A 57,671-nucleotide genomic window follows, 5' to 3' on the forward strand; every position below is an offset into this window, starting at 1 on the left:
GGCTGGTACCCGGACTATCTGCGGGATCCGAAGTGGCTTTACCAGGTCGCTGGTTTTGGGCTGGGTAATTTCATGCGGTTTCCACGCCGGTGGTGTCCCCTTACCGAGGGTGACCAAGCATGCAAGAAAGCGTGATGCAGCGCATGTGGGACAGTGCCCACCTATCCGGTGGTAACGCTGCCTACGTGGAAGAGCTCTACGAGCTCTACCTGCACGATCCCAACGCTGTGCCAGAAGAGTGGCGCACCTACTTCCAGAAGCTGCCGGCCGATGGCAACGTCACCAATGACGTTTCCCACTCGACGGTGCGCGATCATTTCGTGTTGCTGGCCAAGAACCAGCGTCGCGCTCAACCGGTGTCTGCCGGCAGCGTGAGCAGTGAGCACGAGAAGAAGCAGGTCGAAGTCTTGCGACTGATTCAGGCGTATCGGATGCGTGGCCATCAGGCCTCTCAGCTCGATCCGCTCGGTCTGTGGCAGCGCCCGGCACCGGCTGATCTGGCGATCAATCATTACGGCCTGACTGATGCCGATCTCGACACAACCTTCCGTACCGGTGAGCTTTACATCGGTAAAGAGGAGGCGACGTTACGCGAGATCTACGTGGCTCTGCAGCAGACATATTGCCGCACCATTGGCGCCGAGTTCACGCACATCGTCGATTCCGAGCAACGCAAGTGGTTCCAGCAGCGTCTGGAAAGCGTGCGCGGTCGTCCGACGGTTTCCCCTGAGGTTCAGAGCCATCTGCTCGAGCGCCTCACCGCCGCTGAAGGCCTGGAAAAATACCTGGGCACCAAGTACCCGGGCACCAAGCGTTTCGGTCTGGAAGGTGGCGAGAGCTTGATTCCGCTGCTCGACGAGCTGATTCAGCGTTCCGGTTCCTACGGCACCAAAGAAATCGTCATCGGCATGGCCCACCGTGGCCGTCTCAACGTGCTGGTCAACACCTTCGGTAAAAACCCGCGCGACCTGTTCGATGAGTTCGAAGGCAAGAAGAAGCTGGTTGAGCTGGGTTCCGGCGACGTGAAGTACCACCAGGGTTTCTCATCCAACGTGATGACCACTGGCGGTGAAGTGCACTTGGCCATGGCGTTCAACCCGTCTCACCTGGAAATCGTTTCGCCAGTGGTTGAGGGCTCTGTTCGCGCCCGTCAAGACCGTCGCAACGACACCACCGGTGACAAGGTTCTGCCGGTTTCCCTGCACGGTGACGCGGCGTTCGCCGGTCAGGGTGTGGTCATGGAAACCTTCCAGATGTCGCAGACCCGCGGCTTCAAGACTGGCGGCACGATCCACATCGTGATCAACAACCAGGTTGGCTTCACCATCAGCAACCCGGAAGACTCCCGTTCCACCGAGTACTGCACCGACGTCGCCAAGATGATTCAGGCGCCGATCCTGCACGTAAACGGTGATGATCCGGAAGCCGTGTTGTTCGTGACCCAGCTGGCCATCGACTACCGCATGCAATTCAAGCGTGACGTGGTAATCGACCTGGTTTGCTACCGTCGTCGCGGCCACAACGAGGCCGACGAGCCGAACGGCACCCAGCCTTTGATGTACCAGCAAATCGCCAAGCAGCGCACCACCCGTGAGCTGTATGCCGACGCGTTGATCCAGTCCAACAGCCTTGATGCCGACAGCGTTCAGCACAAGGTCGACGACTACCGCAATGCGCTGGACAACGGTCTGCACGTTGTAAAAAGCCTGGTCAAAGAGCCGAACAAAGAGTTGTTCGTGGACTGGCGTCCGTACCTGGGCCACGCCTGGACTGCGCGTCACGACACCCGTGTACCGCTGAAAACCCTGCAGGAACTTGCAACCAAGTTGCTGGAAGTGCCGGAAGGTTTCGTGGTTCAGCGTCAGGTTTCGAAAATTCTCGAAGACCGCCAGAAGATGGCTGCCGGTGGCTTGCCGATCAACTGGGGCTTCGCCGAAACCATGGCGTACGGCACCTTGCTGTTCGACGGGCACCCGATTCGCCTGACCGGCCAAGACGTTGGCCGTGGCACCTTCTCGCACCGTCACGCGGTGCTGCATAACCAGAAGGACGCCGGCACTCACGTTCCGTTGAAGCACCTGTACGAAGGTCAGCCGCGTTTCGACCTGTACGACTCGCTGCTGTCCGAAGAAGCCGTGCTGGCCTTCGAATATGGCTACTCGACCACCAAGCCGGATGCGTTGGTGATCTGGGAAGCGCAGTTCGGTGACTTCGCCAACGGTGCACAAGTGGTTGTCGACCAGTTCATCACCAGTGGCGAGCACAAGTGGGGCCGTCTGTGCGGTCTGACCATGTTGCTGCCGCACGGTTATGAAGGGCAGGGGCCTGAGCACAGCTCGGCGCGTCTGGAGCGTTACCTGCAGCTGTGCGCTGAGCACAACATTCAGGTGTGCGTGCCGACTACCCCGGCGCAGGTCTACCACATGCTGCGTCGCCAGGTGATCCGCCCGCTGCGTAAGCCATTGGTCCGCATTGACGCCCAAGTCGCTGCTGCGGCACAAATTGGCCATTTCGACCCTGGAAGATTTGGCCGAGGGTTCGTTCCAAACGGTACTTCCGGAGATCGATGCACTCGATCCGAAGAAAGTGAAACGGTTGGTACTGTGCAGCGGCAAGGTCTACTACGACCTGCTGGAAAAGCGCCGTGCCGAAGGCCGCGACGATACTGCCATCGTGCGTATCGAGCAGCTGTATCCGTTCCCTGAAGACGATCTGGCCGAGGTGCTTGCTCCGTACAAGAACCTGGAGCACGTGGTCTGGTGTCAGGAAGAACCGATGAACCAGGGCGCTTGGTATTGCAGTCAGCACCACATGCGTCGTGTTACCAGCGCGCACAAAAAAGGCCTGTTCCTCGAGTACGCCGGCCGTGAAGGCTCTGCTGCTCCGGCCTGTGGTTACGCTTCGATGCACGCCGAGCAGCAGGAAAAACTGCTGCAGGACGCCTTTACTGTTTAACGCCTTCGTCCCACAACGGGCTGCAGCGATCCTGCAGCCCGTTTGCTGAAGAACCCGAATTTAAGGAACCGTACACAATGGCTATCGATATCAAAGCCCCGCAATTTCCGGAATCGGTTGCTGACGGCACCGTTGCTACCTGGCACAAGAAGCCGGGCGACGCCGTCAAGCGCGACGACCTGATCGTCGACATCGAAACCGACAAAGTGGTTATGGAAGTGCTGGCTGAGGCCGACGGCGTTCTGGCTGAAATCGTCAAGAATGAAGGCGACACCGTGCTCAGCGGCGAACTGCTGGGCAAACTCGGTGATGGCGCCGGCGCTGCTGCCGCTCCAGCCGCCGCTGCACCGGCTCCTGCTGCCAGCGCTGCTGCCGCTCCGGCTGCTGCCCCGGCTGCCAAGTCCGAAGACCTGATTCTCGCTCCAGCCGCGCGCAAGCTGGCTGAAGAAAACGGCATCGACGTCAACAGCATCGCTGCCAGCGGTAAAGGCGGTCGCGTTACTAAAGAAGACGTGGTTGCTGCCATCGAAGCGAAGAAAAACGCTCCGGCTGCACCGGCCAAAGCCGCTGCCGCACCTGCTGCTGCGGCTCCGGTTTTCGCTGCTGGCGACCGCGTGGAAAAACGCGTTCCGATGACCCGCCTGCGCGCCAAAGTGGCCGAGCGTCTGGTTGAAGCTCAGTCGACCATGGCCATGCTGACCACCTTCAACGAAGTCGACATGACTGAAGTGATGGCCCTGCGCAGCAAATACAAAGACCTGTTCGAGAAGACCCACAACGGCGTGCGCCTGGGCTTCATGTCGTTCTTCGTCAAAGCCTCGGTTGAAGCCCTCAAGCGCTTCCCGGCGGTGAACGCGTCGATCGACGGTACCGACATCGTGTACCACGGCTACCAGGACATCGGCGTTGCCGTCTCCAGCGACCGTGGCCTGGTGGTTCCGGTTCTGCGTAACGCCGAACTGATGAGCCTGGCAGAAGTCGAAAACGGCATCGCCACCTTCGGCAAGAAGGCCAAAGAGGGCAAGCTGTCCATCGACGAGATGACTGGCGGCACCTTCACCATCACTAACGGCGGCACCTTCGGTTCGATGATGTCGACCCCGATCGTCAACCCGCCGCAGGCTGCCATTCTTGGCATGCACAACATCATTCAGCGCCCGATGGCAATCAATGGTCAGGTTGTCATCCGTCCAATGATGTACTTGGCGTTGTCTTACGACCACCGTCTGATCGATGGCAAGGAGGCCGTGAGCTTCTTGGTAACGATCAAGAACCTGCTGGAGGATCCGGCGCGCCTGTTGCTGGATATCTAATCCGTTCTCTGATCACGGCGGCCCCCAAAAGGGGCTGTCCGGTTTCATCCGAAAAGGAATGAGTTATGACGCAAAAATTTGACGTGGTAGTGATCGGTGCTGGCCCAGGAGGCTATGTAGCCGCTATCAAGGCCGCTCAACTGGGTTTGAAAACTGCCTGTGTCGAGAAATATCAGGGTAAGGAAGGCAAAATTGCCTTGGGCGGTACCTGCCCGAACGTCGGTTGCATTCCATCCAAGGCGTTGCTCGACAGCTCCTACAAATTCCACGAAGCCCACGAAGGCTTCGCTGTGCACGGCATCAGCGCCAAGAACGTCTCTATCGACGTACCGGCCATGGTTGCGCGCAAAGACACCATCGTTAAAAACTTGACTGGCGGCGTTGCCACCCTGTTCAAGGCCAACGGTGTGACCCTGCTCGAAGGCCACGGCAAACTGCTGGCGAACAAGCAGGTTGAAGTGACCGGCCTTGACGGCAAAGCGGTTGTCTACGAAGCCGACAACGTGATTCTGGCCTCCGGCTCGCGTCCCGTAGACATCCCGCCAGCTCCGGTAGATCAGGACGTTATCGTCGACTCCACCGGCGCTCTGGATTTCCAAGCCGTACCGAAAACCCTTGGCGTGATTGGCGCTGGCGTTATCGGTCTGGAGCTGGGTTCGGTATGGGCCCGTCTGGGTGCCGAAGTGACCGTGCTCGAAGCACTCGACAAGTTCCTGCCAGCGGCTGACGAAGCCATTGCCAAGGAAGCACTGAAGATCCTCACCAAGCAGGGTCTGAAAATCAAACTGGGCGCTCGCGTAACCGGTTCGGAAGTGAAGAAGAAGCAAGTCACCGTTACCTACACTGACGCCGAAGGCGAGCAGAAGCAGGTATTCGACAAGCTGATCGTGGCCGTAGGCCGTCGCCCGGTAACTACCGAGTTGCTGGCAGCAAACAGCGGCGTCGACCTCGACGAGCGCGGTTACATCTTCGTTGACGACCACTGCACCACCAGCGTCCCAGGCGTTTACGCCATTGGTGACGTGGTACGTGGCGCCATGCTCGCGCACAAAGCCTCGGAAGAGGGCGTGATGGTTGCCGAGCGTATCGCCGGCCACAAAGCGCAAATGAACTACGACCTGGTGCCATCGGTTATCTACACCCACCCGGAAATCGCATGGGTTGGCAAAACCGAGCAAGCGCTCAAGGCTGAAGGCGTTGCCATCAACGTCGGCACCTTCCCGTTCGCTGCCAGCGGCCGCGCCATGGCTGCCAACGACACCGCCGGTTTCGTCAAAGTCATCGCCGATGCCAAGACTGACCGCGTTCTGGGCGTTCACGTAATCGGCCCGGCTGCTGCCGAGCTGGTGCAACAAGGCGCTATCGGTATGGAATTTGGCACCAGTGCCGAAGACCTCGGCATGATGGTGTTCTCGCACCCAACCATGTCCGAAGCGCTGCACGAAGCGGCCTTGGCAGTGAATGGCGGCGCCATCCACATCGCCAACCGCAAGAAGCGTTAATAGCGACAACAAGAACCACGCCGGGCGGCCCGTCGTGCATCTTCACACCGAAGACGCACCGCGGAATGCCCAGGCGGACTGTTTCTAGAAAACGGTCACAGGTGGCGCGGCAACTATCACGCAGCGTCGAATGCGCAATACCTAACGAAGACGGTAGACAAGCATGAATCTTCACGAGTATCAGGGTAAGCAACTGTTTGCTGAGTACGGCCTGCCCGTATCCAAAGGCTTTGCAGTAAACACCCCGGAAGCGGCCGCTGAGGCCTGCGACAAAATTGGTGGCACCGAGTGGGTTGTCAAAGCCCAGGTCCACGCAGGTGGTCGCGGTAAAGCCGGTGGTGTGAAACTGGTCAAGAACAAGGACGAGGCCAAGGCCTTCGCCGCTCAGTGGCTGGGCAAGCGTCTGGTGACCTACCAGACCGACGCCAACGGCCAGCCGGTCAACCAGATTCTGGTTGAGTCCTGCACCGATATCGCCAAAGAGCTGTATCTGGGCGCAGTCGTTGACCGCTCCAGCCGTCGCATCGTGTTCATGGCCTCCACTGAAGGCGGCGTGGACATCGAGAAGATCGCTCACGACACCCCTGGAGAAGATCCTCAAAGCCACTATCGATCCATTGGTTGGCGCTCAGCCGTACCAAGGTCGCGACCTGGCCTTCCAACTGGGCCTGCAAGGCGACCAGATCAAGCAGTTCACCCACATCTTCGTTGGCCTGGCCAAACTGTTCCAGGACTACGACCTGGCACTGCTGGAAGTGAACCCGCTGGTAATCAAAGCTGACGGCAACCTGCACTGCCTCGACGCCAAGATCAACATCGACGCCAACGCCATGTACCGCCAGCCAAAACTGCGCGCCATGCATGACCCGTCGCAAGATGACCCACGTGAAGCCCATGCTGCCAAGTTCGAGCTGAACTACGTAGCCCTGGAAGGCAACATTGGCTGCATGGTCAACGGTGCCGGCCTGGCCATGGGTACCATGGACATCGTCAACCTGCACGGCGGCAAGCCAGCCAACTTCCTCGACGTAGGCGGCGGCGCTACCAAAGAACGCGTTACCGAAGCGTTCAAAATTATTCTGTCCGACACCAACGTTGCAGCTGTTCTGGTGAACATCTTCGGCGGCATCGTTCGTTGCGACATGATTGCCGAAGGCATCATTGGCGCAGTGAAAGAAGTTGGCGTGAAAATCCCGGTGGTTGTGCGCCTTGAAGGCAACAACGCTGAACTGGGCGCCAAGGTACTGGCAGAAAGCGGCCTGAACATCATCGCGGCAACCAGCCTGACCGACGCTGCTCAGCAAGTCGTCAAAGCTGCGGAGGGCAAAGTAATGAGCGTCCTGATCAATAAAGACACCAAAGTTATCTGCCAGGGCTTCACCGGCTCGCAGGGTACTTTCCACTCCGAACAAGCCATTGCCTACGGCACCCAAATGGTTGGCGGCGTGACTCCGGGCAAAGGCGGCACCACTCACCTGGGCCTGCCAGTCTTCAACACCGTGAAAGAAGCTGTAGAGAAAACTGGCGCTACCGCCAGCGTGATCTACGTTCCGGCTCCTTTCTGCAAAGACTCGATCCTGGAAGCCGCTTTCGGTGGCATCAAGCTGATCGTGTGCATCACCGAAGGCATCGCGACCATCGACATGCTGGAAGCCAAGGTTAAGTGCGACGAATTGGGCGTACGCCTGATCGGCCCTAACTGCCCAGGCGTGATCACTCCGGGCGAATGCAAGATCGGCATCATGCCTGGTCACATTCACCTGCCAGGCAAAGTCGGCATCGTTTCGCGTTCCGGCACCCTGACCTACGAAGCTGTTAAGCAGACCACTGACGCCGGTTTCGGTCAGTCCACCTGCGTCGGCATCGGCGGTGACCCGATCCCAGGCTCCAACTTCATCGACATCCTGAAGCTGTTCCAGGAAGACCCGAAAACCGAAGCCATCGTCATGATCGGAGAAATCGGTGGTTCGGCTGAAGAAGAAGCCGCTGCTTACATCAAAGCTCACGTGACCAAACCAGTGGTTTCCTACATCGCTGGTGTGACTGCCCCTCCAGGCAAGCGCATGGGCCACGCAGGCGCCATCATCTCTGGTGGTAAAGGCACCGCTGACGAGAAATTCGCAGCGCTGCAGGACGCAGGTGTTAAAACCGTGCGTTCGCTGGCTGATATTGGCAAGGCGCTAGCCGAGCTGACCGGCTGGACCGCCAAAAACGCGTAATTGCGTTTGGGCAAGTAAAAGGCCACCCCTCGGGGTGGTCTTTTTTTTGCCCCCGCGATCTCCGGGTCGTCGGCCATGCTGCGTTGCGAACGCTCCTGAAATGCTCACGTACTAAATGTACGCTGCGCTTTCAGGAGCGCCCGCGCCTTGCCTGACCTTAGCCCCGGAGATCTCGACCGTGGCGCCTGTTTGAAGAGCAGCGCTGCGATCTCCGGGTCGTCGGCCATGCTGCGTTGCGCTCGCCCGGTAAATGCTCACGTACTGCAGTACGCTGCGCTTTCCCGGACGACCGCGCCTTGCCTGACCTTAGCCCCGGAGATCTCGACCATGGCGCCTGTTACAAGAGCTTGTGGGTCCCTGTGGGAGCGGCTTTAGCCGCGATGCTTTTGATCGTAAAGAGCATCGCGGCTGAAGCCGCTCCTACAGAAACAAAACATGCGAAGGTAGCCGCGCCCGCAAAACCCAAACCACGCCCACAAAAAAGCCCCGCATCTGCGGGCTTTTTTGTTTATGCCCTTCTTCGAAAGAGGGGCAGAGGCTCGTCAGCGGACGCTTGGTAAACCTCGTTGAATTCGCTGAAGGCTTTCAGCGCATCGTCCGGGTCTTTGTCTTCGCGCAGGGCGAAGGCGTCGAAGCCGCAGCGGTGCAGGGCCCAGAGTTGGTCGCGGAGCACATCGCCAATGGCGCGGATTTCGCCCTTGTAGCCGTAGCGGGTGCGCAGCATGTAGGCGGTGGAGGAGTGGCGGCCGTCGGTGAAGGCGGGGAAGTTCAGGGCGATGACCTGGAAGTTGTCCAGTTGATCGGCGATCTCTTCAATTTCTTCACCGGCTTCCAGCCATACGCCGAGACCGCCGTCGCGGGCTTTCCAGAGCGCTGCTGTGTTCCACGTACAGGCCCAGCGGTACGATCAGGTCGTCGCAGTTGGACACGCCTTCCAGCGTCGCGTCCTTGGGCAGCAGGTGCCAGGTTTCGTCGACCAGCTGACCGTTCTTAATGATTCGCTGCCGTATACGCGCTCCTTGAACGGGTCAATGCCGACACGGCGGAAGGTGTCGAGGAAGCTTTCTTCTTCGTGACGGGTTTCCACGTACACGTCGATGATTTTGCTGACCACGTCCGCCATGTCTTTTTCGGCGAACGATGGGCCGGAGAATCTGCGCCAGGCTGGCGTCGCGACCCGAGCTGCCGCCCAAGGAGACCTGGTAGAACTCCTGACCTTTCTTGTCCACGCCCAGAATGCCGATGTGGCCTACGTGGTGGTGACCGCACGCGTTCATGCAGCCGGAAATGTTCAGGTCGATATTGCCGATGTCGAACAGGTAGTCCAGGTCGTCGAAACGGCGCTGGATGGCTTCGGCAATCGGAATCGACTTGGCGTTTGCCAGCGAGCAGAAGTCGCCGCCCGGGCAGCAGATGATGTCGGTCAGCAAGCCCACGTTTGGCGTGGCGAAGCCGTTTTCGCGCAGCTCGCCCCACAGGGTGAACAGCTGGCTTTGCTCGACGTCGGCCAGAATGATGTTCTGGTTATGGCTGTTGCGCACTTCGCCAAAGCTGTAGCGATCGGCCAGGTCGGCGATAACGTCGAGCTGCTTGTCGGTCACGTCGCCAGGGGCAACGCCGGTGGGCTTCAGCGACAGAGTCACGGCGACGTAGCCCGGCTTTTTGTGGGCGAACACGTTGCGGCTGGCCCAACGATCAAAACCGGGGTGCTCGGCGCGCAAGGCGGCGAGGGCGTCGGTCTGGTCTTCTAGCGCTTTGTAGGCCGGATCAACGAAGTGGGCGGCAACGCGTGCCACTTCCGCTTCGGTCAGGGTGGTGGGGCCGTCTTTCAAATGCGCCCATTCGGCGTTAACGCGTTCGGCGAATACGTCCGGCGTCAGTGCTTTCACCAAGATCTTGATGCGCGCCTTGTACTTGTTATCGCGGCGGCCATAGCGGTTGTACACACGCAGGATGGCGTCGAGGTAGCTGATCACGGTGCTGCCACGGCAGGAATTCGTTGATGAAGCTGCCAACGATTGGCGTACGGCCCAGGCCGCCACCGACCGAGACGCGGAAGCCCAGCTCGCCGGCTTCGTTCTTCACCGCTTCCAGGCCGATGTCATGCACTTCGATGGCCGCGCGGTCGCTCACGGCGCCGTTGACGGCGATCTTGAACTTGCGCGGCAGGTGCGAGAACTCGGGGTGGAAGGTCGACCACTGACGAATGATTTCGCACCAGGGGCGCGGGTCCACGATTTCGTCTTTGGCCACGCCGGCGAAGTGGTCGGTGGTGGTGTTGCGGAATGCAGTTGCCGCTGGTCTGTACCGCGTGCATTTGCACGGTGGCCAGCTCGGCAAGAATTTCCGGTACGTCCTCCAGTTCCGGCCAGTTGAACTGCACGTTCTGGCGGGTACTGATGTGCGCGTAGCCCTTGTCGTAGTCGCGGGCGATCTTGGCCATCATGCGCACCTGTGCCGACGACAGCAGGCCATAGGGCACGGCCACGCGAAGCATCGGCGCAAAACGCTGGATATAAAGACCATTCTGCAAGCGCAACGGGCGAAATTCTTCGCCAGAAAGTTCGCCAGCCAGATAACGGCGGGTCTGATCACGGAACTGCTTGACGCGGCTCTCGATGATGTCTTGATCGTAACTGTCGTAGACGTACATACGGGTCCTGTTTTCAGGCTACTTACTGCCAAATCAGCGCGCACGGCCGCGCACTCCTTGCGGAGCCGGGGGAAGATACCAGTTCAGGTTTATGCGCAAAAGTGATGTTTTAGTATAAGAACGAAACTTATGGTGCTAAGAGCGGTGGGCTTTAACGCGCAGCCCTACAAGCCGCCTTGAAAGGCCCTCGTGAACCTTAGGAAAACCCCTATCGCGGCAGCTCGATTCGTTCCGTTTCGCCTGGCACCGTCGGCCAATCGCCGGCTGCCCATTTCGCCCGCGCGCGGTCAATCAGCGCCGAGTCGCTGGCGACGAAATTCCAGTTCATGCGCCGTGGACCATCCAGAGGGCTGCCGCCGACCATGATGATCTGGCAGTCGCTTTCGGCGAACAGCGTGTAGGTTTCACCGGCCGGCAGCACAACCATGCTGCGTGGCGACAACGGCTCGTCTTCCAGTCGCGCTTCGCCGCTGATCAGGTACAGCGCGCGTTGCTCGTGTTCGGCGGCAACAAATTGCGCCGAGCCGGTGCTCATATAAATGTCGGCAAGCAGGGTGGGCGTCGGCACCGGCACGGGAGATTTAAGGCAGAAGCCTTCGCCGGCCACCAACCGAATCTTCACCCCCAGCGCCTCGCTCGCGGGCAACTCGGCAACGCCGTGATGGCTGTAGCTCGGCGCGCCTTGTTCCAGGTGCTGCGGCAGGGCCAACCACAGTTGGAGGCCGTGCAGCTGCGAACCGGTTTCCCATAGCTCGCTTGGGGTGCGCTCAACATGGGCAACGCCGTTGCCAGCCGTCATATAGCTGACATCGCCAGCCCCTACGCGCTGATCCGAGCCGAGGCTGTCTTTGTGCAGCAGGGCGCCTTCAAACAGATAGCTCAGCGTTGATAGGCCGATGTGCGGGTGCTGACGCACATTCATGCCGGTGCCCGGCGCGGTGTAGTGGTTGCTGACGATGTGATCGAAGAACACAAACGGCCCCACGCTGCGGCATTGCGCGGACGGCAGCGGCCGCAAAATCGGCTGGCCTTCAACGTCTTCGGGGCGGGGGCGAATCACCAGGGGAGCGGCCATAACGATTACTCAGCAAGTTGGGTGTCGACGTGAATCTCAGTGCTGGTCATCAGCTTGTGCACCGGGCATTTGTCGGCGATGGCCAACAACTTGGCGCGCTGTTCATCGGTGAGCTCGCCTTCCAGCGTCAGGCTGACCGCCAAGGTGTAATGGCCTTCACGCTCTTTGCTGGCGTCGCGGCTGACCGCCACCTTAATTCCGGTCAGCGGCATGCCACGGGCGCGGGCATATTGCGTGACGGTCAGGGCTTTGCAGGCGCCGAGGGCGGTGTCGAAGTAATCGTGCGGGTCTGGCGCCGAGCTTTCGCCGCCCAGTTCGGTCGGCATGTCCGTCGCCAACGGTGCCAATTCGGCGATCTGAATGTCGTGGCGATAGCTGGTGGCGGACTGGCTGGTGATGGTTATGGTCATGGCACATCTCGGCGTCGAAGGGCGTGGTAGAGCATCGTGCTTGGCGCCGCTTGAACCTGCAAGCCCGACGCGGGGTCTATGCTTGTCACGCACTTTCAGGGAGCGAAGCGTTGTCCAGTCAGCCCACGTTCATTGCCACATTCTTTCTCACGCTGCTGCTTGCCAGCCCAGCCACGCCCGCGACTACCACTACACCGACGCCCATTTGCACTACGTCGATTTCTTCCAGGAAACCGAGGGCATGCCGGCGTTGCTAAAACAGATGGACGCAAACCGCGTCGACCACGTGATGATCGCCGGCATCCCCTTGGCCAAGAAATGGCACGAAGACGAACCCAAGCGCCCCCGTTATTACGCCGGCGATGACGCCGATGCCTACTGGTACAGCGCCACCGATTTCTACGTCGCTGCTGCGTTGGGCGAGCTCAGCCCCAAACAGCGCGAGCGCTTCCACCCGTTTTTGTCCGGCTTTAACCCAGTGGATAAAAACGCCGACGCCCATATCGCACGGATGCTCAAGCTGTACCCCGATTTCTGGCAAGGCATCGGCGAGGTGTTCACCCGCCACGATGACCTGACAGCTATCACTTCCGGTGACACGCCAAGGGCCAACAACGAAGCCATGGCGCGCGTCTATCACCTGGCCGCCGAGCATGATCTTCCGGTGCTGCTGCACGGCAACATCACCTCCAAGCGCGAGAAAAATCCGCTCTACCTGGCCGAAATCGAAGAGCCGCTGCGTAACCATCCGCACACGCGGTTCATCTGGGCGCACGCCGGCACGAGCATGGAACTGCACCGCCATCAGACCAAGCTGGATTTCGTGCTGCCGACGCGCGCAACGCATGCTCGAGGCGTACCCGAATTTGTATATCGACCTGTCGTGGAGCGTCTTGCACCCGTATTTGCTAGACGAGCAGGGCAAGCCGGATGCCGATTGGGTGGCGCTGGTTAAACGCTACCCGGAGCGTTTTATGCTCGGCTCCGATGTGGTGGGCAAGTTCGACAACGTGGGGAAAGAGCTAAGCGGCTTCGACCCGTTTCTCGATGCGCTGCCGGCCGACGTCGCGCAGAAAGTTGCCCGCGATAACTTTCTTGCCGTGCTGCCGCGAAATCTGAAACAGCCGGCGCCGTAACGCGGCACTGTCATCAGTCTGTCATTGCATGGTCATAAGCTCGCGCCATCCAAAACTAAGGAGCGCGACATGCAAGTCATCCGTAAGAGTTCGTTGGCGGCGTTGCTGCTGTGTGCAGTCAGCCAGTTGGCCCAGGCCGAAGTGCGGGTCGAAGGCCCGGTTGAGTTCGGCATTTTCGAAACCACCGCCACCGACCTGCAACCGGGCGAGCGCGTGCTGACCCGCAGCAAACAAGCGATTCAGCCGACGGATGTGATTCCCGCCAAGCTCGGCACCAAATTCGGTATTCGCTACACCCTGGCGAACAAGAAAATCGACGACACGCCGCTGACCCTGCTGTACCTCACCCCCGGCATCCAATCCGCCGATGGTCGCCACGACAAACTGGTGGTCGAGCAGAAGCTGGTGGTCGGCGCCCCGCAAGACGTAATGGCATTCGAGTTCAGCGAATACAACGAATTGGTAAAAGGCGACTGGCATTTCATGGTCTTCCAGGGCGACCGCCTGCTAGCCGAAAAGCGCTTCACCGTGCAGTAAATTTCCCCGCTCCACCGAGCCCGAAGCCGCCGTACTCACCAAACACGCCGTCATCCCCGCGCAGGCGGAGATCCAGGCTGCCGCCCGCGTAAAGCCCTCGAAATTCCGTACGCATTCCCCACAACCAGCTAATTTCTTCCCACCAGTTGGCAGCGAGGCAACACTTTGTTACTTTGCCTGCACTATCGTACCAACTCGAAACGTGTGCGCCAGTCACGGTGACGCCACCAGGGACGATGGAGTTTCTGTTGCAGGTCGCAGTTGCGTGCGCGCCGACCTTCAGCAGCCGAGAGATGAATAAAAAACAGGGTGGCCATTAGCGCTGCCCAAATAATCTTGGCGTATAGGGAGCGTTGTCGATGAACACACGTGTGTGCGGTTCCAACGGAAAGGGGCGCCCATGGCGGGCGGGGGCAACGATGGCGTTACTGCCATTGCTGGTGGCGGGGGCCGCGCAGGGCGCTGAGTTCAGCTTTGCCGACAACGAAGTAACTGGCTCGTTGGACACCACCCTTTCATACGGCTCAATGTGGCGCGTGCAAGGCCGCGACAAGGGCAACGTCACCGACATCAACGCCGACGACGGCAACCGCAACTTCGACACCGGCCTGGTTTCCGAAGTGTACAAAGCCACCTCCGACCTCTCGGTCAAATACCAGAACTACGGCGCGTTTGTGCGCGGCACGGCGTTCTACGACACGCAGATCATGGACAAGCGCAACGACTATTACGACACCACCGGCGGTGTCGAGCGCCCCAGCCAGAACTTCCCCAACGACAACGAATTCACCGAAGACACCCGCCACAACGCCGGGCGCAAAGCGCAGATTCTCGATGCGTATCTGTATGGCAACTGGGACATCTACGACAAACCCCTCGCCGCCAAAGTCGGCCGCCAGGTATTGAGCTGGGGCGAGGGCGTGTTCTATCGCGGTGGCGTGAACACCATTAACCCGGTCGACGCGGCCAAATTCCACCTGCCGGGCTCCGAGCTCAAAGAAGTATTGGTGCCGATGGAAGCCTTCAGCTTCAACGTCGGGCTGACCGACGATTTGTCGATGGAAGCGTTTTATCAGTGGAAATGGAAAGAGACCCAGCTGGACCCAGCGGGTACGTATTTTGGTGATACGGACCTGTTCGCGGAGGGGGAATACGGCGTATACGGACAACGCGGACCTGGCGCCGCTGATGCCGCTATACACCTCGTTTCTCGGCGTAGGCGGATTAGGTGCGGGGGCTTTTGGTCCCAACTCCTACCTGAATGAACAGACCACCGTGTTTAAGGTTGCCAATATCGGCAAAGACATCGAAGCCGATGACAGCGGTCAGTTTGGTGTGTCGTTCAGGTACGTGGCCGAACAGCTCAACTCTACTGAATTCGGCTTTTACTTCGTCAACTACCACGCCAAAGAGCCACAGATTGCGATAGATCTTTCGGGATTCGAGGGCGTCGATCTCAATACCGTAGGCGGTGCACTCGGCAGCTTCGGCCTAGCGCCTGAGTTCGCGGGCGCACTGGCTACCTTTGATATGGCCGGGAATGCCCAGGCGCGTCGCGACTATGTTGAAGACATCCGCATGTACGGCTTCAGCTTTAACACTACGCTGGGCGATGCCTCGTTCTCCGGCGAACTGGCGTATCGGCCGAACGCGCCAATCAGCATTGCCGCGACCGACGACTTGCTAGGTGACCTGCTCATCCAGGGGGTTAACGGTTCGCCATTGGTAGACAGCGCGATAGCTGGCGGCGAAGGCGTGCGCAGCGGTTGCAGGCAAACAACTGTGCCGCTCGCAACTCTTCGAAAACTACCAGCGCGCCGAAACTTACAACATCTCGCTTTCCACCATTTACAACTTCGGCCCCATGGTCAGCTTTGACTCGGTCATGGGCGTGGCCGAAGTGGCCTCTGGCAACACATCCGTGGCAGCAGCTTGAAATACCGCGCCTATGACGGCAGCACGCGCAAATTCGCCAGCACCACCGACAAGGCCTATGTCGACCCTGAAAACGGCGACTCCGACCAGATTACCCGCGACAGCTACGGCTACACCTTGCTGGTTTCCGGCACCTGGAACGACGTTTACGCCGGGGTGAAGTTGGCGCCGTACGTGGTTTACCAAGACGACTTCCAGGGCAACTCCGACCGCACCGGCAACTTTATCGAAGGCCGCAAGGCATACACCCTGGGCATGGACGCTACCTACCTGAACGCCTTCGAAGTCGGGCTGCAGTACACCGAGTACTACGGCGCCGGCCGCAATAATTCCATGCGCGACCGTGACAACGTGTCGTTAAGCGCCAAGTACTCGTTTTGATGCCTGACAGAATTCTGGAGAACCGTGCATGTTGAACAAAAATTCACTGCTGCTCGCCGCCATTCTGCTGGCCGTCGGCACCACCGATAGCCTGGCCGGCGTTTCTGCACAGCAAGCCGCCACGCTGAAAACCACCCTGACGCCGCTAGGCGCTGGAGAAAGCCGGCAATGGCGCCGGCACCATTCCCGCCTGGACCGGGGGCATGACCCAGGCGCCGGCCGGCTACAAAGGCCCTGGCGCGCACCACGTCGACCCGTTTGCCGGCGAGAAGCCGCTGTTTACCATCACCAAAGGCAATCTGGAACAGTACAAAGCCAGCCTCACGGCGGGGCAGATCGCCTTGTTCAACGCCTACCCGGAAACCTTCCAGATGCCGGTGTACCCCACGCACCGCACCGGCTCGGCGCCGCAGTGGGTGTACGACAACACCTTCAACAACGCCACCAGCGCCAAAGTGCTGGACGGTGGCAATGGCTTTGCCGACGCCTATGGCGGCACGCCGTTTCCCATTCCGCAGAGCGGCGTTGAAGCGGTGTGGAACCACATCGTGCGGTATCGCGGCACCTACGTGATTCGCCGCTCGGCCGAGGCGGGCGTGCAGCGCAACGGTCAATACTCGCTCGTGACCTCGCAGGACGAAGCGCTGTTTCGCTTCTACAACCCCAAGAGCAACTACAGCGAACTGAACAACACCTTGTTCTATTACATGACCTTCACCACCGCCCCGGCGCGCCTGGCCGGCAATGGTGCACTGGTGCAGGAAATGCTCGACCAGGTCAAAGAGCCGCGCCAGGCCTGGGGCTACAACCCTGGCCAACGCCGCGTGCGCCGCGCGCCGACCTTGGCCTACGACACGCCAATTGAATCGTCCGATGGCCTGCGTACTGCCGATGACACCGACATGTACAACGGCGCGCCAGACCGATACGACTGGACCCTGGTCGGTAAAGGAAATCTACATTCCCTACAACAACTACCTGCTCACCAGCCCGGCGGTGAAATACGACGACTTGCTAAAGCCCGGCCACATAAACCCGCAATACGCGCGCTATGAACTGCACCGCGTATGGGTAGTGGAAGGCAAATTGAAAGCGGGCGCGCGGCACATCTACTCCAAACGCACGCTGTTCCTCGACGAAGACAGCTGGGGCGCGGCGGTAGTCGATCAATACGACGGGCGAGGGGAGTTGTGGCGCGTGTCCATGGCCTACCTGAAAAGCTTCTACGAGCTGCCCACCGTATGGACCGCGCTGGACACCTTCCACGACCTGCAAGCGCGGCGCTACAGCGTGCAATGGCTCGACAACGAAGAACCCGGCACCGCCGACTTCAGCAAGCCCTCGCCAGACGACGCCAACTTCAGCCCCGCCGCCTTGCGCCGCAAAGCCTCGCGCTAACCGCAGCGAGCAACCTGTGGGAGCGACTTCAGTCGCGATGCTCTTGCTCTAAAAAAGCATCGCGGCTAAAGCCGCTCCTACAGGTTATTGCCGACGCTGCTAATCAATCGCCGCGGTATTCGCAGCCGCTGGTGCAGGTTTCGTGAATGCGTACGCGCGACAGCTCGGGCAGCAGGGGTTTGAGCTGTTGCCAGATCCACTTGCTGAGCACTTCGCTGGTGGGGTTTTCCAAGCCGGGAATGTCGTTGAGGTAGTTGTGATCCAACTGCTCGTACAGCGGCTTGAAGATCGCTTTGATTTCGGAGAAGTCGCGGATCCAGCCGGTGTACGGATCGACGTCGCCTTCGATGTAAATGGCAACGCGGAAAGAATGGCCGTGCAGGCGCCCGCATTTGTGCCCGTCAGGCACGTGGGGCAGACGGTGTGCGGCTTCGAAGATGAATTCTTTAAACAGTTCCACGACGTAACGCTCTGAGAAGGGAGGGCGGCAAAAACAGCCGGCGAGTCTAGCAGTTCGGCCCAGGCTTTACCCATAGCGAGCTTGTCTCGCCGGTCATGAAAGTGCCTTACGCCTTCAGGTTCAGGCGCTTGGCCAGGCGATTGAGGTTGGCGCGGTCCAGGCCCAGCTCCGCGCCGCGCCGGCCCAGCTTCCCTGATGACGCGCCAGGCAGGCGCTGATCAGTTGGCGTTGATAGTCGTCGAGGTGCTGGCGTAAATCGCCCACCGCACCCTCAGCGGCTGGCACTTCCAAGGTCTGGCCCAGCGCAGCGGGCTGGGCGTCGGGCAAGGCCAGGTCGGCGGCGTTGAGGCTGAGGAATTCGTGGCCGTTCGCGGCACGCTGCCAGCGCTTTGAGCGAGGCGCGGCCGATCAAATGCTCCAGCTCGCGCACATTGCCCGGCCAGTCGTACGCCAGCAATGCCGCCTGCGCATCAGCCGCCAGGCGCAGGCTGCGCAAGCCCAGGCGCGGACGGTTGTCTTCGAGGAAAAAACCCGGCGAGCAGCAACACATCGCGGCCCGTTCGCGCAACGGCGGCACCCGCAGCGGATACACGCTCAAGCGGTGATAAAGGTCAGCGCGGAAACGACCGGCGCGCACCTCTTCGGCCAGGTCGCGATTGGTTGCCGCCAGCACCCGCACATTCACGTGGTGCTCTTTGTCCGACCCCACGCGTTGCAGTTGCCCGCTCTGCAGCACCCGCAGCTGGCTGGCTTGCACCGGCAACGGCAGTTCGCCCACTTCGTCGAGAAACAACGTGCCGCCATCGGCCAGCTCGAACTTGCCGCGCCGCTCGCTTACCGCCCCGGAGAACGCGCCGCGCACGTGGCCGAACAGCTCGCTCTCCACCAGGGTTTCCGGCAAGGCGGCGCAATTGAGGCTGATCATCGGCGCCTTGGCGCGCGGTGACTGCGCGTGAATGGCCTGGGCCACCAACTCCTTGCCGACACCGGTTTCGCCGCTGATCAACACGCTCAGTTCGCTGTTGCCGACCACCGCAATCTCTTCCACCAAACGCTTATGGGCGGGGCTCTGACCGATCATTTCTTTGGTCTGCGCCTGGGCCGCCGCCTGTTTGTAGACCTCCGGCGAGTTGGTGTTGGTCGTGGGCATCGCGGGCCAGATGGCTGATGCGCTCGCCCGCTTTCACGGTGGCCGCCGCCAAGCTGGAAAAGGCCGCCAAGGTGTTCAGGTCGGCGGGGCTGAAGCAGGCGGCGTCCAGCGCGTCGAGCGTCAATACGCCCCACGGACGGTCGTCGAGGTACAGCGAGCAGCCCATGCAGTCGTGCACTTCCAGATGGCCGTGCACGCCTTCGACCAAGCCGTCATACGGGTCGGGCAAATCGCTGTCGGCGGCGAAGTGTGCGGGCTCGCGGTTTTCCAGCAGCGCTTTTAAACGCGGGTGCTCCGCCACTTTAAAGCGCCGCCCCAGGGTGTCGGCGCTCAAACCATGAACGGCCAGGGGCACCAGTTGCTCGCCTTCCAGGCGCAATAACGCAGTGGCGTCGCACGGCAACAGGTCGCGCAGGGCGTCGAGCAAACGGCGGTAACGCTCGCTCTCCGGCAGCTCACGTGACAGGTCGGCCACCAGAGGAAGAAATGCATTGAGCAGCGAAGTGGCGGTCATAACGACCCTCTTTGAGTCGTATGGACTCGTGTCATAACGACTTTAAGTTTTGGTAAGTCATTGAAAATAAACGGCTAAAAAGGTGGCACGAAAACTGGAATGTTCAGCTGGCGAAAAACCCTACCACAGCCTAGGGAAAGAACTCATGCTCACTGCCCCGCAAACCGCTTTGATCAAAGCCACCGTGCCGCTGCTCGAATCTGGCGGCAGAAGCGCTGACCACGCATTTCTACGACACCATGCTGCGCGACTATCCGCAGGTGCGCCCGCTGTTCAACCAAACCCACCAAGCCAGTGGTGCGCAAGCCCGGGCGCTGGCCAATGCGGTGCTGATGTACGCCAAGTTTATCGACCGCCTGGAAGCCCTGGGGCCGCTGGTGGGGCAGATCGTGAACAAGCACGTGGCGCTGCAGATTCTTCCCGAGCATTACCCCATCGTCGGCACGTGCCTGCTCAACGCCATTCGCGAAGTACTGGGCGCGCAAGTGGCGACCGACGAGGTGATTGATGCCTGGGCCGCCGCGTACGGGCAATTGTCGAACCTGCTTATGGGCATTGAAGAAAACATGTACAGCGCCAGCGAGCAGGCTGAAGGCGGCTGGCGCGGTGGTCGGCAATTCCGCCTGGCGCGTAAAGAAGCGGAGAGCGAAGAAATCACCTCCTTCTACTTTGTGCCGGCTGACGGCGGGGCGCTGATGGACTTCGTGCCGGGCCAGTACATCGGGTTGCGCCTGGTAATCGACGGCGATGACCTGCGCCGCAATTACTCGCTGTCCGCCGCCCCGAACGGGCGCGACTACCGCATCAGCGTGAAGCGTGAGCCAGGCGGGCGCGTGTCGGGTTACCTGCACGAACGGGTGCAAGTGGGCGACAGCCTCGAACTGTTTCCACCGGCGGGCGCGTTTATCTTGCAGGCGTCTGACAAGCCGCTGGCCTTGATCACCGCCGGCGTTGGCATCACCCCGGCACTGGCCATGTTGGAACAGGCGTTGCCCAGTGGCCGCGAGATTCACTTTATTCATTGCGCACGGCATGGCGGGGTGCATGGGTTTCAGGCGTGGCTGGAGACAAAGGCGCAGGACTATCCGCAGCTCAAACGCTTCTACTGCTACAGCGAGCCGCGTGAAGAAGACCAGCACATTGAACAGGGCTTTTTGACCGAAGAGCGCTTGGCCCAGTGGCTACCCGAGAGCCGCGACTTCGACGCCTACTTCCTCGGCCCGCAACCGTTTATGGCCCACGTGAACCGCAGCTTGCGCGGTTTGGGGGTGCCGGCGGAGCAGTGTTATTACGAGTTCTTTGGGCCGGCTGGGAAGCTGGAGTAATGCGTTCGGCTCGAAATTCTGGGTTCCCGCCTGCGCGGGAACGACGGGGTTTTAAGCAAGCCGCCACGTTCCGCTCCCTCTGCCCGCTTGCGGAGAGGGCTGGGGTGAGGGTTTTCAACTCGGTCAGGGCGTGCGAATCCGCTGCAATTCCCCATTCAACCAATCGGCCGACGGTTGCTGCTGGCCGTTGCAGTCGACGCTGTAGGCTTTGCCGCTGATGCTGCTGCCGGTAGCCGCGCGTTTGATGAAGTCTTCGCTGCTGTCGACCAGGCCTTTGTTTTCCAGGTAGTCGAGCTTCTGCTGCAGGTGCATGCGCGCTTCCTTACCGTCGTAAGCACTGCCGTTGCGGATAAAACTGCAGCCGCTGTTCTCGACGAACACCAGCAATTTGTCTACTTCGCCACGGCTCTGCGCGCTTAGTGCTGCGTGGGTTTCAGTCGCTGCAAGCAGGCAGCAGCTGATGCAGATAATCCGCCACATAGGTGTGAAAGCCACCATCGTTCCAATACTCCATATGACTCAAAGGGGTGTGCCGTTTGTACCAGGGCCCTACGGCCATGGCACGGTCTTCGTACACCACGTCGGCGTAGTTCGGCAGCGGACGCAAGGGATAGCCCAGTGCATCCGCCGGTGCATAAAGGTTAAGCCAGCGCGCCCGTTCGCGCACGGTCGGGCTCAGGCAATTGCCAGGAAAGCGAATCGGCAGCACCGGGTTATAGGCGAAGGTGAACAGCGGAATATTGCAGCCAAAGGTGATCAGCCCCGCCAGGGTTTCCAAGCCCAGGAAGGGGTCCAGTGGGCAACTGGGCGTGGCATTCAGCTGCTGTTGGTCCCAGGCGTAATTGGAAAAAATATGTCCACCCAGCGAGTGCGCCAACACCACCAGCGGCGTGTCGGCGTCCACCTTGGCGCGCAGCGCTTGCAGGCCCTGACGCACCGTTTGGTGCACTTGTTGGTAGGTGGTGTCGTACGCTTCGCTGACCTTGCGATAGCCGCTGGCATCGCCGAGAAAAAGCGTGACAGCACGGCGCAGCCAGCGCCAGGTCACCGGCTCGGCTTTGAGCTTTTCCAGGTAGGCAAATTCGCGGTCATCCAGCACGTCGGCCCAGTACAGGCTCTGAAATGCCACTTGGTCCGCCTGATCGCCGAGGCGCAAGCGCAGTTGACTGATCAGGCCCTGAGCGAATACGTGGTAACCGTCGCTGTTGAACTGCGCGGGCTGGGTGCCAATGCCGTGAATGATGGCAACTGCAAGCTTCATGACCGGTCCTTGGTATTGCTCGGAAATTTCCCTGTGCGTTTTACAGCGCCAGCAAGCGCTCGCCAAGTTCGTTGCCATCAACCAGTTCGAGGAACTCATCGCCCATTCGCCGGCTCGCGTCCATCGCGGTGCGCCAGTAGCGTTCGCGCCCGGCGTCGTCACCAAGGAAACGGGTGAAGTCTTTGCGGTCGGGCAGTTTGCCGAACGGCAGTTTGGCCAGGTATTCGCGCGACGGCGCCAGCAGCAGCACGTTTTGCAGGCGCACGTTATCGCCCTTGCGCCACGGCAGGCCTTTGTCGAACCAGCCGGGAATGACTTTGTCGGTGAAGTGCGGATACAGCACCACGTCATCGCCGCTGTAGGGCAGGTCGAGGTGGTAATCGAGCAAACCGCCGTCGCGGTAGGTGCCCGCGCCAGCGCCGGGAATATCGCGCACGCCTTCCATCACCATAGGAATGGAGCCGGAGGCGAGCAGGGCGTGGCGCAAGTTGTTCACGTCCAGGTGCAGCAAGCGCGAGGGGAAGTCGCTGAGGGCGCTCAGCGGCGGCTGGTTGCGGGCGTCGTGCAAAATTACCCGCTCGAAATGGCGCGACAGGCGCGGGCGGCCGAGCAGGTTGTTGCCGATTACCGACGACAAGCCCAGCCCCAGCGCGCCACGGCGGTCGTGGGCGAGCAAGCCGAGGCTGCGAACCACCATGATGTTGAGGCTGTAGTGGGGATTATTGAGGACGTGATCGTCCTGGCCTTCAAGCAAGTCGTCGAGCATGCGCACGCAGCTCTGCGTCACTTGCGCCATGGTCACGCCCTTGGCGAAACGCTGCTGGGTATACAGCTCGCCCAGGCGCTGAATGCCGGCCGCCGCGTCAGGCAGACAAGCACTGGCGAAGCGCCAAGAGCCGATGGAAGCACCGATCAGCGCGCGTTGACGCGGTGCGCGTGGCAGCCAGTCGCCGAACAGCGCCAGGTCCAACCCTTGAATGCCCAACGCCTTCGGACCGCCCGCGGCGCCCGGCAGAATGCCCACGTCAGCTGGCGCCAAGCCACGCTCACGAATTCGCGCCAAGGCTTTGCTGCCGGCTTTAAGGGTCAGGGCGGGGGACTTGATTTGGATCGCGCTCATGTAGGCCTCCATCACGCAAGGGCGCGATTATAGAGCGGTGAGCGGTAAGACCAAGGAGGTTTTGTTGTGTGAATGTGGGGGTAAAGCGTGGGGGTGTAACAAAGCACGTGGTGATCCCGGCCGGCGTCATTCGCGCGAAAGCCGCGGTTCGACGACTCGGAACTCGAATGATCAGAGGTAAGCACTTGCCTGCGAAATTCTGGATCCCCGCGTGCGCGAGGATGACCGAGGTTGGAATAAGAGCACCGTCATCCTCACGAGCGAGGTCGTCCGACGATTCGGGTCCAGCGTGCATCAATTGACTTGCTAGCTCTGGATCCTGAATCGTTGGGCCGCCGTGCTCGCGAGGATAACGGCGGCTTAGGACCAACAATCAGAAACGGTACGAAACCTGAGTACCGAAACCGTGCGCGCTGTTTTCGTAGGTGGCGCGGTACGAGCCTTTCGCCGGGTCGGTGTCGTTGACTTTGGTGTCTTCTTCCCACAGGTAGGAGTAGGCCAGGTCAACGGTCAGGTCCTGAGTCGGGTTCCAGCCCACGCCAAAGCTCACAGCCGTGCGATCGCCGGTAGGGATGCGTGGCGAACGGTCGGCGTTGTTGGTCGGGCTCTGGTCGAAAGCCAGGCCGGCGCGCAGTGTCCATTGCTTGTCCAGCTTGTAGGCGGTGCCTACGGCGTAGCCCCAGGTGTCGTGCCAGTTCTGGTCTTCGGTGATGGTGGAGAAACGGCTTGAAGCGGCAGAAGAAACGCCTTCGTTCTCGATGGTGATTTCTTTCAGACGGCTCCAGCGAGTCCATGTGCTGCCTGCGTAGACAGTCCACGAATCGTCAATTTCGTGGGTGATCGACGCGTCGACCGATTCCGGCGTGGTCAGGTCGAGTTTGGCGTCGTACTCGCCGTAGGCATTCAAGAAGCCGCCCAACACTGCGTTACTGCCAGACACTTCGGTGTCACCTTCCAGCTTGTATTTCACCTTCGAGTGATACGTCACGCCCGCACGGGTCTGCGGAGTGAACTCATACAGCACGCCAATGTTGTAACCGAAGGCGGTGTCGTCGCCTTTCACTTCCACGCGGCTTTCGCTCGGGTCCAGGCCTGGAACGCCGGAAACCGCACTCTCCAGCTTCCCGCTAATGCGGTTGATAGTCGGGCCAAAACCCACCGACAGCTGATCATTCACACGGAAGCTCACGGTCGGCTGCACCGTGACCACTTTCACTTCGCTGTAGTCGCCGAACTTACGGCCCTGGAAACCGCCTTCGTAGTCGGTGATGAGGCCGAACGGGGCGTACACGCCGACGCCAAACGCCCATTGCTCATCCACCGGGTTCACGTAGTAGCCCATGGGCACGGCAGTGAACGGCACCATGTCGCCGTCGTTGCTGCCGGAAGTGGAACCGCTGGCGTGCTTGATGTCGGTTTTGGCGGAGATGGCCGCCGCGCCAACGCTGACTTCCTGGCGTTTGAGGCGCGACATGCCGGCAGGGTTGCCGAACAGGGTGGTCGCATCTTCGGCCGAGGAGGAGCGCCCAGCGAAGGAAGAACCCATGCCGCTGACACTTTGTTCGTTAAGGGCAAAACCGCCAGCCAGGGAGTAGCTGGAAGCGGCAGAAATAGTCAGGGCTAGGGTGGTCTTGAACCAGGCGTGTTTCATGGAATAGTCCTGTTGTAATTGTGTACGGGTGGCGGAAATTATCAGGATTCATATTTCCTGGCCAGTCGCTCAAGATCCCAAATTTACCCGTAATTGTCCTACAAGTAAGGGCATTGTGATGGCAACGTCGGCAATCTTGTACGAGCGTACTTTTGCCGTTTTGTTCCAGTTGTTTTTACGCCGCCTGGCGGGCTTTGCCGACGTAGTGATGCCACGCGCGGCTGAAATCACGCTCGCGGCCCTCCGGTTGAAACACCTGCCGCCACACCCGCGCCATGCCCATTATGTCGTCTCCCTCAGGCAGGCCGGGGCTTTGCGCCTCAACCATGAGCCAGGCGATGGCGGTGGCGTAACGCAGGTTCACCGTCAGTTCCAAGTGGGGCGCGGCGAGAAAGGCGTGCTGGCTGGCTAATCCGCGAACGCGGCTGGCCAGTTCTGGATCGAGTGCGAGGTGGTGGTCCCAGAGCGTTTGGTGACGCAAATCGGCGATTCGGTACAGGCCGTGACCGCGCAGGTCATCCAACGCCGAACCGAGGGCCGACTGACAAGCGGCGGTGCACAGCAGAAAGGATTCAGCGCACGGGCTGTGCCGATCCAGGTAGAGGAGGGTAGGGCGGATAACGTGTTGGCATAAATCACTGGCGGCAATGCCCATGGCAACCTCGAGAAAAGGTGACCGGTGAGACCTTGGCGCCTGGCAGCGGTGTTAAAACGATTTTCGAAAAGGCCCCACCGGGAGCGGGGTTAGCCGCTCCTGTTGAAGCATAGTCAGACCATTACGCTGTAAAGGGCTGTTTTTAAATCATTTACGCGCCAGCTGCGGCGCGTATATGCCTCAGGGTGATTAAAAGCCGCTTGGAAGGGAGATTGCGGATGGGGTTGTTGGGCTTCGCTTCGCTCAACCCAACCTACGAGATGTAGCCGTAGGTTGGGTTGAGCCACCGGCGAAGCCCAACGGGATGACCGTTACAACCAGTTCGCCACCGCCCACCAGCCCAGCAGGCTCATCACGATGGTGTACGGCAACGCCATCCACGCCATGCGGCCGTACGACAACCGCACCAGCGGCGCCAGCGACGAGGTCAGCAGAAACAGGAACGCCGCCTGGCCATTGGGCGTGGCCACGCTCGGCAGGTTGGTGCCGGTGTTAATCGCTACGGCCAGCGCTTCGAAATGCTCGCGGCTCATGTTGCCGGCGGCGAATTCGCGTTTCACCTCGGTGATATAGATAGTGGCCACGAACACGTTGTCGCTGATGGCCGACAGCAAGCCGTTGGCAATAAACAGCATGGTCGGCTGCTGCTCGGACGGCAGCGCCAGCACGGCCTGGATAATCGGCGTGAACAGCTGCTGTTCGTGAATCACCGCCACCACGGCAAAAAACACCACCAGCAACGCAGTGAAGGGCAGCGCGTCTTTGAAGGCGTTGCCGATGCGGTGCTCGTCGGTGATGCCGCTGAACGCGGTAATCAGCACGATAACCAGCAAACCGATCAAGCCCACTTCCGCCACGTGAAAGGCCAGGCAGCCGATCAGAATCAACGCCGCCAGGCCCTGCACGATCAGGCTGGCTTTATCGGCTTGTGTGCGGTGTTGCGATTCGCGGGCGGCTTGTTCGGCCAATACGTTGCGCACCGACTCCGGCAGCTCGGTGCCGTAGCCAAACCAGCGCAGCTTCTCCAGCAGTACGCAGGTCACCAAGCCAGCCGCCAGCACCGGCAGCGACACGGGCGCCACCTTCAAGAAGAAGGTGATGAAATCCCAGCCCACTTCGTGGCCGATCAACAGGTTCTGCGGTTCGCCCACCAGCGTGCACACGCCACCGAGCGCTGTGCCGACCGCGCCATGCATGAGCAAGCTGCGCAAAAACGCGCGGAATTGGTTTAGGTCGTGGCGTTTCTGTTCGTCGATATCGCTGTCGTCACTGCCGTCTTTCGGCGCGCTGTGGCACGAGGCGAAGTTATGGAACACCTGATAGAAGCCCAGGCAAACGGTGATGACCACGGCGATCACGGTCAGGGCGTCGAGAAATGCCGAGAGGAAGGCGGCCATCAAACAGAACGTCAATCCCAGCAACGCCTTGGACTTGACCCCCAGCAGCAGCTTGGAAAACACCAGCAGCAACAGGTCTTTCATAAAGTAGATGCCGGCGACCATGAACATCAGCAGCAAAATGACCGGGAAGTTATGCACCAGCTCGTCATACAGCGCCTGCGGGCCGGCCATGTGCAGCAGCAGCGCTTCGATCACCAGCAAACCGCCGGGTTGCAGCGGGTACGCACTTGAGCGCCATGCCCAGGGTAAAGATGAACTCGGCCACCAGCATCCAGCCGGCCACCATGGGCCCGAGCGTCCAGAGCGCCAGCGGGTTGAGGATCAGAAAGGCGAGAATGCAGAGCTTGTACCAGCGTGGCGAGTGGCCCAGAAAGTTGCGCGCGAAGGCGGGGGCGAGCGAGGTTGGCATTGCGGGCGGACCTTATTCGAATGTGGGTTTGAGGCGCTGGCAAGATACCAGACAGATCAAGCGCTTAAAGCCTTTAGTCGAGCAGTGGTGTGAAGACCGGCAGCGTGGTCTGCGTCACACCCTCGGCATCGACTTTTATGACGTGCTTGTTATAGTTGCGCGGTTTTATCCACAACAACATTCTATGCGCGCACGCGCAGCAGAAATGAGGAAGGCCAAGATGTCCGCCTACAAAGCGTTCCGTGTAGAACTGGCCGACAAGATCGCCCATGTGGTGATCAACCGCCCAGAAAAGGTCAACGCCATGAGCGCGGACTTCTGGACCGAAATCGTGGAAATCTTCAACTGGATCGACGCCACCGACGAGGTTCGCGTGGTGGTGATTTCCGGCGCGGGCAAACACTTCTCCTCCGGTATCGACCTGATGATGCTGGCGCAAGTCGGCAGCCAGCTCGGTAAAGACCCTGGCCGCAACGCCGAAGTGCTGCGGCGCAAAATTCTCGAATTACAAAGCTCGTTCAACGCCGTCGACGCCTGCCGCAAGCCAGTGCTGGCGGCCATTCAGGGCTACTGCCTGGGCGGCGCCATCGACCTGATCAGCGCCTGCGACATGCGCTACTCGACGCTGAACGCGCAATTCTCGATCAAAGAAATCGACATGGGCATGGCGGCCGACGTCGGCACCCTGCAACGCCTGCCGCGCATCATTGGCGACGGCATGATGCGTGAGCTGGCCTACACCGGCCGCACCATCGGCGGCGAAGAAGCGCGCAGCATCGGCCTGGTCAATCGCACGTTTGTAGACGAAGCGGCGTTGCTCGACGGTGTGTTCGGCATCGCCCGGGAAATCGCCAGCAAATCGCCAATCGCCATTCGTGGCACGAAAAAAATGATCGGCTACATGCGTGATCACCGCGTGGACGACGGCTTGGAATACGTCGCCACCTGGAACGCCACCATGTTGCAATCTGCCGATCTGCGCGTGGCCATGGCCGCGCACATGAGCAAGCAAAAGCCTGAATTCGCAGACTGATGCGCGCGTATTTCTCACTGGCGCGGGAGGCGCAGTAGGCCATGGTTTCTGGAGCCACATCCTGAGTTTGGTGCGCGACGAGCTGTTCGCCACCATGGAAGAGGCGGAACTGAGCCTTGAGCAGTTTATTGCCGAGCGCAACAACGGCAGCCTGCTGCAACAAGCGGTGGAATACCTGCAGCAAATTCGCGGCACGCTCAATCTGATCGAGCTGGCCGGTGCCGAATTGCTGGCCCAGGAAGTGCTGGAACAGGCCACCGACATTCCCGAAGGCGCCGGTGAAGAGCGCGACGTGCAGCTCTCGGCATTGAACAATGCCTTGCACGTGCTGCGCCGCTACCTCGAAAACGTCGAGATGCATCGCCAGGAGTTGCCGGAATTGCTGTTGCCGGCGATCAACGACCTGCGCGCTGCCGGTTCGCAGCCGCCGCTGCCGGAAAGCTTTTTCTTCAGCGCCCGTCTGGACCAAACCCGTCCGCAAACCGGTACGCCGGTCGATGTAGCCGCCCATGCCGATGACCTGCGCCGCCTGCGTCATATGTACCAGGTTGGCCTGCTCGGCTTTATCCGTGAGGAAAGCCCGCAAGCTGGCTTGAAGCTGATGGGCCGCGCCTTGACCCGGCTCGACAGTCTCTTCGCCAGTCAGCCGCGTGGCCGCCTGTGCTGGATTGGCGCCGCCGCGCTTGAAGCGCAGGTAGATGGCCAGTTGCTGCCGCGTAAAGCGCGCAAGCAACTGTTCGCCCGCATTGACCGCGAGCTCAAGCAACTGCTCGGCAATGCCAGCTACGAAGCGCCGCGCAATCTGCTCAAAGAATTGCTGTATCTGGTCGCGCTGGCCGACAGCCATGGGCCGCAAGCGTCTCAGGTGCGCGAAGTGTTCGGCCTGCTGCCGCTGCCTTTTACCGATCAGCTGCTCGAAGAAGAATCGCAATTGCTGGCCGGCCCGGGCCGTTCGGTGATGCGCTCGTTGTCCTCGGCCATTCGTGAAGAGTTGGCCAGCGTGAAAGACCTGCTCGATCTGATCGAGCGCGGCACCGTCGACAGCGAACGCCTCACCACCTTGCACGGTTTGCTTGGCAAGTTGGCAAAAACCCTCGGCATGGTGGGCCTCAGCTCGGCGGGTGCGACGTTGCAGAATCAATTGCAAGTGGTGGCGGGCTGGAACGACGCCGAGCCGATTGAAGTGCCGGCGTTGCACAAACTTGCCGACGCCGTGCTCTATGTCGAAAGCATGGTCGCCAGCCTGGAAAGCGGCGAGCGCCGTGATGCGCGTCCTCAAACTGCGCAGCCAGGCGATGAAGCCACCTCGTTTGCTCAGCACCAATTGAACGAAGCGCGGATTGTGGTGGTCGATGAATCACAGGCGGGCTTGGTCATGGCCAAGCGCGCGATTACCTCGTACCTCGAATCCAATGGCGACAAGCTGCACCTGGCCAATGTGCCGTTCAGCTTGCAGGCGGTGCGCGGCGGCTTGTGGTTCCTCAATCAGGAACGTGCGGCGCTGCTGGTGGGTGCCTGCGCCGATTACATTCAGACGCAGATGTTGGAGAGCGCGCAAATGCCATCTGAACAAATGCTCGAAACCCTGGCCGATGCCCTGACCAGCCTTGAGTACTACCTGGAAGGCGGCGCCGTGCTGCGGCCTGAAACCGTGCCGAGCGTGCTCGACCTGGCCGCCGAAAGCGTGCGTGCCCTGGGTCTGCAGGTGGCCGCGTAATGAGCAAAAGCTGGGAGCCGGCGGTACTCGATATCAGCCAGAACGGCGGCTGGGCACTGGCGCATTTTCGCCAGGGTTTTCTCGCCGACAGCAACGGCGTGCTGTTTCCCCGCGACTGGCTGAAGCGTCAGGATTTACCCGCCTTTGAAGAGCACGGTCTCGGCCATTTCGATGGCGATGCCGTCTACCTGCTGGACTTCGCCCACGCGCCCGAACTGCCCGGCTGCACCTTGCAGAGCTTGCGGCAGTTCATGATGCAGAGCGATGCCGACACCTTCCGCCTGCTGGGTTTCGCCGCGCAAATTGCCACCTGGGCCGACAACTACCGCTTCTGCGGCAGCTGCGGCACGCGCATGCAGCGCTCGCTAACCGACCGTTCCTCAACCTGCCCCAATTGCCAAGTGGCGCATTACCCGCGCCTGTCGCCGAGCATGATCGTGCTGGTCACTCGCGGTGATGAAATTCTGCTGGCCCGCTCGCCGCGTTACGTGCCGGGCATGTACAGCACGCTGGCCGGCTTCGTTGAGCCGGGCGAGTCGGTAGAAGCCTGCGTGGCGCGCGAAGTGCGCGAAGAAGTGGGTATTGAAATTCAGCACATTCAGTACCTGGGCAGCCAGAGCTGGCCGTTCCCGCATTCGCTGATGTTCGGCTACCACGCCGAATACGCCAGCGGCGATATCGTCATGCAGGAAGAGGAAATTGAAGACGCGCAGTGGTTCAGCATCGACAACCTGCCGCCGCTGCCGGCATCGCGCTCGATTGCCCGTTACCTGATCGATGTGTACCTGGCGCGCCGCTCAGGCCTGCCCGAACCAGTGCTGCCAAACTAGCCGCGCGGTCAACGCCAACACCACCAAGATGAACACCGGGCGGATAAATTTAGAGCCGCCCGAAATCGCCGTGCGCGCGCCCAGAAACGCACCGGCCATTAGCGCCACGCCCATGCTCAAACCGAGCACCCACGCCACTTGCCCGCCGATGATAAACACCACCAGCGCGGTGATATTGCTGACGAAGTTCATGGTCCGCGCCACGCCGCTGGCGCGCAGCAGATCGAGCGGGTAGAGCAGCAGCGTGCTCACTGTCCAGAACGCTCCGGTGCCGGGGCCGGCCACGCCGTCATAGAAGCCCAGCGTAAAGCCTTGCGGCCATTGGCGGCGGCGCGCGATAGGCGCGTCGCTGTTCACCGGCGCGGTGGGCGTGCGGCTGAACAGCAGGTACAAACCGCAGGCGAACACCACCACCGGCAGCATTTGCATCAGCCATTCGGCCGGCAGCCAATGGGCGACGATGGCGCCCAGCGTTGAGCCGATGGCGGTGGCAATCAAAGCGAAGCGCCAGGCGCTGGGGTCGAATAATTTGCGTCGGTAAAAAGTCAGGCTGGCCGTGGCCGAACCGAAAGTTGCGCAGAGTTTGCTGGTGCCCAGCGCCAGGTGTGGCGGAACGCCAGCGGTGAGCAGCGCGGGCATAGTCAACAGGCCGCCACCGCCGGCGATGGCATCGATAAAGCCAGCGAGAAAGGCGACGCCCGCGAGAATGGCGAGGGTGGTTGGGTCTACAAGCAGTTCGAAGGGCATAAAAAAGTCGACTGGTGTCCGTTGCGCCGAATGCCGGCTGGCCGTGGCGGGGGAGGCTGCGCATAATGCCGCCTATTTGCCGCAGAAGGAATTGGCTTTATGCAGTATGACGGTCTGGCGTGGGGCATCGCCCTGCTGGCTCTACTGGCCGTATTGGTCGCCGCACGAATTCTGCTCAACCGCAGTTGGTTTCTCGGCTGGTTACGCGGCACGGTCGGCCTGGCCTTTCTGGCATTGGCCGGGCTTATCGGCACTGTCGCCTACGATCTGGTCAGCTACGACGCTATCCCCGAAGACAAACCTGTGGTCACCCTCAGCTTCCAGGCCGATGGCCCACAGCGTTATCGCGTCACCCTGCTTGAAGGCGCCGATGAGCGCAGCGTGAATCTGGAAGGCGACCTCTGGCAGTTGGACGCGCGGATGATCGAATGGAAAGGCCTGGCTGCGCTGATTGGCTTACAGCCGGGCTACCGCCTGGAAAAACTCTCCGGCCGTTTCCTCGCCATCGAACAACAAGAACTGGCGCAACACGCCAGCGCACCGTTGGCGCAAAGCCCGTTCGGTATCGACTTATGGCGCTGGCTGCGCCTGGGTCAGCACGACCTGTTCCTGTTCAAGCCACAAGCGTTGCGCGTGACCTACTTGCCCATGGCCGATGGCGCGGTGTATGCCGTTAGCCTGTCGCCCACAGGGTTGATGGCCAAGCCGCTGAACCAGGCGGCGGATCAGGCGCTTAAAGACTGGAAATAAGAGCGTTCGAACCGATGTTGTAGGAGCTAGCAAGCTAGCTCCTACGGGGTCGGGGAATCGCTTCATCTGCGCCCAAAAATAATCATCATCACCCCCACCTAGCGTCACCAGGCACGCCACTAGCGCGGCCATTCCCAGGCTTTCACCGAGCAGCAGATAACCCAGCAGCAGCGCAATCACCGGGTTAACGAAGGCAAAGGTAGACACTAAGCTCGGGCGCACTTCGCGCAGCAGCCAGAAGTAGGCCGGGTACACGCCCAGGCTCACGGGCAGCACCAAATACGCCAGCCACCACCAGCCATGGGCCGGACAGCTGCGTCAGGTCGAGTTGATTCCATTCGCCACGCCAGGCGGCAAACAAGGCGAGCATCATCGCGCCGATGAGCATTTGCAGGCTCATGCCCAACCAAGTAGAGCGGAACGAAGGGCGGCTGCGTAGAAGCCAGGCGCCAATGGCCCACATCAGCGTGGCGGCCACTACAAGGCTGCCGGCGAACCATTGCTGGGCGGTGGCGGCGCTGCCCAAGCCGTTGCTCATTAGCAACACGATGCCGCACGAGGCCAACACCAAACCGCACAACACCCACAGCGGCGGCCGGTCGCCGAGCAGCCATTCCAGCGCCACGCTCCAGATGGGCAGGCTGGTGTAGAGCATCGCCAGCAAACCGGTGGGCAGGTATTGGTTGGCGTAGAGCAGGGCGCGCTTGGCCGACGGTGATCAGCATCAGCCCGCCGATAAACGCGCCGCCCCAATCGCTGCGTTGAATGCGCGCCTGGCCGCTGATAAACACCCACGCCAACGCCAGGCTGCCGGCGAGGAAAAAGCGCAGGGTGACGATGACAAAAGGCGGCAATTCCAGCAGCAGAAAATGGTTGGCCAGGTACGTAGTGCCCCAGCCGATGTACACCGCTGCAAAGGAAAGCAGCAACACCAGGGAACGAGCGCGAGGGGAAAGCGTGGAAGACATGGAGGGCCTGAAATGACGCGCGCCGGCAGGGCGCCGGCGCAGCGTAAATAGATGGAGTGATGAGCTTAGTGCGCGGCGCCACCCGTAGCGCCGGACGGCAACGCTTTGGTCAGCAGCACGGCGATCATGCTGATGGCCAGCGCCAGGCCGACAAAATGGAAGGCGTCATTGTAGGCCATGATCATCGCCTGCTGGTGCGTGATCTCGCTGAGCTTGGCCAGCGCGGCGGTCTCGTTGCCCAGGGTTTGCGTCAGGCCGCATATGCGCTCGGCCACTTGCGGGTTGCTCGGCACAATCGCTTCGCGCAGGTAGTCGAAGTAAATCTTGGTGCGCGCGTCGAGCAACGTGGCGAGCAGGGCAATGCCGATGGCGCCGCCGAGGTTACGCAGAATATTGAACAGACTTGAAGCCGAGCCGGCGTCCTGCGCGCTGATGTACACCGTGGCGATCAGCGAGATGGTCACCATGATCAACGGCTGGCCGAACGCGCGCAGCAGTTGAATATGGTTGAACTGCGGACCGGCGAAATCCAGGTTCAGCACGCCAGACAGAAAACTGCCCAGCCCGAACAAACCAAAGCCGGCCGCGCACAGCCATTTCGGCGGAAATGAACTTCATCAGTTTCGGCACGAACGGAATCAGAAACAGCTGCGGCACACCCATCCACATGATCACTTCGCCGATCTGCATGGAGTTGTAGCCCTGGATTTGCGCCAGATACAGCGGCAGCAAATAGATCGAGCCATACAGCCCGACGCCCATGCCCAGACTGGAAATGCTCGATAAACCAAAGTTGCGGTTGCCGAGAATGCGCAGGTTAATCAGCGGATTCGGTTTGGAAAACTGCACGATCACAAAGGAGATCAGGCTGATCACGGCAATGCTGCCCAAGGTGACGATAAACGCCGACTCCAGCCAATCCTTGCGATGGCCTTCCTCAAGGAACACCTGCAAGCAGCCCAGGCCGATGCCGAGGGTGAGGATGCCGGCGTAGTCGGTGCTTTTCAGCAGTTCCCAGTGGGGCGCCTTTTTCTCCAAGCCATACAGCAGCCCGGCGATCATCAGCAGGCCGGGCGGCACGTTGATATAGAAGATGTATTCCCAGCCCCAGTTTTCGGTCAGCCAGCCGCCCAACGTCGGGCCAATGGAAGGGGCGAACGTGGCGGTCATGGCAAACATGGCCATGCCGACGGCGCGTTTGCTTTCCGGCAGCTTGATCAGCACCAGCGTGAACGCCAAGGGAATCAGCGCGCCGCCGGTAAACCCTTGCATGGCGCGGAAGACGATCATGCTTTCGAGGTTCCAGGCCATGGAGCACAGCAGCGAGGAAATCAGAAAGCCGATCGACACATACACCGACAAACGCCGCGCCGACAGCAGCTGCACCAGCCAGGCGGTGAGGGGAATCATGATGATTTCAGCGACAAGGTAGGACGTGGAAATCCACGAGCCTTCTTCCAGCGTGGCCGACAGCGCGCCCTGAATATCCTTGAGCGAGGAGTTGGTGATCTGAATATCCAGCACGGCCATAAACGCGCCGAGCATGGCGCTCATTACCGCAATCCAATCGCGCCGCGTCGGTTCGCCGTCCGGGCGAACCAGGGCGTCAGCTGCCACTGTTGTCCGCCTTGATGGTCACTTTCACGGTCACCGACATACCAGGGCGAATCTTTCCCTTGAGCGGGTTGTCGGCGGCGAAGGTGAGTTTCACCGGAATGCGCTGCACCACTTTGGTGAAGTTGCCGGTGGCGTTGTCTGGCGGCAGTAGGCTGAACTGCGCGCCCGAGGCGGCGAACAGGCTTTGCACCGTGCCCTCGATGGACTTACCGGGGTAGGCGTCGAATTCCAGCTCGGCTTTTTGGCCTGGCTGCATCTCGCCAATCTGGGTCTCTTTGAAGTTGGCCTGCACCCAGATGTCTTCATCGGGCACCAGGGACATCAGGTAGGCGCCGGCCTGAATGTACTGACCATTGCGCGCGGCGCGCTGGCCGATCATGCCGCTGATGGGCGCATGAATTTCGGCGCGGCTGAGGTTGAGCTTGGCCTGCTCAAGGTCGGTTTTAGCGTTGCTGATCTGTGCTTGCAGCCGCTTGATGTCGGCGTTCAGCGAGTTCACTTGCTGGCGCTGGGCTTGCAGGTCGGCCTGGGCTTTGCTCACGTGTGAGCGAGCGACGCGGCTGTCGGCGGCCAGGGTGGTGACGCGTTCCTCGGACACATAGCCAGGTTTGCGCAGGGTTTGCGCGCGGGACAGATCCATCTGCACGCGGCCCAGCGTGGCTTCGGAAGACGTTACGTCCGCTTCGCTGGCGGCGATCATGCTGCTTTGTTGGGTCAGTTTGCTTTGCGCCTGCACCAGCTCGGCTTCGCGGGTCGCCAGCGCGGCTTCGGCGCGGCTGACAGCGATGCGGAAATCTTCAGGGTCGAGTTTTACCAACAGCTCGCCTTTTTCCACGTGCTGGTTGTCATGCACCAACACTTCTTCGATGCGCGCGCTGAGCTGGCTGGAGACGCGGGTGATCTCGCCCTGCACGTAGGCGTTGTCGGTAGTTTCGATAAAGCGCCCGACCAGAAACCAGTGGGCGAAAAAACCACCGGCAATAATCAGCAGAATGGCGAGGAAGATAAATAGACGGCGTTGCAATTGGGCAGGCATGCGAGAGCTCGTAGGGCAATTCCCCGAAGGGGGGCAAAAGTGTAAGCGAATCTAACAGTGTTCCACGCAACCAAGTAGCCGATACAATTCAGAAACTTTGTTGCTTATGGGGAACAATAATGGGGCTGGATGATGCGCTGATCTTCACCCGCGTCGTGGAATGCCACAGTTTCACCCAGGCGGCGCAGGCGCTGGCGATGCAGAAATCGACGGTGAGCCGCCGTATCGCCTTGCTCGAAGAACGGCTCGGCGTGCGCCTGCTCAACCGCACCACGCGCAAACTTCGCCTCACCGAAGTGGGCCAGGCCTACTACGAGCGCTGCCGGCAAATCATGTTGGACTTCGCCGAGGCCGAGCAGGCGGTTATGCAACTGCAGCAAGAGCCGGCGGGTTTGCTGCGCATCACCGCGCCCATCGAGTTCGGCCAATTATTTCTCGGCCGCGTGCTGGGTGCCTTTATGTTGCAGTACCCACAGATCACCGCCGAGGTGGAAATCACCTCGCGGCATGTGGATCCGCTGGAGGAGGGCGTCGACATCGCCATCCTGATCGGCCAGCCGCAAGACTCGACCCTGATCGCGCGCAAATTGTTTTCCAGCGGTCGCCGCCTGTGCGCCAGCCCCGTCTATTTAAAGGCGCACGGCACGCCGCGCGTGGTGGAAGACCTGGCCCAGCACCGCGCCATTCTGTTGCCGCAAGACTCCATTCGTTACTGGCCGCTGCTGGGTGAGAACATTCCCTGCCAGCGCGTGTTGTCGTGCAACAACCTCACCTTCGCCCGCGAGGCGGCGCTTTCCGGCGCGGGCATTGCGGCGCTGCCGTTTATGCTCAGCGAGGACCAGGTTGTGCGCGGGCAGTTGGTGGAATTGCTGCCTGAAGTGCGCTTGCCGGTGGGCGAGGTGTATGCCGTGTACCCGTCGCGGCGCTTCCAGGCCATGAAGGTCAAAGCCTTTCTGGACTTCCTGATGCGCAGCCTGCGCTTGGAGGAAGGTGGTTTGCTGGAGCCTTCCGTGGTGCGGCTGGTAACATTGCCGCCCACTCTTTGAATACCGACCGCCGACGCCCACCTGCGGTGGCCCGATGCCCTTAATTGATCTGCTGATTCGAGACTGTCCATGACTAAAGTACGCACCCGTATCGCGCCATCCCCGACTGGCGACCCCCACGTTGGCACCGCTTATATCGCGCTGTTCAACTTGTGCTTCGCCCGTCAGCACGGTGGTGAGTTCATTCTGCGTATTGAAGACACCGATCAACTGCGCTCCACCCGCGAGTCGGAGCAGCAGATTTACGACGCCCTGCGCTGGCTGGGCATCGAGTGGAGCGAAGGGCCGGACGTTGGCGGCCCGCATGGTCCGTATCGGCAGAGCGAGCGTGGCCCGATCTACCAGAAATACAACGCCGAGCTGGTGGAAAAAGGCCACGCCTTCCACTGCTTCTGCACCGCCGAGCGCCTGGACAAACTGCGCGCCGAGCAAACCGAAAAGAAAGAAACTCCGCGCTATGACGGCCTGTGCATGAACCTGCCGGCCGCCGAAGTGGCGCAGCGCGTCGCCGCTGGCGAGCCACACGTAACCCGCATGAAGATGCCCACCGAAGGCGTGTGCGTGGTGCCGGACATGCTGCGCGGTGAGGTCGAAATTCTGTGGGACCGCATGGACATGCAGGTGCTGATGAAGACCGACGGCCTGCCGACCTACTTCCTCGCCAACGTGGTCGACGATCACCTGATGGGCATCACTCACGTATTGCGTGGCGAAGAATGGCTGCCCTCGGCGCCCAAGCTGATCAAGCTGTACGAGTACTTCGGCTGGGAACAACCGCAGCTGTGCTACATGCCGCTGCTGCGCAATCCGGACAAAAGCAAACTGTCCAAACGCAAGAACCCCACCTCGATCACCTTCTACGAGCGCATGGGTTATCTGCCGCAGGCGATGCTCAACTACTTGGGTCGCATGGGCTGGTCGATGCCAGACGAGCGCGAAAAATTCACCCTGGACGAGATGGTCGAGCACTTCGACATCCAGCGCGTGTCGTTGGGCGGGCCGATTTTCGATCTGGAAAAACTGTCCTGGCTCAACGGCCAGTGGATTCGCGAACTGAGCGTCGAAGACTTCGCCGCGCAGGTGCAGAAGTGGGCGTTGAACCCCGAGTACCTGATGCAAATCGCCCCGCATGTGCAGGGCAGAGTAGAAACCCTGAGTCAGGTCGCGCCGCTGGCCAACTTCTTCTTCGCCGGCGGCTTGCCGCTGGAGGCCGCGCAGTTCGAGCATAAAAAGCTCTCGCCGGAGCAGGTTCGTCAGGTGATGCAGTTGATTCTGTGGAAGCTCGAATCGCTGCGTCAGTGGGAAAAAGACAACATCACCGGCTGCATTCAGGCGGTGGTCGAGCATCTGGAACTGAAACTGCGCGATGCCATGCCGCTGATGTTTGTCGCCATCACCGGCCAGGCAAGCTCGGTGTCGGTGCTGGATGCCATGGAAATTCTCGGCCCGGACCTCACGCGTTTCCGCTTGCGTCAGGCCATTGAATTGCTGGGCGGTGTATCGAAAAAGGAAACAAAAGAGTGGGAAAAGCTGCTGGCGAGCATCGCTTAAGCCGCTTTGTTGGAGGTTGTTAAGCGCTGGATATGCTGGAAGGGCAGGGTAAGTAGTTGTTCTTCCAGCATAAAAAATAAGTATGTAGGAAAAATAGTGTTGACAGCCCCAGGGCTCACGCTTAACATGCGCCCCGTCCTCGAGATGGGGCTATAGCTCAGCTGGGAGAGCGCTTGCATGGCATGCAAGAGGTCAACGGTTCGATCCGTTTAGCTCCACCAATCTCTAAAGCCGAAAGGCTTGCCACCACCGGTTCCTGGAACGGGTTGAGTTGTTAGAAGGGTTTTGCGTCCCCTTCGTCTAGTGGCCTAGGACACCGCCCTTTCACGGCGGTAACGGGGGTTCGAGTCCCCTAGGGGACGCCACGATTTAAAACGCAGCACCGCAAGGCGCTGTGAGCCGAGAGGCGATAAATCTGGGGGTATAGCTCAGCTGGGAGAGCGCTTGCATGGCATGCAAGAGGTCAACGGTTCGATCCCGTTTATCTCCACCAATTTCGCAGTAAACATTGTTAGAACTGCCACGGGCCAGCTTATTGCTGGCCTTGTTTTTGAAGGTTTTGTCCCCTTCGTCTAGTGGCCTAGGACACCGCCCTTTCACGGCGGTAACAGGGGTTCGAGTCCCCTAGGGGACGCCAATTTATCCGCTCTGCGGACTTTTGAAGGGTTGCTCTTATGAGCAGCCCTTTTGTTTTTTTGGGGTGGCAAAAGCGCTACTAACCAGCTGCCGTTCACTGTGGAAGCGGCTTTAGCCGCGATGCTGTTGATCTTGAAGCGGCGTGTACCTCAATCGCGGCTAAAGCCGCTCCTACAAGGCACCGCGTTTCGTTCGCCATTCATGGCCCTGATCTGATTTCGCCCTATTCCCCCACGTTGCTAAACTGCCGCCTCGCCGCCATGGAGAGACGTATGAACTGGGATTTGCCGACGCCGTTTGTAATTGACCTGCAGGTGCTCGCCGACGACATCGATGGGCTTGGCCACGCCAATAACGCGGTGTATGTCAGTTGGCTTGAGCGCTGCGCGTGGCGGCATTCGCAGAGTCTGGGCCTGGACCTGAGCGAATACCGCCGTCTGGACCGCGCCATGGCGGTGGTGCGCCATGAGGTGGATTACCTGGCCAGCGCCTACGAGGGCGACGAGCTTCAGGTGGCGACGTGGATTATCGAGTCGGACCAGAAATTGCGCATGAGCCGGCATTTCCAGCTAATTCGCCCCGCTGATGGCGTCACGCTGCTGCGGGCGAAAACCACCTTTGTGTGCATCGAACTCAGCACCGGCAAGCCCAAGCGGATGCCGCCGGAATTTCTCGAAGGGTACGGTCCGGCGGTTCTTCAGCGTTGACGCGCGAACCCCATCGCGGCTAAAGCCGCTCCTACAGGGCCGCCTTTCGGCGGGAATGACGAACACCTTCCAAACCCCCACCGTCATCCCCGCGCAGGCGGGGATCCAGAATCTCATAGGGAAATGCCGGCGCCGGGTGCTCGTCTTTGCTTTCTGCCGGAATGACGAACACCTTCCAAACCGCACCGTCATCCCCGCGCAGGCGGGGATCCAGAATTTCACAGGGGAATGCCGTCGCCGAACGCTCGTCTTCCTGTGGGAGCGGCTTTAGCCGCGATAGGCCAGACCTGCAAACGGCTAACCCCGCATCAAGGCGCCTGAGTATCAGCCGGCGACAAAAACGCCCCCGGTGTCATCAACCACAATCTTGAACTCCCGCGTTTCCCCAGGCGTAAACACGGCGGATTGCGCATTGGCCGGCATGTCGCTGACGCAATAGCCCGAGCCGCCGCGCGAGACGCTGATCGATACCTCACCCGGCGGCACATCGACGGCAATCGATTGCTTCGGCGCGAGCTGCGCCACCAATTGGTTTTGCACGTACAAGTCCACGGCGCAGGCGTTCGGCGCGTTGTTGTCGCGGCTGACCACCAGGCGCGCCATGGCTTCGCTGTCGGGTGCGGCGGTGAGTGGTACATCCGGCGGCGGTACCAGCGATTCGGCATTGGCGCTCGTCAGGCAAACGAGGCAGGCGAGGGCGAGCAACAGGCGGGAAATGGGCATGGACGACATCCTTTCATCGGGTTCTATGCGTTGTGACCGCATGCTGGCCAATTGAATTCACTCTCAATCATCGCCTTGCCCGGTGCCGGTCCCTACACTAGGCGCCTTTTTCGCCCGCTCTAAAGAGATTGTCGTTATGCAAATCGCCCTGGCGCCTATGGAAGGCTTGGTCGACGAAATCCTCCGTGACGTGCTGACCCAAGTGGGCGGCATCGACTGGTGCGTGACCGAATTTATCCGCGTCAGCGACCGCCTGTTGCCGGCCTCGCATATGCACAAAATGGCCCCCGAATTGCGCGACGGCGCCCGCACCCGCGCTGGCGTGCCGCTGCGGGTGCAGCTGCTGGGGTCTGATCCGGTGTGCCTGGGCGACAACGCCGCATTGGCCTGCGAGTTGGGCGCGCCGGTGCTGGATTTGAACTTCGGCTGCCCGGCCAAAACCGTGAACAAATCCCGTGGCGGCGCCATTTTGCTGAAGGAGCCGGAGCTGCTCCACGCCATCGTCAGCGAAGTGCGCCGCAGCGTGCCGGCGGCCATTCCGGTGACGGCAAAAATGCGCTTGGGCTTTGAAGTACCCGACGGCGCTCTGGATTGCGCCCGCGCCCTGGCCGACGGCGGCGCCTCGCAAATTGTCGTGCACGCCCGCACCAAGCGCGACGGCTACAAGCCGCCAGCACACTGGGAATGGATTGCGCGCATTCAGGACGTGGTCAAGGTGCCGGTGTACGCCAACGGCGAAATCTGGAGCGTTGACGATTGGCGGCGCTGTCGCGAAATCAGCGGTGTTGACGACATCATGCTGGGCCGCGGTCTGGTGGCCTTGCCTGACTTAGCCCGGCAAATTGCAGCGGCCCGAGCAGGGCATGAAGTCGTGCCGATGACCTGGGCGGAACTGATGCCCTTGCTGCAATCGTTCTGGCTGCAAGCCCGTGGAAAGTTGTCGCCGCGTTACGCGCCGGGGCGATTGAAACAGTGGCTGGGACAGCTCACCCGCAATTACCCGCAGGCCATGGAATTGTTCAGCCAGATTCGCCGGGAAAGCGATTGCGTGCGGATTGATGAGTTGCTGCACGTGCAATTCCACGATCAACGGCTCGCGGCTGAAGCCGCTCCTACAGGCGCTGCGTTTTCTGTGGGAGAGGCTTCAGCCTCGAGCTTTTGATTTTTTTTTGTGGGTTCTCTTGAAAAGGTTTTGCCTGTCCTTATCTAGCGGTTACGGGATGCCGAAGTCGGGTCCCGGACTTAACCACTTGCTGATTTTTTCAGGAGAGAAACACCATGAGTACTGCATTTTCCCTGGCTCCGCTGTTCCGTAGCTCCGTTGGCTTCGACCGTTTCAACGACCTGTTTGAAACCGCCATGCGCAACGATCAGGGCAGTTCGTATCCACCCTATAACGTGGAAAAACACGGTGACGACCAGTACCGCATCGTGGTCGCTGCAGCCGGCTTCCAAGACGAAGACCTGGAGCTGCAAGTCGAGCGCGGCGTGCTGACTGTGAGCGGCGGCAAACGGGCTGACGCCAACAAAGAAGTCACCTATCTGCACCAGGGCATTGCCCAGCGTGCGTTCAAGTTGTCGTTCCGTCTGGCTGACCATATCGAGGTCAGAAGCGCTGACCTGGCCAACGGCCTGCTGAGCATCGAGCTTGAGCGCGTAGTGCCGGAAGAAGCCAAGCCAAAACGCATCCCGATTGCGGGTTCGCGTCCGGCGTTGAATAGCTGATCGCAACCCCTGCGCGGGGATGACATCAGCAAGACAAGGGCGCCCCAGGGCGCCCTTGTCATGTCTGCCTTACGGCCGTTTCACCGCCGGTGGCAGCAGGGCACGGAAGTCGGCCAGTGGCACGGGGCGGCTGTACAAGTAGCCCTGATAGAAGTGGCAACCTTCCTTGAGCAGGAAATCCAGCTGGTCTTGCTGCTCCACGCCCTCGGCAATCATTTCCAGTCCCAGGCTGCGCGCCATGGCCACAATCGCGCGGATGATCTCGGCGTCGTTGGGGTCATTGGTGGCGTCGCGCACGAACGATTGGTCAATTTTCAGCACGTCTACCGGCAGGCGCTTGAGGTAAGTGAGCGACGAATAGCCCGTGCCGAAATCGTCCATGGCAAAGGTCACGCCGATTTTTTTCAGGCGCAGCATTTTCGCGATGGTGTCGTCGATGTTTTGAATCACGATGCCTTCGGTGATTTCCAGCTTGAGCATCGAATGCGGCAGTTCGCTGTCGCGCAAGCTGTTGGAAACCCGCTCGACAAAGTTGTTCTGGCGGAACTGCAGTGGGCTGATGTTCACGCACAAGCTGAAGGTGTCAGCGTCGATCAGCCCGTCAGCCAACAAGCGGGCGCAGGCATGACAGGCTTCGGCCATCACCCAGCCGCCGACTTCCAGAATCAGACCGCTTTCTTCCAGCACATGAATAAACTGCGCCGGCGATTGCGGCCCGAGCGTCGGGTGGCTCCAACGCAATAGCGCCTCGGCGCCGATGATGGCGCCGTTGCGGGCGTCGACTTGTGGCTGGAAGTGCAGGTTGAACTCGCCGCGCACCAGCGCCTGGCGCAAATCGTTCTCCAGGCGCAGGCGCTCGCTGGCCGCTTCTTGCATGCTCTTGCGAAACATCTGAATGGCATTTCGGCCGGAATCCTTGGCGCGGTACAGGGCAATGTCCGCGCGCTTGAGCAGGTCCGCCGGGGTGTTGCCGTGGTCGGGAATCAGCGCGATGCCCATGCTCGGCGTCACTTGCAGGCGGTGGCTGTCGAGCAGCATCGGCTCGGCCAGTAGCTTTCGCAGCTTGTCGGCGATCTGCCGCACTTGGCGCATCACTTCCGAGCGCTTGCCTTCCAGACCAGAAAGCAGCACCACAAACTCGTCGCCACCCAGGCGCGCCACCGTGTCTTCCTGGCGCACGCTGGCCTCCAGGCGCGCGGTGACCATTTTCAGCACCGAGTCGCCGACCGGATGGCCCAGCGAGTCGTTGATGTGTTTGAAGTGGTCGAGGTCGAGAAACAGCAGCGCACCGCGCAAGTCGTGGCGGGTGAGCAGGGCGATCTGCTGAGTCAGCCGGTCCATCAGCAAGGCGCGGTTGGGCAGGTTGGTCAGCGGGTCGTGGTAGGCCAGGTGCTGAATCTGCGCATGGGCTTTTTTCAGTTCGTCGATGTCGCGCGCCGTGAGCAGCAGGCAGCTCTGGCCGTTGAGGTCGATGGGCTCCACCGACACTTCAACTTGCTTGAGCGTGCCGTCGCGGTGGCGGCCAAGCATTTCCAGGTGATGCACCCGACCGTCGCGTTCCAGCAGTTCAACCAGGCGCTCGCGCTCGCTGGGCTTGGCCCAGACGTTGAGGTCTTCGGGGGTGCGGCCAATCACTTCGTCCGGGCGGAAGCCGGTGAGGCGGAAGAACCCTTCGTTCACCTCGATATAGCGGCCGTCTTTGCGCTCGGTGATGGTGATGGCGTCGGGGCTTGAGTGAAACGCCTTGGCGAATTTTTCTTCGCTGGCCTTGAGCGCGGCTTGCGCCTGCTGGCGCTCGGTGATGTTGCGGAAGGTCGTGGTGATGCACAACTGACGGTCGACGTTGATATAGCGGCTCGACACCGCGCAGGTCAGCTCTTCGCCGCTGTGTGTGTAGTAACGCGCCTCGACGTTGTTCAGTTCCTTGTTCTGCCGCAACTGGGCCCCGAGGCGCTCACGAACGTCCGGATCGGCCCAGAAGCGGATCTCCTTGGCACTTTTGCCCGTGATGTCTTCGGCCTTCCAGCCGAAGGTGCTGGAAAAGCTTGGGTTGACCTCGATAAACACGCCGTCCACTACGCGCGAGACGCAAATCGGGTCGGGACTGGCCTGGAACAGCGTGGAGAACTTTTCTTCGGACGCAGCCAGGCGCTGAACGCGCTGCACCCGCTCGCTGATGTCCATCAGAATGCCGACCATGCGCAGCGGCTGGCCGTCGTTGTCGCGATACAGCTTGGCGGTGCTCTCCAGATAATGAACTTCACCGTTAGCGAACTGGGAGCTGTAGGTGATCTGGTAATCCTTGCGTTCGCCCTCGACCACGTCGCGATAGGCCTGGCGCATGGCGTGCTGCTCAGCTTCCGGCACGCTGCCGAAAAAACTGGCGAAGCTGCCGTGATACGGCTCGTTGGCCATGCCATGCAACTGCGAAGCGCGGGGCGAGCCGTACAGCATGTTGCTCGGGATGTGCCAATCCCAGGTGCCCAATTCTGCGGACTCCAGGGCCAGGGAAAGCCGCTCGCGGCTGTCGCGCAGTTCCTGTTCCTGCTCGCGCTGCTGGGTGATGTTGCGCATCGACAACACCAGGCAGGGCCGACCATCCAGCTCGATCTTGCCGCCGAACACGACATTGATGCTTTGCCGGCCGGCGCGGTCGTGCAGCACGATTTCCAGCTGCTCGATGCGGCCTTTCTGCTCCAGGGTTTCGAGCATGCGCCGACGATCATCAATGTTGTGCCACAAGCCCAATTCGGACGAGCTGCGGCCAAGCGCCTCGGCGGCGCTCCAGCCGAACTGCGCTTCGAAACCGGGATTGACCTCAATGAATTCGCCCGTGGGGTAGTCGGTGATCACCACAGCGTCCGGCGTGTTGCGAAAGGCTTTGGCGAATTTGTCTTCGTTGGCCCGCAACGCCTGCTCGCGGCGCTTGTGCTCGCTGAGGTCGAGAAAGGTGCTGAGGATAAAACTCTGGTCTTCCAGCTCGATCAGTTGGCTGGATAAGCGCCCGTCCAACACACGGCCGTCTTGTGTGCGTAGCTGCACTTCGTGGCTTACGGGTTCGATGGTTTGCGTCAAGTCGAGCAAATATTGCTCGTGCTGGGCAGGGTCGGCCCACAATTTAAGCTCGCCCACCGACCGCCCAATGCACGCCTCGGGCGCCCAGCCAAACAGGGTTTCAAAGTGCTGATTGGTGGCGATGAGCACGTTGTCTTCATAACGCACCAACAAAATCACGTCGGGGCTGAGGTGGAACAGGCTGGCGAAGCGTTGTTCGGAGGCGCGCAAGGCGTGCTCGCGCTCTTGCTGTTCAGTGACGTCGCGGATCACGCCCATCATGCTTGGCTTGCCGTTATCGTCGCGCTGCAGGCTGCCGGAAATTTCCAGCCAGTGCAGGCTGCCGTCCGGCCAGCGAATGCGGTGGCGAAAGGCACGCGTAGTCGGCAAGCCGCTGATGGCTTCCTGGAACAGGGTTTGAACCGTGTCGCGCTCGTCTTCGGGTATCAGCGAGAAGTAGTCGACCGGCTGGCGCACCGGGCGGTTGGGGTCGAGGCCGAAAATCGCCTGGGCACCGCGCGACCAGTTAATGCGGCCGGTTTCCAGTTCCCAGTGCCAGGCGCCGAGGCGCGCGCCATTGAGTGCGGCGAGCAGGCGCGGTGCGTCTTGCCAGGCTTGTTCCCGTTCGACCGGGTCGGACACAGGAATATGCGGCCGTGGCGGCAGGGAATCAGATGGTTTGGGCATAAATGCCCCATTCGATGGAGGGGTACGACGCGGTTACATGCAAGCGGGGTGGGGTCATGGGCTCGCCCTTCTTATCATTATGTGTAGCACGTTAGCGTCTGCCTGCCCGCTTAGGCAAGACGCCACTATTGATCGCTGCGCGGCGTTTCTTCGCGTTGAGCGTCCAGCAGCGCCATAAACGCTTTGGCTGCGTTGGACAGGGTTCGTTCGGTATGAAAGATGTAGCCCAATTGGCGACGCAACTGAATGCCCGGAATAGGCAGGCGCGCCACTTGGTCGTCGAGCATGGTGCGTGGCAGCACGCTCCAGGCCAGGCCGATGGAAACCATCATCTTGATGGTTTCCAGGTAGTTGGTGCTCATGCCGATATTGGGCGTCAGGCTCTGTTCGGCAAACAGCTTGCTGACGATGCGATTGGTGAATGTGTTTTCGCCCGGAAATACGGCGGGGTGCTCGGCGATGGCCTTGAGGTCGATTTTCTTCAGCCGCGCCAGTGGGTGCTCGGGGGCGGCGACGAAATCCAGCGGGTCGTCCCACACGGGTACGGCACGCACCGGCGCGTGCGTTTGCGGCGCCAGGGTAATCACCGCCACCTCGGCACGGCCATGGAGGATTTCCTCATAGGCCACTTCCGAGTCCATAAACTGAATATCCAACGCAACCTGCGGATAGGCGCGGGTAAAGGCGCGCAGCAACGACGGCAGGCGGTGCAGGCCGATGTGGTGGCTGGTGGCCAAGGTCAGCCGGCCACTGATTTCGCCATTGAGGTTGCTCAGCGCGCGGCGCGTATCATCCAGCACGTTGAGAATCTGATACGCACGCGGCAGCAGGGCGCGGCCCGCTTCGGTCAGGCTCACCTCGCGGCCAAGGCGGTCGAACAGGCGCATGTTCAACTGCTGCTCAAGGCTGGCGATGCGCTTGCTGATGGCCGGTTGGGTTAGATGTAAACGCTCGCCAGCGCCAGAAAAACTAGCGGTTTCAGCGATGGCGATAAAGGCGTTGAGGTTAGCCAGATCCATACTGGGATTCCACTTGGTTATCCAAAGTATGAAAAATATGAATTTGAGTTATTTAAAGCAAGTCCTTACGATCCAACCCCATAAGCAGAAGGGTTATTCGGACAGGGGCAAACGCTCAGCCGACAAGGCCCAAACGCAAACCTGATGAGGAATAACTGATGGCCGGCAAGACGCTCTACGACAAACTTTGGGAAGCGCACGAGGTTAAACGGCGTGACGATGGCTCGTCGCTGATCTACATCGACCGCCACATCCTTCACGAAGTGACGTCGCCGCAAGCGTTTGAAGGTCTGCGTCTGGCTGGGCGCAAACCGTGGCGCATCGACGCCAACATCGCCACCCCAGACCACAACGTGCCGACCACGCTCACCGAGCGCAAAGGCGGCATCGCGGCCATCGCTGATGAAGTGTCGCGCATTCAGGTGCAAACCCTGGACGACAACTGCGACGAATTCGGCATTCTCGAATTCAAAATGAACGACATCCGTCAGGGCATCGTTCACGTCGTCGGCCCGGAGCAGGGCGCTACCTTGCCGGGCATGACCGTGGTGTGCGGCGACTCGCACACCTCGACCCACGGCGCATTCGGCGCGCTGGCCCACGGCATCGGTACCTCGGAGGTCGAGCACGTGCTCGCCACCCAGTGCCTGGTGGCCAAGAAAATGAAAAACATGCAGGTGCGCGTCGAAGGCCAGTTGCCGTTCGGCGTCACCGCCAAAGACATCGTGCTGGCCGTGATCGGCAAAATAGGCACCGCAGGCGGCAACGGCCACGCGTTGGAATTTGCCGGCAGCGCGATCCGCGACTTGTCGATTGAAGGGCGCATGACCATCTGCAACATGTCCATCGAAGCCGGCGCCCGCGTGGGCTTGGTGGCTGCCGATGAGAAAACCGTCGCCTACATTCAGGGCCGTCCATTCGCACCGAAAGGTGCCGATTGGGACGCCGCCGTTGAAGCCTGGAAAGACTTGGTTTCCGACGAAGACGCCGTATTCGACACCGTGGTCGAACTCAACGCCGCCGACATTCAGCCGCAAGTAACGTGGGGCACGTCGCCGGAAATGGTGTTGCCGGTTGACGCCAACGTGCCGGACCCGAGCAAAGAGTCCGACCCGGTGAAAAAAGACTCCATCGAACGCGCACTGAAATACATGGGCTTGGCCGCCAACCAGGCGATCACCGATATCCAGCTCGACCGCGTGTTCATTGGTTCATGCACCAACTCGCGTATCGAAGACTTGCGCGCCGCCGCCGTGGTCGCCAAGGGCCGCAAGGTGGCCTCGACCATCAAGCAGGCGATGGTGGTGCCGGGCTCCGGTTTGGTGAAAGCGCAGGCCGAAGAAGAAGGCCTGCACACCATTTTCCTCGAAGCCGGTTTTGAATGGCGCGAACCGGGCTGCTCCATGTGCCTGGCCATGAACCCGGACAAACTCGGCAGCGGCGAGCATTGCGCCTCTACCTCCAACCGCAACTTCGAAGGCCGTCAGGGCGCCGGTGGCCGCACCCACCTGGTGAGCCCGGCCATGGCCGCAGCCGCTGCGGTAACCGGCCGCTTTATCGACGTTCGCGAATTGACCCAGGCTTGAGGACCAGCACATGAAAGCGTTTACCCAGCACACCGGCCTGGTCGCTCCTTTGGATCGCGCCAACGTCGACACCGACCAGATCATCCCCAAGCAATTCTTGAAATCAATCAAGCGCACCGGCTTTGGTCCGAACCTGTTCGACGAGTGGCGTTACCTGGATGTCGGGCAGCCGAACCAAGACAACTCCACGCGCCCGATCAACAAAGACTTCGTGCTCAACCACCCGCGCTACCAAGGCGCCAGCGTATTGCTCGCTCGCGAAAACTTTGGCTGCGGCTCGAGCCGCGAGCACGCCCCGTGGGCACTGGAAGAGTACGGTTTCCGCGCCATCATCGCGCCGAGCTATGCCGACATCTTCTTCAACAACAGCTTCAAGAACGGCTTGCTGCCGATCATCTTGCCGGAAGCCGAAGTGGACGAATTGTTCGACCTGGTTGAAGCCAACGTCGGCTACCAACTGAGCGTCGACCTGGCCGCACAAACCGTGACTCGCGCCGACGGCAAAGTGATTGGCTTCGACGTCGATGCGTTCCGCAAACACTGCCTGTTGAACGGTCTGGACGATATTGGCCTGACCCTGCAGGACGCAGCGGCCATCAGCACGTTTGAAACCAAGCACCGCGCTTCGCAACCGTGGTTGTTTCGCGATTAAAAGCTGAACCTGTAGGAGAGGCTTCAGCCTCGATTCCTGGAAACGGGGAATCAAGCGCATCGAGGCTAAAGCCTCTCCCACAGAAAGCGCTCCGCACATAGAAGGACGTATCCATGACCAGCAACGCCCACGCTCAAGTCGTACAGAAACAATTCGGTGAACAGGCTGCCGCCTACCTGAGCAGTGCTGTGCACGCCCAAGGTCCTGAATTCGCTCTGCTACAGGCCGAGCTGGCCGGTCATGAGGCGGCGCGGGTGCTGGATTTGGGCTGTGGTGCCGGGCACGTCAGTTTTTATGCCGCGCCGTTGGTGCACGAAGTGGTGGCTTACGACCTGTCGGAGAAAATGCTCGACGTGGTCAACCATGCTGCTGCCGAGCGCGGGCTGAGCAATATCCGCACCCAGCACGGCGCTGCCGAGCAGCTGCCGTTCGCGGATGGCGAATTCGATTTCGTCTTCAGCCGTTATTCGGCGCACCACTGGAGCGACGTCGGCCAGGCGTTGCGCGAAGTGCGGCGTGTTCTGAAGCCGGGCGGGGTGGCGGCGTTTATCGACGTGATGTCGCCGGGCAAGCCGCTGCTCGACACCTATTTGCAAACCGTGGAAGTGCTGCGCGACACCAGCCATGTGCGCAACTACGCTGCCAGCGAATGGCTGCGCTTTATCAGCGATGCCGGCCTGCACACCCGCAGCTACAGCCGCCAGCGTTTGCAGCTGGAATACAGTTCGTGGGTGGAACGCATGCGCACGCCGCCAACCTTGCGCGTCGCGATTCGCGAACTGCAGCAAGCGATGGGCGCGGAAGTGCGTGAGTATTTCGAGATTGGTGAAGACGGTACGTTTAGTACGGATGTGTTGGTGGTTTGGGCTGAGAAGTAGGGCGTTGGGTTAAGGCTGCTGAGTCTTTGCGCGCAGTAAAGACGCAGATGCCTGTCTCACCACCGTCATTCCCGCGCAGGCGGGAATCCAGAGTCGTTCAGGAGGCGGTGTTCGACTTGGATTCTGGATTCCCGCCTTCGCGGGAATGACGGAGTTGGGTCAGATGGCACCGTCATTCCCGCGAAGGCGGCGGTTCGACGATTCGAAATCCAGAATGTAACGACGGGCGCTGTCGCTTGAAGGAGTCTGGATCTTCCCCCTTTCACGCAAAAAACGATGATGGTTTTTAAGGTTTTTGTACGACGCGCCCCAAAGCCCGTCCATTTATTAATTTGAGGAACCTATGAGCAAGCAAATCCTGATTCTCCCCGGCGATGGCATCGGCCCGGAAATCACCGCCGAAGCGGTGAAAGTGCTCGAGCTGGCGAACGACAAATTCCAGCTGGGTTTTGAATTCAGTGAAGACGTCATTGGCGGCGCTGCCATCGACAAGTACGGCGTGCCGTTGGCTGACGAAACCCTGGCCCGCGCCCAAGCTGCGGACGCCATCTTGCTGGGCGCCGTCGGCGGCCCGAAATGGGACAAAATCGAACGCGACATTCGCCCTGAGCGTGGCTTGCTGAAAATTCGTTCGGCCCTTGGGCTGTTCGCCAACCTGCGTCCGGCCATCCTGTATCCGCAACTGGCCGATGCCTCGTCGCTCAAGCGCGACATCGTTGCGGGCCTGGACATTCTTATCGTTCGCGAGTTGACCGGCGGCATCTACTTCGGCGCGCCGCGCGGCACCAAGCAACTGGAAAACGGCGAGCGTTTCGCCTTCGACACCCTGCCGTACAGCGAAAGCGAAATCGCCCGTATCGCCCGTGTCGGTTTTGACATGGCGCGCGTGCGTGGCAAGAAGCTGTGTTCGGTCGACAAGGCCAACGTGCTCGCCTCCAGCCAACTGTGGCGCGAAGTGGTTGAAGAAGTGGCCAAGGATTACCCGGACGTCGAACTCAGCCATATGTATGTCGATAACGCCGCCATGCAACTGGTGCGCGCGCCCAAGCAATTTGACGTGCTGGTAACCGACAACATGTTCGGCGACATTCTGTCGGATGAGGCTTCCATGCTGACCGGTTCTATCGGCATGCTGCCGTCCGCCTCGCTGGATGCCAACAACAAGGGCATGTACGAGCCGTCTCACGGTTCGGCCCCGGACATCGCGGGCCAAGGCATTGCCAACCCGTTGGCGACCATTCTCTCGGTGTCCATGCTGCTGCGTTACAGCTTCAACCAGAACGCGGCGGCCGATGCCATCGAGAAAGCGGTCGGCGTGGTGCTGGACCAAGGCTTGCGCACCGGTGATATCTGGTCGGAAGGCTGCAAAAAGGTCGGCACCCGCGAAATGGGTGACGCCGTAGTAAAAGCGCTGCGTGAGCTGTAAATAGCGGCGCCAAGCAACAACCGCTTTCGGGGTCGCACGGGCGACATCAACTCGGTTACTCTCTGCGACCCCCTCGAAAGCGGGGGTTCGTATTCATGTTTTCTTAAGGTGTAGTTGCGATGAAGCGTGTAGGTCTGATCGGTTGGCGCGGGATGGTCGGTTCCGTACTCATGCAGCGGATGCTCGAAGAGCAGGATTTCGACTTGATCGAACCGGTGTTCTTCACTACCTCCAATGTCGGCGGCCAAGGCCCGGCCGTGGGTAAAGACATTGCGCCGCTCAAAGACGCTTACAGCATTGAAGAGCTCAAAGGCCTCGATGTGATCCTGACCTGCCAGGGCGGCGACTACACCAGCGAAGTATTCCCTAAGCTGCGCGAAGCGGGCTGGAACGGTTACTGGATCGACGCGGCGTCCTCGCTGCGTATGGACGATAACTCGGTGATCGTTCTCGACCCGGTGAACCGCAAGGTCATCGACCAGGCGCTGGACGCCGGCACCAAGAACTATATCGGTGGCAACTGCACCGTCAGCTTGATGCTGATGGCATTGGGCGGCTTGTTCGAAGCCGGTCTGGTGGAGTGGATGAACGCCATGACCTACCAGGCGGCCTCGGGCGCCGGTGCGCAGAACATGCGCGAGCTGATCAAACAAATGGGCGCCACCCACGCCGCTGTCGCTGATGAACTGGCCAACCCGGCCAGCGCCATCCTCGACATCGACCGCAAAGTGGCCGAAGCCATGCGCGGCGACGCGTTCCCTACCGAAAACTTCGGTGTGCCATTGGCCGGCAGCCTGATTCCCTGGATCGACAAGGAATTGCCCAACGGCCAAAGCCGCGAAGAGTGGAAGGGCCAGGCCGAGACCAACAAGATTCTGGGCCGCTTCAAGAGCCCGATTCCGGTCGACGGCATCTGCGTTCGTATCGGCGCCATGCGTTGCCACAGCCAGGCGCTGACCCTGAAGCTGAACAAAGACGTGCCGCTGAGCGACATCGAAGGCCTGATCAGCCAACACAACCCTTGGGTAAAACTGGTGCCAAACCAGCGTGAGCTGAGCATCAAGGAACTGACCCCGACTGCTGTGACCGGCACCCTGACCGTTCCGGTTGGTCGTCTGCGCAAGCTGAACATGGGTTCGCAGTACCTGGGCGCCTTCACCGTGGGCGACCAACTGCTGTGGGGCGCCGCCGAACCGCTGCGCCGCATGCTGCGAATTCTGCTGGAGCGCTAATCGCCACACCCTTCTTTCTATAAAGAGAGAAGGGCGCACAGACAGACGCTTTAAAAAAACAGCCTTGGAGCGCACGGGTTAACGCCGGTGCAACACCAAGGCTGTTTTTTTATGTGCGGGCGGGTACAGTGCCGCTCCCCGCGTTACACCCGGCGTTCAACAGAGGTAGCAGCATGAGCCAGACTTTCGATATCGCCATCATTGGCGCCACCGGCACCGTCGGCGAAACCCTTGTTCAAGTGCTTGAAGAGCGCGAATTTCCTATTGGCAGCTTGCACCTGCTGGCCAGCATTGAATCGGCCGGCGCGTCGGTGCCGTTTCGTGGCAAAAACGTGCGGGTGCGTGAGGTCGAGAAATTCGATTTCGCTCAGGTGCAGCTGGTGTTTTTCGCCGCCGCCGAGCAGGTCACCCATAGTTTTGTCGCGCGTGCCCAGGCCGCCGGTTGCCATTTGATCGACTTGTCCGGCGCGCTGCCAGCCGCCGAGGCGCCGCTGCTGGTGCCCGAGGCCAATGCCGATGTGTTGAAACAGCTTAAAGCGCCATTCCAGATCAGCAGCCCGAGTCCTTGCGTGATTGCCTTGGCCGTCGCGCTGGCGCCTTTGCGCGCGGTGTTGGATATCCAACGGGTGACCACGACGGCATGTCTGGCAATTTCGAGTGTCGGTCGGGAAGGGGTGTCGGAACTCGCCCGACAAACAGCGGAATTGCTAAATGTGCGTCCGCTGGAGCCGCGCTTCTTTGATCGTCAGGTGGCTTTCAACGTATTGGCGCAGGTGGGTAAGCCGGATGCCAGTGGTTTCAGCCGCGTAGAGAAGCGCCTGGTTGAAGAGCTGAAAGCGGTGATGGCCAAGGCAGACCTCAAGGTGTCCGCCACCTGCGTGCTCGCGCCAGTGTTTTTCGGCGACAGCCTGAGCGTTTCATTGCAGTGTTCGAACGCCGTGGATGTGGCTGCCGTGAACGCCGCTTTGGAAGCGGCTGAGGGTATCGAGCTGGTGGAAGAGGGCGATTATCCGACCGTGGTCGGGGACGCCGTTGGCCAGGATGTGATCTATGTCGGACGGGTTCGTGCTGGATTCGACGATTTGTCCGAACTCAATTTGTGGATTGCGTCTGATAATGTGCGCAAAGGCGCCGCTCTGAACGCTGTCCAAATTGCTGAGTTATTGATAAAACACTATCTGTAAAAGATACTTACCTAGAAATTTGAAGAATCATTCTAGCTTGGCCTATCTTGGTACAACCGGGGGCTGAGCTGTTGTTGGTTGGGGAGCCGCCGCAAGGCGGAACAGGCAGCAACTGTAATAAGACCCTCTCGCAGTTCGAGAAGAAAGATAAAACAAGGGATATCGCTATGGCTCGGGTTCGCAAACTGGTGCTGGCAATCGCGGCTGCTTCGGCGCTGACGTCCGGTATGGCGCACGCGTTGGGGCTCGGGGAAGTGACCCTGAAGTCGGCGCTGAATCAGCCATTGGACGCAGAAATCGAACTCGTCGAAGTTCGGGATCTGGCTTCTAACGAGGTGGTTCCGAATCTGGCATCCCCTGAAGAATTCAATAAAGCCGGTATTGACCGTCAATACTTTCTAACTGATCTCAAGTTCACGCCGGTGCTCAAGCCTAATGGCAAGAGCGTTATTCGCGTGACTTCCAGCAAACCGGTTCGCGAGCCTTACTTGAACTTCCTGGTGGAAGTGCTTTGGCCAAGCGGCCGCGTGATGCGCGAATACACCCTGCTGCTCGATCCGCCGCTTTATTCCCCACAAACTGCCGCCGCTGCCGCGCCCAAGCCGCCTGTGGCTGCGCCGGCTGCCAAACCAGCCAGCAAGCCAGCCGCCGTTGCGCCTACAGCACGTCCAGCCGCACCGGTTGCCGCTGCGCCTGCGCCATCGGCACCTGCCGCCCGCCCGGCAGCGCCTGCGCCAGCTCCGGCACCTGCCGCCGCACCGGCTGGCAAAGTGGCCGACGACACCTACAAAACCACCTCCAGCGACACGCTGTGGGAAGTGGCCCAGCGCACCCGCTCCGGTGGCTCGGTGCACCAGGCCATGTTGGCCATTCAGGATCTCAACCCTGATGCCTTCGTCGACGGCAACATCAACCGCATGAAAAGCGGCCAGGTGCTGCGCCTGCCTGACGATCAACAGATCAAGTCGCGCTCGCAGAGCGAAGCGATTGCCCAGGTTGCGTCGCAGAACACCGCTTGGCGTGAGCGCCGTAGCGTAGCCGCCACTGGCGCTCGCCAGCTGGACGCCACCAAACGCGACACCGCTGGCGCCGCGCCTGCGAAAACCGACGACAAAGACAGCCTCAAGCTGTTGTCCGGTGATGCCGGTAAAGCCACTCGCGGCGCCGACAAAGGCACCGGTGGTGACACCAAGGCGCTTAACGACAAGCTGGCTGTTACCAAAGAAAGCCTGGATTCCACTCGCCGTGAGAACGACGAGCTGAAGAGCCGCATGGGCGATCTGCAAAGCCAGGTCGACAAGCTCAATCGCCTGCTCCAGCTCAAAGACAGCCAGATGGCCAAGCTGCAGGCCGACCTAGCTGCCAAAGCCAAACAGCCAGCCGCCGCAACTGCCCCAGCGGGCTCCTCGACGGCAACCGCAACGCCGAGCGCTTCGGCCGCGCCAGCCGCACCGGCCAAGGTCGAAACCCCTGCTCCAGCCACCGCCCCGAGCGCCGCTGCGCCAGCACCTGCACCGACCGTGGACGCCGCCAAGCCAGCTGAAACCACGCCAGCGGCCCCGGCTGCAACTCCTGCAACCCCAGCGCCGGCTGCGGCCGCAAGCGGCGAGACCGACTACAACTACAGCGAAGAACCGGCCGAGAAATCGGCTGCTGAAGCCGCCAAAACCCCAGCCGAAGCCGCGCCGGTCCCAGCGCCAATGCCCAAGCCAGCCGAAGCTCCGGCCAAGCCGAAGCCCGCTGTCGTGTCCGCGCCTGAGCCAGCCGAAGAAACCAGCTTCGTCGATGACCTGATGGCCAACCCGATGATGCTTGGCATCGCCGGCGGTGGCGCGCTGTTGCTGCTGTTGATCGGCTTGATGGTGCTGTCGCGCCGCAACGCGCAGAAAGAAGCTGCGCTGCACAACGAGATTCACATCCACGAAGAGCAAAGCCCGTTTGACAACGATCTGGATACCCCAGATACCTCGTTCGCTGGCTTGGATGACGCCACCGACGACAACTTCGCACCGGTCAAAGAAGAGCGCGTGACCGCGCAAACTGGCGACGTGCTCGGCGAAGCCGACATCTACATCGCCTACGGCCGCTTCACCCAGGCTGCCGAGCTGCTGCAAGACGCCATCAACAACGAACCGCACCGCGCGGATCTGCGCTTGAAACTGATGGAAGTGCAAGCCGAGCTGGGCGACCAGGAAGGCTTTGCTCGTCAAGAGCGCGAGCTGAACGAAATCGGCGGCGCCCACAGCGAAGTTGAACAGTTGAAATCCCGCTACCCAGGCATGGGCGGTGCGGCAATGGGCGCGTTCGCTGGCGTCATGGCTGCCTCGGCGCTTGATAACCACAACGATGATTTCAACAACAGCGACGCTGACAACTTCAGCCTCGACGACCTGACCCTCGACGAACCTGCGCCACTGGCCGCTCAGCCAGCCGACGACATGGACTTGAGCCTGGACGACCTGGAAGCTGAACTGGATCGCGACCTGAACGCCGCCGGCAACGACTCGCTGAACGACTTCGGTGATCTGAGCCTGGACGACGAGCTGGCGCTGTCTTCGACTACTAGCCCAGCCGCCAGCGGCATGAGCGACCTGGACTTCGACCTGAGCCTGGACGACACCCCAAGCACCACCAGCAACGCCGCTCTCAGCGACGATCTGGCCGACTTCAGCCTGGATCTGGACGAGCCGAAAGCCAGCGCCACCAGCGAAGAAGACGACTTCCTGCTGAGCCTGGACGACGACCTCAACAGCACCACCAGCAGCAATGATTTCGCTGATCTGAACTTGGAGCCTGACGCTACCCCAGAGCTGCACGCTGGCCTGGACGCCGAGCACGAGCTGCCAGCCGACTTCGACCTGTCGCTGGCTGACGATGAGCCAAGCGCACCGGTATCCAACGAAACGTTCGCGGCCAAACTGGACGAAGTGACTGCCGAGCTGGATCAGATGAATGACAAGCTGGACCTACCAGAAGAAGACGACTTCGACTCGTTGATCGCTCCAGCTGCTAGCCCATCGGTGGCCAACCTGGACGCCGACGATGACTTCGACTTCCTCTCCGGTACCGACGAAACCGCCACCAAGCTCGATCTGGCCCGCGCCTACATCGACATGGGTGACTCCGAAGGCGCCCGCGACATCCTCGACGAAGTGATCAGCGAAGGCACCGACGTTCAACAACAGGAAGCGCGCGAGCTGATCGCCCGTATCGTCTGATTAATGACTGAAGCAATACCCACAGCGGCGGCCGAAATGGCCGCCGTTGGCTTTTCCAGAATTGCCCTTGGCGTTGAGTACAAAGGCTCCCGTTACCGTGGCTGGCAGCGCCAGGCCTCGGGTGTGGCGACTGTCCAGGAAGAACTGGAAAAAGCCCTGTCGCGGGTCGCCGATTCGCCGGTCACGCTGC

At 60.6% G+C, this 57,671-nt stretch carries 33 protein-coding genes, 4 tRNA genes and 13 pseudogenes (1 of these 50 only partly in view); 31 read left to right on the forward strand and 19 right to left on the reverse strand.

Annotated features, from left to right (window positions below):
• Positions 1–119 precede the first annotated feature (119 nt).
• From ACZZZP_RS07775 to sucD, 5 genes and pseudogenes are all read left to right on the forward strand, one after another.
• A pseudogene (locus tag ACZZZP_RS07775) lies at positions 120–2,955 on the forward strand (2-oxoglutarate dehydrogenase E1 component).
• A gap of 77 nt (positions 2,956–3,032) precedes the next feature.
• Positions 3,033–4,268, forward strand: coding sequence for a 2-oxoglutarate dehydrogenase complex dihydrolipoyllysine-residue succinyltransferase (gene odhB / locus ACZZZP_RS07780; protein WP_463382329.1), 1,236 nt, complete (start codon positions 3,033–3,035; stop codon positions 4,266–4,268).
• 65 nt (positions 4,269–4,333) lie between these two features.
• Entirely contained in the window at positions 4,334–5,770 is a 1,437-nt protein-coding gene (gene lpdA, locus ACZZZP_RS07785; protein ID WP_463536428.1) for a dihydrolipoyl dehydrogenase, read from the forward strand.
• 163 nt (positions 5,771–5,933) lie between these two features.
• Positions 5,934–7,098, forward strand: a pseudogene (sucC, locus tag ACZZZP_RS07790) (ADP-forming succinate--CoA ligase subunit beta); the annotation flags it as partial.
• A 3-nt stretch (positions 7,099–7,101) separates the two neighbouring features.
• Positions 7,102–7,989: a succinate--CoA ligase subunit alpha gene (gene sucD, locus ACZZZP_RS07795; protein ID WP_122451178.1), complete on the forward strand. Its 888-nt coding sequence runs from the start codon at positions 7,102–7,104 to the stop codon at positions 7,987–7,989.
• Positions 7,990–8,497: 508 nt separating this feature from the next.
• Here the strand turns inward: sucD and ACZZZP_RS07800 are convergent.
• The 4 genes and pseudogenes from ACZZZP_RS07800 to ACZZZP_RS07815 form a co-directional block, all read right to left on the reverse strand.
• A pseudogene (locus tag ACZZZP_RS07800) lies at positions 8,498–8,999 on the reverse strand (DUF934 domain-containing protein).
• Positions 8,990–10,642 (reverse strand): annotated as a pseudogene (locus ACZZZP_RS07805) (nitrite/sulfite reductase); the annotation flags it as partial. The pseudogenes ACZZZP_RS07805 and ACZZZP_RS07800, both read right to left, overlap by 10 nt.
• A 208-nt stretch (positions 10,643–10,850) precedes the next feature.
• Positions 10,851–11,717, reverse strand: a complete 867-nt coding sequence (locus tag ACZZZP_RS07810; RefSeq protein ID WP_463536429.1) for a pirin family protein — start codon at positions 11,715–11,717, stop codon at positions 10,851–10,853.
• Positions 11,718–11,722: 5 nt separating this feature from the next.
• Positions 11,723–12,127, reverse strand: coding sequence for an OsmC family protein (locus tag ACZZZP_RS07815; RefSeq protein ID WP_122497122.1), 405 nt, complete (start codon positions 12,125–12,127; stop codon positions 11,723–11,725).
• 139 nt (positions 12,128–12,266) lie between these two features.
• Here ACZZZP_RS07815 and ACZZZP_RS07820 point away from each other — a divergent pair.
• From ACZZZP_RS07820 to ACZZZP_RS07835, 4 genes and pseudogenes are all read left to right on the forward strand, one after another.
• Positions 12,267–13,263, forward strand: a pseudogene (locus ACZZZP_RS07820) (amidohydrolase family protein).
• A 69-nt stretch (positions 13,264–13,332) separates the two neighbouring features.
• Positions 13,333–13,800 (forward strand): DUF3859 domain-containing protein, encoded by a 468-nt coding sequence (locus ACZZZP_RS07825; protein ID WP_122497125.1) that lies wholly within the window; start codon positions 13,333–13,335, stop codon positions 13,798–13,800.
• Positions 13,801–14,159: 359 nt separating this feature from the next.
• Positions 14,160–16,116, forward strand: a pseudogene (locus ACZZZP_RS07830) (DUF1302 domain-containing protein).
• Positions 16,117–16,144: 28 nt separating this feature from the next.
• Positions 16,145–17,514, forward strand: a pseudogene (locus tag ACZZZP_RS07835) (DUF1329 domain-containing protein).
• Positions 17,515–17,617: 103 nt separating this feature from the next.
• Here the strand turns inward: ACZZZP_RS07835 and queD are convergent.
• Together queD and norR are read right to left on the reverse strand one after the other, a co-directional pair.
• Positions 17,618–17,974: a 6-carboxytetrahydropterin synthase QueD gene (gene queD, locus ACZZZP_RS07840; RefSeq protein ID WP_122451187.1), complete on the reverse strand. Its 357-nt coding sequence runs from the start codon at positions 17,972–17,974 to the stop codon at positions 17,618–17,620.
• A gap of 106 nt (positions 17,975–18,080) precedes the next feature.
• A pseudogene (gene norR, locus ACZZZP_RS07845) lies at positions 18,081–19,638 on the reverse strand (nitric oxide reductase transcriptional regulator NorR).
• Between the two features lie 145 nt (positions 19,639–19,783).
• Between norR and hmpA the strand changes: the two are divergent.
• Positions 19,784–20,963, forward strand: a pseudogene (gene hmpA / locus ACZZZP_RS07850) (NO-inducible flavohemoprotein).
• Positions 20,964–21,086: 123 nt separating this feature from the next.
• On the opposite strand, the gene ACZZZP_RS07855 reads toward hmpA, so the two are convergent.
• The 6 genes and pseudogenes from ACZZZP_RS07855 to nhaB form a co-directional block, all read right to left on the reverse strand.
• Positions 21,087–21,443, reverse strand: a complete 357-nt coding sequence (locus ACZZZP_RS07855; RefSeq protein ID WP_206000774.1) for a YfeK family protein — start codon at positions 21,441–21,443, stop codon at positions 21,087–21,089.
• Positions 21,397–22,224 carry a hypothetical protein gene (locus ACZZZP_RS07860; protein ID WP_122497135.1) on the reverse strand — a complete coding sequence of 276 codons (828 nt, stop codon included), beginning with the start codon at positions 22,222–22,224 and terminating at the stop codon, positions 21,397–21,399. The genes ACZZZP_RS07855 and ACZZZP_RS07860 overlap by 47 nt, the downstream gene beginning before the upstream one ends.
• A 40-nt stretch (positions 22,225–22,264) precedes the next feature.
• Positions 22,265–23,344 (reverse strand): patatin-like phospholipase family protein, encoded by a 1,080-nt coding sequence (locus ACZZZP_RS07865; protein ID WP_463382336.1) that lies wholly within the window; start codon positions 23,342–23,344, stop codon positions 22,265–22,267.
• A 373-nt stretch (positions 23,345–23,717) separates the two neighbouring features.
• Positions 23,718–24,995 (reverse strand): OmpP1/FadL family transporter, encoded by a 1,278-nt coding sequence (locus ACZZZP_RS07870; RefSeq protein ID WP_463382337.1) that lies wholly within the window; start codon positions 24,993–24,995, stop codon positions 23,718–23,720.
• Between the two features lie 175 nt (positions 24,996–25,170).
• On the reverse strand, positions 25,171–25,650 hold the full coding sequence (locus ACZZZP_RS07875) for a hypothetical protein (RefSeq protein WP_463382338.1): 480 nt from the start codon (positions 25,648–25,650) through the stop codon (positions 25,171–25,173).
• Positions 25,651–25,961: 311 nt separating this feature from the next.
• Positions 25,962–27,459: pseudogene (gene nhaB, locus ACZZZP_RS07880) on the reverse strand (sodium/proton antiporter NhaB).
• A 220-nt stretch (positions 27,460–27,679) separates the two neighbouring features.
• On the opposite strand from nhaB, the gene ACZZZP_RS07885 reads away from it, so the two are divergent.
• The 3 genes and pseudogenes from ACZZZP_RS07885 (at position 27,680) to nudC (ending at position 31,039) form a co-directional block, all read left to right on the forward strand.
• Positions 27,680–28,492 (forward strand): crotonase/enoyl-CoA hydratase family protein, encoded by an 813-nt coding sequence (locus ACZZZP_RS07885; protein ID WP_122497144.1) that lies wholly within the window; start codon positions 27,680–27,682, stop codon positions 28,490–28,492.
• Positions 28,493–28,533: 41 nt separating this feature from the next.
• A pseudogene (locus tag ACZZZP_RS07890) lies at positions 28,534–30,209 on the forward strand (ferrous iron transporter B).
• Positions 30,209–31,039: an NAD(+) diphosphatase gene (nudC, locus tag ACZZZP_RS07895; protein WP_463382341.1), complete on the forward strand. Its 831-nt coding sequence runs from the start codon at positions 30,209–30,211 to the stop codon at positions 31,037–31,039. Before ACZZZP_RS07890 ends, nudC begins: the two are co-directional and overlap by 1 nt.
• On the opposite strand, the gene ACZZZP_RS07900 is transcribed toward nudC, so the two are convergent.
• Positions 31,007–31,786, reverse strand: a complete 780-nt coding sequence (locus tag ACZZZP_RS07900; RefSeq protein WP_122497150.1) for a TSUP family transporter — start codon at positions 31,784–31,786, stop codon at positions 31,007–31,009. The two genes, nudC and ACZZZP_RS07900, sit on opposite strands and share 33 nt — an antisense overlap.
• A 99-nt stretch (positions 31,787–31,885) precedes the next feature.
• Here ACZZZP_RS07900 and ACZZZP_RS07905 point away from each other — a divergent pair, with 99 nt between their 5' ends.
• Entirely contained in the window at positions 31,886–32,536 is a 651-nt protein-coding gene (locus ACZZZP_RS07905) for a hypothetical protein (RefSeq protein ID WP_463382342.1), read from the forward strand.
• 153 nt (positions 32,537–32,689) lie between these two features.
• Here ACZZZP_RS07905 and ACZZZP_RS07910 read toward each other — a convergent pair.
• The 3 genes and pseudogenes from ACZZZP_RS07910 to ACZZZP_RS07920 form a co-directional block, all read right to left on the reverse strand.
• Positions 32,690–32,812 (reverse strand): annotated as a pseudogene (locus ACZZZP_RS07910) (EamA family transporter); the annotation flags it as partial.
• A 757-nt stretch (positions 32,813–33,569) separates the two neighbouring features.
• A pseudogene (locus ACZZZP_RS07915) lies at positions 33,570–35,121 on the reverse strand (MDR family MFS transporter).
• A complete protein-coding gene (locus tag ACZZZP_RS07920) occupies positions 35,111–36,157 on the reverse strand; it encodes an HlyD family secretion protein (protein WP_463382345.1) in 1,047 nt (348 codons plus the stop codon). The pseudogene ACZZZP_RS07915 and the gene ACZZZP_RS07920 overlap by 11 nt, the downstream one beginning before the upstream one ends.
• Before the next feature lie 119 nt (positions 36,158–36,276).
• Here ACZZZP_RS07920 and ACZZZP_RS07925 point away from each other — a divergent pair, with 119 nt between their 5' ends.
• The 7 genes from ACZZZP_RS07925 to ACZZZP_RS07955 all read left to right on the forward strand — a co-directional run bounded on the left by ACZZZP_RS07925 (position 36,277) and on the right by ACZZZP_RS07955 (position 40,097).
• Positions 36,277–37,203 (forward strand): LysR family transcriptional regulator, encoded by a 927-nt coding sequence (locus tag ACZZZP_RS07925; protein ID WP_122497160.1) that lies wholly within the window; start codon positions 36,277–36,279, stop codon positions 37,201–37,203.
• Between the two features lie 69 nt (positions 37,204–37,272).
• The gene (gltX, locus tag ACZZZP_RS07930) at positions 37,273–38,754 is read left to right on the forward strand and encodes a glutamate--tRNA ligase (RefSeq protein WP_463382346.1); all 1,482 of its coding nucleotides are present in this window, start codon (positions 37,273–37,275) and stop codon (positions 38,752–38,754) included.
• Between the two features lie 146 nt (positions 38,755–38,900).
• Positions 38,901–38,975 (forward strand) — tRNA-Ala (locus tag ACZZZP_RS07935).
• 68 nt (positions 38,976–39,043) lie between these two features.
• Positions 39,044–39,119 (forward strand) — tRNA-Glu (locus ACZZZP_RS07940).
• A 52-nt stretch (positions 39,120–39,171) separates the two neighbouring features.
• A tRNA-Ala gene (locus ACZZZP_RS07945) sits at positions 39,172–39,247 on the forward strand.
• Between the two features lie 68 nt (positions 39,248–39,315).
• A tRNA-Glu gene (locus ACZZZP_RS07950) sits at positions 39,316–39,391 on the forward strand.
• Positions 39,392–39,662: 271 nt separating this feature from the next.
• A complete protein-coding gene (locus ACZZZP_RS07955) occupies positions 39,663–40,097 on the forward strand; it encodes an acyl-CoA thioesterase (RefSeq protein ID WP_122451206.1) in 435 nt (144 codons plus the stop codon).
• A gap of 324 nt (positions 40,098–40,421) precedes the next feature.
• Here the strand turns inward: ACZZZP_RS07955 and ACZZZP_RS07960 are convergent, their stop codons facing one another.
• Positions 40,422–40,820, reverse strand: coding sequence for a hypothetical protein (locus ACZZZP_RS07960; protein ID WP_463536430.1), 399 nt, complete (start codon positions 40,818–40,820; stop codon positions 40,422–40,424).
• A gap of 136 nt (positions 40,821–40,956) precedes the next feature.
• Here ACZZZP_RS07960 and ACZZZP_RS07965 point away from each other — a divergent pair, with 136 nt between their 5' ends.
• Positions 40,957–41,982: a tRNA dihydrouridine synthase gene (locus ACZZZP_RS07965; RefSeq protein ID WP_463382347.1), complete on the forward strand. Its 1,026-nt coding sequence runs from the start codon at positions 40,957–40,959 to the stop codon at positions 41,980–41,982.
• Between the two features lie 116 nt (positions 41,983–42,098).
• Positions 42,099–42,545, forward strand: coding sequence for an Hsp20 family protein (locus tag ACZZZP_RS07970; protein ID WP_122497170.1), 447 nt, complete (start codon positions 42,099–42,101; stop codon positions 42,543–42,545).
• Positions 42,546–42,614: 69 nt separating this feature from the next.
• Here ACZZZP_RS07970 and ACZZZP_RS07975 read toward each other — a convergent pair whose 3' ends face one another.
• Entirely contained in the window at positions 42,615–46,286 is a 3,672-nt protein-coding gene (locus tag ACZZZP_RS07975) for a PAS domain S-box protein (protein WP_463382348.1), read from the reverse strand.
• Positions 46,287–46,411: 125 nt separating this feature from the next.
• Positions 46,412–47,305: a LysR family transcriptional regulator gene (locus ACZZZP_RS07980; RefSeq protein WP_463382349.1), complete on the reverse strand. Its 894-nt coding sequence runs from the start codon at positions 47,303–47,305 to the stop codon at positions 46,412–46,414.
• Positions 47,306–47,463: 158 nt separating this feature from the next.
• On the opposite strand from ACZZZP_RS07980, the gene leuC reads away from it, so the two are divergent.
• From leuC to truA, 8 genes are all read left to right on the forward strand, one after another.
• Entirely contained in the window at positions 47,464–48,891 is a 1,428-nt protein-coding gene (gene leuC / locus ACZZZP_RS07985; protein ID WP_122497176.1) for a 3-isopropylmalate dehydratase large subunit, read from the forward strand.
• Positions 48,892–48,901: 10 nt separating this feature from the next.
• Positions 48,902–49,543, forward strand: coding sequence for a 3-isopropylmalate dehydratase small subunit (gene leuD, locus ACZZZP_RS07990; protein WP_122497178.1), 642 nt, complete (start codon positions 48,902–48,904; stop codon positions 49,541–49,543).
• A gap of 113 nt (positions 49,544–49,656) precedes the next feature.
• Entirely contained in the window at positions 49,657–50,421 is a 765-nt protein-coding gene (locus ACZZZP_RS07995) for a class I SAM-dependent methyltransferase (protein ID WP_463382350.1), read from the forward strand.
• A 343-nt stretch (positions 50,422–50,764) separates the two neighbouring features.
• Positions 50,765–51,847 carry a 3-isopropylmalate dehydrogenase gene (gene leuB / locus ACZZZP_RS08000; protein WP_463382351.1) on the forward strand — a complete coding sequence of 361 codons (1,083 nt, stop codon included), beginning with the start codon at positions 50,765–50,767 and terminating at the stop codon, positions 51,845–51,847.
• Positions 51,848–51,966: 119 nt separating this feature from the next.
• Positions 51,967–53,079 (forward strand): aspartate-semialdehyde dehydrogenase, encoded by a 1,113-nt coding sequence (asd, locus tag ACZZZP_RS08005; RefSeq protein WP_122497184.1) that lies wholly within the window; start codon positions 51,967–51,969, stop codon positions 53,077–53,079.
• Positions 53,080–53,252: 173 nt separating this feature from the next.
• Entirely contained in the window at positions 53,253–54,263 is a 1,011-nt protein-coding gene (locus tag ACZZZP_RS08010) for an aspartate-semialdehyde dehydrogenase (protein WP_122497186.1), read from the forward strand.
• A 167-nt stretch (positions 54,264–54,430) separates the two neighbouring features.
• Positions 54,431–57,481 carry a FimV/HubP family polar landmark protein gene (locus tag ACZZZP_RS08015; RefSeq protein WP_463382352.1) on the forward strand — a complete coding sequence of 1,017 codons (3,051 nt, stop codon included), beginning with the start codon at positions 54,431–54,433 and terminating at the stop codon, positions 57,479–57,481.
• Between the two features lie 36 nt (positions 57,482–57,517).
• Positions 57,518–57,671: the 5' portion of a tRNA pseudouridine(38-40) synthase TruA gene (truA, locus tag ACZZZP_RS08020; protein ID WP_463384673.1), read on the forward strand. It continues 668 nt past the right edge of the window; 154 of the gene's 822 nt are visible here — the first part of the coding sequence; the start codon lies at positions 57,518–57,520; its stop codon lies off the right edge, out of view.

Source organism: Pseudomonas sp. AC211 (assembly GCF_979258055.1).

What these genes read in the sequence shown, in the direction of transcription:
- odhB (WP_463382329.1), top strand. Translation starts at nt 3,033, where the DNA reads ATGGCTATCGATATCAAAGCCCCGCAATTTCCGGAATCGGTTGCTGAC.
- lpdA (WP_463536428.1), top strand. Translation starts at nt 4,334, where the DNA reads ATGACGCAAAAATTTGACGTGGTAGTGATCGGTGCTGGCCCAGGAGGC.
- sucD (WP_122451178.1), top strand. Translation starts at nt 7,102, where the DNA reads ATGAGCGTCCTGATCAATAAAGACACCAAAGTTATCTGCCAGGGCTTC.
- ACZZZP_RS07810 (WP_463536429.1), bottom strand. Translation starts at nt 11,717, where the DNA reads ATGGCCGCTCCCCTGGTGATTCGCCCCCGCCCCGAAGACGTTGAAGGC.
- ACZZZP_RS07815 (WP_122497122.1), bottom strand. Translation starts at nt 12,127, where the DNA reads ATGACCATAACCATCACCAGCCAGTCCGCCACCAGCTATCGCCACGAC.
- ACZZZP_RS07825 (WP_122497125.1), top strand. Translation starts at nt 13,333, where the DNA reads ATGCAAGTCATCCGTAAGAGTTCGTTGGCGGCGTTGCTGCTGTGTGCA.
- ACZZZP_RS07855 (WP_206000774.1), bottom strand. Translation starts at nt 21,443, where the DNA reads ATGTGGCGGATTATCTGCATCAGCTGCTGCCTGCTTGCAGCGACTGAA.
- ACZZZP_RS07860 (WP_122497135.1), bottom strand. Translation starts at nt 22,224, where the DNA reads ATGAAGCTTGCAGTTGCCATCATTCACGGCATTGGCACCCAGCCCGCG.
- ACZZZP_RS07865 (WP_463382336.1), bottom strand. Translation starts at nt 23,344, where the DNA reads ATGAGCGCGATCCAAATCAAGTCCCCCGCCCTGACCCTTAAAGCCGGC.
- ACZZZP_RS07870 (WP_463382337.1), bottom strand. Translation starts at nt 24,995, where the DNA reads ATGAAACACGCCTGGTTCAAGACCACCCTAGCCCTGACTATTTCTGCC.
- ACZZZP_RS07875 (WP_463382338.1), bottom strand. Translation starts at nt 25,650, where the DNA reads ATGGGCATTGCCGCCAGTGATTTATGCCAACACGTTATCCGCCCTACC.
- ACZZZP_RS07885 (WP_122497144.1), top strand. Translation starts at nt 27,680, where the DNA reads ATGTCCGCCTACAAAGCGTTCCGTGTAGAACTGGCCGACAAGATCGCC.
- nudC (WP_463382341.1), top strand. Translation starts at nt 30,209, where the DNA reads ATGAGCAAAAGCTGGGAGCCGGCGGTACTCGATATCAGCCAGAACGGC.
- ACZZZP_RS07900 (WP_122497150.1), bottom strand. Translation starts at nt 31,786, where the DNA reads ATGCCCTTCGAACTGCTTGTAGACCCAACCACCCTCGCCATTCTCGCG.
- ACZZZP_RS07905 (WP_463382342.1), top strand. Translation starts at nt 31,886, where the DNA reads ATGCAGTATGACGGTCTGGCGTGGGGCATCGCCCTGCTGGCTCTACTG.
- ACZZZP_RS07920 (WP_463382345.1), bottom strand. Translation starts at nt 36,157, where the DNA reads ATGCCTGCCCAATTGCAACGCCGTCTATTTATCTTCCTCGCCATTCTG.
- ACZZZP_RS07925 (WP_122497160.1), top strand. Translation starts at nt 36,277, where the DNA reads ATGGGGCTGGATGATGCGCTGATCTTCACCCGCGTCGTGGAATGCCAC.
- gltX (WP_463382346.1), top strand. Translation starts at nt 37,273, where the DNA reads ATGACTAAAGTACGCACCCGTATCGCGCCATCCCCGACTGGCGACCCC.
- ACZZZP_RS07955 (WP_122451206.1), top strand. Translation starts at nt 39,663, where the DNA reads ATGAACTGGGATTTGCCGACGCCGTTTGTAATTGACCTGCAGGTGCTC.
- ACZZZP_RS07960 (WP_463536430.1), bottom strand. Translation starts at nt 40,820, where the DNA reads ATGCCCATTTCCCGCCTGTTGCTCGCCCTCGCCTGCCTCGTTTGCCTG.
- ACZZZP_RS07965 (WP_463382347.1), top strand. Translation starts at nt 40,957, where the DNA reads ATGCAAATCGCCCTGGCGCCTATGGAAGGCTTGGTCGACGAAATCCTC.
- ACZZZP_RS07970 (WP_122497170.1), top strand. Translation starts at nt 42,099, where the DNA reads ATGAGTACTGCATTTTCCCTGGCTCCGCTGTTCCGTAGCTCCGTTGGC.
- ACZZZP_RS07975 (WP_463382348.1), bottom strand. Translation starts at nt 46,286, where the DNA reads ATGCCCAAACCATCTGATTCCCTGCCGCCACGGCCGCATATTCCTGTG.
- ACZZZP_RS07980 (WP_463382349.1), bottom strand. Translation starts at nt 47,305, where the DNA reads ATGGATCTGGCTAACCTCAACGCCTTTATCGCCATCGCTGAAACCGCT.
- leuC (WP_122497176.1), top strand. Translation starts at nt 47,464, where the DNA reads ATGGCCGGCAAGACGCTCTACGACAAACTTTGGGAAGCGCACGAGGTT.
- leuD (WP_122497178.1), top strand. Translation starts at nt 48,902, where the DNA reads ATGAAAGCGTTTACCCAGCACACCGGCCTGGTCGCTCCTTTGGATCGC.
- ACZZZP_RS07995 (WP_463382350.1), top strand. Translation starts at nt 49,657, where the DNA reads ATGACCAGCAACGCCCACGCTCAAGTCGTACAGAAACAATTCGGTGAA.
- leuB (WP_463382351.1), top strand. Translation starts at nt 50,765, where the DNA reads ATGAGCAAGCAAATCCTGATTCTCCCCGGCGATGGCATCGGCCCGGAA.
- asd (WP_122497184.1), top strand. Translation starts at nt 51,967, where the DNA reads ATGAAGCGTGTAGGTCTGATCGGTTGGCGCGGGATGGTCGGTTCCGTA.
- ACZZZP_RS08010 (WP_122497186.1), top strand. Translation starts at nt 53,253, where the DNA reads ATGAGCCAGACTTTCGATATCGCCATCATTGGCGCCACCGGCACCGTC.
- ACZZZP_RS08015 (WP_463382352.1), top strand. Translation starts at nt 54,431, where the DNA reads ATGGCTCGGGTTCGCAAACTGGTGCTGGCAATCGCGGCTGCTTCGGCG.